This is a genomic window from Paenibacillus glycanilyticus, assembly GCF_051200795.1.
GTDB classification, from domain to species: Bacteria; Bacillota; Bacilli; order Paenibacillales; family Paenibacillaceae; genus Pristimantibacillus; species Pristimantibacillus glycanilyticus.
The window spans coordinates 6097501-6152482 of sequence record NZ_CP195155.1; the positions used below are offsets into that span (position 1 = coordinate 6097501).

Consider the following 54982-nt stretch of genomic DNA (forward strand, 5'->3'; position numbering starts at 1 on the left):
AATCATAAAGACGATAGCCGAAATGTTGGTCTCCCCTTGCAGAGCCGGCCAAGCTTCCACGAAGGTAACGAAAAACATCAAAAACGCGGTTGGCACAAATGCGCTTGGTTTGGTTTGCTTGGCTTTGACATAGGCCACGGCCAGGGAGGAGATCAAAAGAACAAGCGGCAACACCCAGAAGAACCAGTTGTTGGTCCGCTGCTCATAAAGCATATAACCGAGGCCGAATACGGCAAACACCGTCGTATAGCCCTGGAGAGCGTTCCAGAGATAGCTTTTGCGGAAAATGCTTAATGCAATGTAATTCAAGGTCAGGTACGCAAAGAACCCCATTTGGCTGAATGCCCCTATCAATAAGCCGACCATCGCCATCATGAAGGCGTTGAATCCGGCAGCCTCAAGCCCCATAAATCCGAAGGACGGGTCCGTCCATTGCATGATCAATCCGCTGATGACTGAAACGACAGCCCCGACGGCCATGCAGGTCCAAAAAAGAAAAAACCATCTTTTCAAATTCATAATTCCGTTATCCTCCTTCACGTTCGGCGAGGACGGTGCCATTGTAAGCACTTTCCTGTGCCAACCATTATTTTACCACGTTCGTCATAAAAAGCTAACTACGAAGCCATGATAATCCCGTGAACTTTAACGCATACTACGTTTAAATACAGCAATGGTAATCATAGAAGGGAGATCGTGGGAGCATGCGCATGCGATTGGCTTTATTAACGGCGCTTTCCGCCCTAACATTTGTCTTAACAAGCTGCGGTGCGGAATCTTCAGGAGGCAACAACCAACAGATCAGCTACAAGGATATGAAGTCGATGGTTATCGACATACTGAAAACCGAAGATGCTCAAAAAGCTTTACAGGAGTCCGCCCAGCAAATGTCCGGCTATAACGGCAGCGGAACCAAGCTGTTGTCCGTTCAGGATCAGGAGCAGGTGCGCCTTGCCGTCAAAGACGTAATGGTATCTCCGGAATACGACAAGGTCATCCGGACTCTAATGACGGATACCCGTTTTGCCGGTGAATTCGCCAAGGCCGTAAACAAGCAGAACAAGGACATTCACAAAGAATTGATGAAGGACCCGACGTACCAGGAACAAATGATCAAAGCGTTCAAAACGCCCGAAATGGACAAAATGATTCTCGAAGTGCTGCAAAGCACGCAATATAAAAAGCAGGTTATGTCTCTGATGCAGGAATCGATGCAAAACCCTCTCTTCCGTCTGGAAGTTCTGGATCTGATGAAAAAAGCAGTACAGGAAGAGCTTAAACCAAAGCCGGATGAAAAGGTTGACAAGAAATCGCAAGATGGCGGAAGCGGTGGCGATGAAGGCTCCTCCGGGGATGAAAAACAAAGCGACGACGGCGGCAGCGGTGAAGGTGACGGCTCTGATTCTTCGACTTAACGATGAATGACAACGATGACATAGATAAAAAGCTATAGATGCGCGAAAAGCCCGTACCGGGTCGAGAGCTTATGCTCTCTTCCCAGTCCGGGCTTTCATTTTTGCCATTAACGGCCGCATTTTTGAATAACTTGTTCGGCAATATCCAGATAAAGCGCACCTGTCTCACTGTCGGCTTTATATACCGAGGGCGAGAAATCCGGCTCGGAAATGTGATTGTCCGGTTGTCCCAGCGGAATTTGGGCGAGCAGCTCCGCATGCAGGGATTCCGCAAGACGGGCGCCGCCGCCGCGTCCGAAAATATACTCCGGTTCGCCGCATTTGCTGCATTTGTAATAGGACATGTTCTCCACCACGCCAATAATCTCATGCTCCGTCTTGATGGCCATAGCGCCCGCCCGGGCTGCTACAAATGCCGCTGTCGCATGAGGCGTCGTTACGATAATCTCTTTGCTCTGCGGGATAATCTGATGGACGTCGAGCGCCACGTCGCCCGTGCCCGGAGGCAGGTCAAGCAGCAGGTAATCCAGCTCGCCCCATTCGATCTCGGCAAAGAAGTTGCGGAGCATCTTGCCCAGCATCGGTCCGCGCCATACGATCGGGCTGTTGTCTTCCACAAAGAAGCCCATCGACATGACTTTGACGCCATAGCGTTCGATCGGGATAACGCGCTCGTTCACGATCTCGGGACGCGTCTCGATGCCCATCATATCGGGCACGCTGAAGCCGTAAATATCCGCGTCGATGATGCCGACGCGCTTGCCTTTGCGGGCTAAGGCGACCGCGAGATTGACGGTCACCGTCGATTTGCCGACGCCGCCTTTGCCGCTGGCGACGGCGATGAATTGAGTGCCGCTGCCAGCGGCGAGCAGCGGGCTGTCGATTCCGGCCCCGTGCCCTTGTACGGGGCCCTTTGCCGCGGCCGGCTGGCCTTTGCCGCCGGCTTGTCCTTGCGGCGCGGCTGCTGCGCCCGTGCCGCTCTCCAGCGCGCGAAACCGGCAATGCACGGTTTCGGCGCCAGCCCGCGCCAGCGCAGCGCGCAGCGCGGTTTCCAGCGAGGGACGAATGTCCTCGCTGGCTGTCAGGACCGTCATCGATACTTGACGGTCCTTCACGACAACATCGCGGACAGAAACGGTGTCCGCGCTATATTGGGCCGTCACTGAACCGACGGCTTCCAGAGCTTGTTCACGTGTCAACATGAATGAGTCCCACCTTTATGTAGAAGAGTAGTTGTAGGTGTAAGCGTAGTAGTAGCTGCTTATTTAAAATGATTATAACATATTAAGCGGGACAAGGTTAATTCGCCGGTTCATCCTCCATGTCCGACGCGGCATCCGTCGCTGTGCCCGCACTCAGCTTTTCCCCCGACGAATATCGAAGAATTCCCTGATAGATCGAGGCGGCCACTTGTCGCTGGTAATTCGAATCGGCAAGACGCGCGGCTTCACCCGGATTGGACAGGAATCCGACTTCGACTAGCGCCGTTGGAATGTCGTCCAGCGCTTTAAGAAGGTATACGTTATTTTTGTCCTTCACCGCTACCCTGCTCGTATTTTCCAGATTACGGCGGATTTCGTTTTGTATAAACGTGGCAAGCACCTGGTTGTCCGGATGATTAGCTGGGTTAAAAAACGTTTGAGCTCCCGACCATTTAGCGGACGGAATGCTGTTCATATGAATGCTGACGACAAGGCTTGGCTTACTCTCCTTGATGTTGGCTACACGCTGCAGCAAATCCTCCGTCTTGCGCTTGGAATACCCCTTCGTATCCTGCCCTGCAAGATCGTAATCCCCTTCCCTGGTGAGCAGTACAATAGCTCCTGCCTGCTGCAGGTAATCCCTCAGGTACAGCGCAATCGCGAGGTTCAAGTCTTTTTCCACAACCCCCTCCTTGCTTACCGCACCGCCGTCAACGCCTCCGTGGCCCGCATCAATCGCAATTGTTTTCCCCGATAAAGGCAGCGTCCAATAACTCCAGGTCCGGGATACCGGCTCGCTCCCTTGGGTAAGCAATATCCAGGTCAATACAAGCGCTGCCATGCCACCCGCGATGCGGAGCGCTCCTTTATAGGTCATCCAGACGACCAAACGTTTTCGGCGCATAAATAAAACCACCTCGTTCCCCTACAAATGATCTCCTTATCATTTATATGGGACGAGGTGGTTGTTTATGATGGCCAAGCAGCAGTTAGACTTTACTTAGCCGCATTCATTTGAATTAGAGCGGGTTCTGTACCAGGGCTTCAATCAGAATCCTTGGCGGAGGGAAGGTGCTTAACGATCTTATTTATGCAGACCGCATTCGGTTTTCTCTTGACCGGACCAACGTCCCGCGCGAGGGTCTTCGCCAGGCATAACTTGGCGCGTGCAATACTCGCAGCCAATGCTTGGGTAGTTGTTGTCATGCAGTGGATTGTAAATTACATCGTTCTCACGGATGTAATTCCATACGTCTTCCGAAGTCCAACCGGCAATCGGATTGAATTTGATCAAACCGAATTTAGTATCATATTCAACCTTCTTCGCATTGGCGCGTGTTGGAGCCTGGTCGCGACGGATCCCTGTAATCCATGCTTCGTATTTAGACAGTACTCTCGTCAGCGGCTCAACCTTGCGGATATTGCAGCAAGCGTTAGCGTCGGATTTCCACAGCTCAGCGCCATGCCGCTCTGCTTGCTCTTCTGGCGTGATTAGCGGTTTAACTTCTACAAATGGAATACCTGGGTAACGCTCTACCATGCGGTCACGCGTCTCATACGTTTCTTTGAAGTGGAAGTCTGTATCCAGGTAGAAAATATCTGTTTTCGGGCTGATTTTTTGCAGCATGTCGACCAGTACAACGTCTTCCGCACCAAAGCTGCATGCAAACGTAATATTAGGGAAAGCTTCAACTGCGTAAGCCAAAATCTCTTGTGGCGTAGCATTTTCAAGCTCTTCGGCTTTTTGTTTAACCAACGCTTCTTTTTCGAACAGGTTCATGGTTATGCCCTCCATTTGTAATTCCAAGTAAATTCATATGCTATTAGTTAAAGTATACGTTCTAATACGCAAATGATCAATAATAGTTTTAACCAAAATGAAATAAAGTTTTGCCTATTGCCTATGGGTCTGGATGAACATGCACTCTTTTGCAAAAACAAAAAAAACACCTTCTCTGCAAGCAGAGAAGGTGTTTGGTTTCGATATTAACGTTTCGAGAACTGTGGCGCGCGACGAGCCGCTTTAAGACCGTATTTTTTACGTTCTTTCATACGTGGGTCACGAGTCAGGAAGCCAGCACGTTTCAGAGCTGGACGGAACTCAGGGTCTGCTTTAAGCAGAGCACGGGAGATACCGTGGCGGATAGCGCCAGCTTGACCAGCCATACCGCCGCCGTTAGCGATAACGATAACGTCGTAGTTATTCAAAGTTTCAGTCAGAACCAATGGCTGCTTAACGATCAGCTTTAATGTTTCCAGACCAAAGTATTCGTTCAGGTCGCGTTTGTTAACAATGATTCGTCCTTCACCCGGCACCAGACGTACACGTGCAACAGAGTGTTTACGACGACCGGTTCCATAGTATTGTACTTGTGCCATGAAACTGTCCTCCCCTTATTAGCCGCGAAGTTCGTAAACTTCTGGATTTTGTGCTTGATGCGGATGCTCCGAACCAGCGTATGCTTTAAGTCTAAGCTTCATTGCGTTACCTTGGCGAGTTTTTGGCAACATGCCGTGAACAGCCAATTCGATAGCGCGGTCAGCTTTTTTAGCGATCATTTCGTGAGCTGGCGTTACTTTCAAACCGCCAGAGTAGCCCGAGTGACGATAGTACATTTTGTTTTGCATTTTCTTGCCAGTCAGAACGATTTTTTCAGCGTTGATTACGATAACGAAGTCACCAGTATCAACGTGAGGAGTAAATTGCGGTTTGTGCTTGCCGCGGATCAGGCTAGCAGCTTCAGTAGCCAGACGGCCAAGCGTTTTGCCAGCAGCATCGATGATGTGCCATTTACGCTCAACTTCATTAGGCTTAGCCATATACGTAGTACGCATGGATGATCCTCCTTATTTCCATTACAGTTAAAGTTTTATTAAACAACGTTTCACGTTTTTACAGTTAGTTGAATCAGGTGTTGCATGCCAAGTTTGTGTCAGTCTTAGTCGGGGCTGTGGGATAGCCACTAAGAAAGCACAAGTTATATTCTACTATAAATAATGGCCTAAATCAAGAAGTTATTAATTGTTAATTCGCTTTTATTCCGGGTATTCAACCTTCATCAGCATCAGACCGTGAGGCATCGCTGTAGGGCCGGCAAGAGACCGCTTGCGGCCTTCCAATATGCGCGCCATATCTTCCGGCTTCAGCTTGCCGTGGCCGACTTGAAGCAGCGTGCCCATCACGATTCTGATCATGTTATAGAGAAATCCGTTACCTGTCATATACATATGGAGCATTTGCCCTTCACGCTCGAGATAAGCCTCGTAGATAGTCCGAACATGATGCGGCTTAGTCGAATGTATGGACGTAAATGAAGTAAAGTCATGTTCCCCCACAAGGAAGCTAAGTCCCTTCTGCATGGCTTCAACATTAAGCGGTGTAGGATGATGAAACGCATAACGGCGATAGAACACATCCGGAAACTTCCCCATGTCAATCGTGTAGCGATACGTCTTCCGCTTCGCAGAACGCCGGGAGTGAAAAGCTTCCGGCACTTCATGCGCTTCGAGAATGACGATATCCTTCGGCAGGCGCGTATTCAGGGCAATAGCCCAACGCTCTGCCGGAATCGTGGATTCCGTCAGAAAGTTGAACACTTGTCCCGTGGCATGCACGCCTGCGTCCGTTCTGCCCGATCCGAGAATAATAATATCCTCGCCGGTCAGCTTCTTGATTGCCAGTTCGATTTCCTGCTGGATGGTCCGACCGTACGGCTGAGACTGAAACCCGTTAAAGTCCGTCCCGTCGTAGCTTACCGTCGCTGCTATGTTCCTCATCCTTCATCACTTCCCCATCTGTTAACAACACACGTAATTAACATTCAATCCCCTTAATTCAAAAGGGTGGACCCTTTTCGGCCTCTCTTTTTTCTTGCTTGTTTGAAAAGGTTTGCTATCGGGGTAGTCGTGTGCGGAATGAAAGGTTTTGTCCGGAGAAGCGTAGCGTTCGCCTTTGTTCACAGATTTCAACCGCTTAAGCGTATTGTAATGAAGAAATCTGTGAACAACAGCGATCGGAGGACAAACCTTTCATGCAGCACACTCGACACCCCCATAGCCCTTTTCACTACAGGCAATAAAAAAAGGTGGCCTCAAGGGTCCACCCTTTCTCACCGCGAAACGTAGCTCAACCGCTTAGAGCGGCGAGCTGATTACGCTTGTGTTACGCACGGTCAACCAGTTCCAGGTACACCATAGGCGCAGCGTCGCCACGGCGAGGTCCCAGTTTCAAAATCCGTGTGTATCCGCCCGCACGTTCCGAGTAACGGGTGGCCAGCTCGGAGAACAGCTTTTGGATTGCATCTTGCTCTCCATCAACAGTTTCACGACGAACGTATGCAGCTACTTGACGACGAGCGTGCAAGTCACCTTTTTTCGCTTTCGTGATCAGCTTTTCAGCGATAGAACGAACCTCTTTCGCTTTAGCTTCTGTTGTTTGAATGCGCTCATACAGGAACAGGTCAGTAACGAGGTCACGGAACAATGCTTTCCGCGCGCTAGCGTCACGGCCCAATTTTTGATATGCCATTTTGTTTTCCCCTCCCTTGCCTATAGTCTGTTCTAGATGTTCAAGCTTCTACTCTTCCATGCGCAGGCCAAGACCCAGCTCTTCCAGCTTCTCTTGAACTTCCTCGAGGGATTTACGGCCCAGGTTACGAACCTTCATCATATCCTCTTCGGATTTCGTGATCAGCTCTTGAACCGTGTTAATGCCTGCACGTTTCAAGCAGTTGTAGGAACGAACAGACAGATCCAGTTCTTCGATTGTCATCTCCAGAACTTTCTCTTTCTTGTCCTCTTCCTTCTCGACCATGATTTCCGCGTCTTTGGCTTCATCGGTCAATCCGACGAACAGGTCCAAATGCTCTGTCAAAATTTTAGCGCCAAGGCTTACAGCCTCTTCCGGTCTAATACTGCCGTCAGTCCATACTTCAAGCGTAAGCTTGTCGTAGTTGGTTACTTGACCAACGCGGGTATTTTCAACGCTGTAATTGACACGGGTAATTGGCGTGTAAATCGAATCAACGGGAATAACCCCAATCGGTTGATCGTCCCGTTTGTTACGGTCCGCTTGGACGTAACCACGTCCGCGATTGGCAAAAATTCGCAAATGGAGCCGCGCGCCGGAGGCCAAGGTTGCGATGTGAAGATCAGGGTTCAAAATCTCGACATCGCTGTCAGCTCGAATGTCCCCTGCCGTAACGATTCCTTCGCCTTCAGCGTCGATTTCCAACACCTTTTCTTCATCGGAGTGGATTTTCAACGAGAGGCCTTTCAAGTTCAGAATGATCTCAGTTACGTCCTCGATCACCCCAGGAACCGTAGAGAACTCGTGAAGCACTCCGTCGATCTGAACAGATGTTACTGCCGCACCTGGCAGCGATGACAACAAAATTCGGCGAAGCGAATTTCCAAGCGTCGTGCCATATCCACGCTCGAGCGGTTCTACTACGAAACGCCCGTATGTTCCATCCTCATTCAAATCTACGGTCTCGATTTTCGGCTTTTCGATCTCAATCACTAATAGTACCCTCCTTCAAACGTCGCTCCGTTACCATTCGTATTGTTTAGTCAAACCTCGTAGTATGCCAAACCTTCACAACCATTATTCACAAGTTGTTGTTATTTGATACCACAGCGGATCCAACTATACGCGACGACGTTTCGGCGGACGGCATCCGTTGTGAGGAACTGGCGTTACGTCTTTAATCAGGTTAACTTCCAGACCAGCTGCTTGAAGCGAACGAATCGCTGCTTCGCGGCCTGCGCCAGGACCTTTAACCATAACCTCAACAGCTTTCATGCCATGCTCCATCGCTGCTTTAGCTGCTGCTTCAGCTGCCATTTGCGCTGCGAAAGGCGTGGATTTACGCGAACCCTTGAAGCCCAGGTTACCGGAGCTTGCCCAAGAGATTGCGTTGCCATGAGGGTCAGTGATCGTTACGATCGTGTTATTGAATGTCGAACGGATGTGTGCTACGCCCGACTCAATATTTTTCCGGTCACGACGTTTTGTACGAACGACTTTTTTAGGTTTAGCCATTGCCCTATTTCACCCCTTTATTATTTCTTCTTGTTAGCTACAGTCCGACGTGGACCTTTACGCGTACGCGCATTTGTTTTCGTACGTTGACCGCGAACAGGCAAGCCACGACGATGACGAACGCCACGGTAGCAGCCGATCTCAATCAGACGTTTAATGTTAAGCGAAATCTCACGACGAAGGTCGCCTTCCACTTTAACGGATTTGTCAATTGCTTCGCGCAATTTAGCAAGTTCGTCTTCTGTCAGATCGCGAACGCGAGTATCAGGGTTCACGCCAGTAGAAGCCAGAATCTTTTGCGAAGTTGTTTTGCCAATACCGAAAATGTACGTCAGGGCGATTTCAACGCGTTTATCACGCGGAATATCTACACCAGCAATACGTGCCATAAGCCATTGTCCCTCCTTTTATCCTTGTTTTTGTTTGTGTTTCGGATTTTCACAAATTACCATAACGTTGCCTTTGCGACGAATGACTTTGCATTTTTCGCAAATCGGCTTTACCGAAGGTCTAACCTTCATTGTGAATTACCTCCCGAATCCTTCGAGAGCAAACCGCGAGGCGGCCTACTTCCGATAGGTGATGCGCCCTCTTGATAAATCATAAGGCGATAACTGTATAACCACTTTGTCCCCAGTCAGAATACGAATGAAGTGCATTCTGAGCTTACCGGAAACATGTGCGAGAATTTGATGACCGTTCTCCAGCTCCACCTTGAACATGGCATTCGGCAGCGGTTCGATTACCGTACCTTCGACCTCAATGACGTCTTCCTTAGCCACCGTCATTCTCCTTTCGCATGTGCGTACTTCTGAATCACATAACGTAACTTGGCATTGGTCACCCTGCCCGTTTCAAGCAAGCTGCTTGTAACTTCGCTGCTTATAGCGGGTTGTAACTCGAGATGCAGAACGTTCTTTTTCTTCGGTTGATCAAACCTGCGCTTATCGCCATCGACGATCAGTACGAAGCGTTCGTCAACAATTTCAATAATAACAGCATAGCTGTTCTCATCTTTGCCCCGAAGCACCTTAACGATTTGACCGATTTGCGGTTGCTTATCCATAACAGATTACACCGACTTCGGTAGTTTCGTCAAAATTTCGAATCCGTCCTCCGTTACGGCAACCGTGTGCTCGAAGTGAGCGCACCAAGAGCCGTCTTCCGTTACGACCGTCCAATTGTCTTCAAGCGTGCGAACGTAACGTTCGCCGATGTTGACCATAGGTTCGATGCAAAGCACCATTCCTGGCTTAAGACGCGGCCCGCGATCCGGAATGCCGTAATTCGGAATTTGCGGTTCCTCATGGAGGTCCTTGCCAATACCGTGTCCGACAAATTCCCGTACAATCGAAAAGCCCGCCGCTTCGGCAACCTGTTGAACCGCATGCGATATTGTAAATAAACGAACATCTGGGCGGACCAGATTAATCCCTGCGTACAGAGACTCTTCCGTCACCTCAAGCAACCGCTTGACTTCATCCGATACGTTGCCGACCGGATAAGTCCAGGCCGAGTCGCCGTGATAGCCTTTGTATTGCGCTCCAATGTCGATGCTTATAATATCGCCTTCGTTCAACTTACGAGGTCCGGGAAAACCGTGTACCAGCTCGTCATTTACAGAAGCGCAAATGCTGGCAGGAAAACCATTGTAACCTTTGAAGGATGGCTCAGCGCCTTGGCTGCGGATGTACGCCTCGGCCAGCTGATCGAGCTCCTGGGTCGTAACCCCGGGCTTTACCGCTTCAGCCATAATCCGATGCGTTTCCGCTACAATGCGGCCGGCTTCCCTCATATATCGCAGCTCCGAATCGGATTTGCAAATGATCATTACAATGAACCTCGCAAGCAGGAAACAATCTCGGCCGTAACCGTATCGATTTCCTTCTCGCCGTCGACTTCGCGAAGTAGACCTTTACCGTTGTAGTAGTCAAGAAGCGGCGCGGTTTTCGAGATATACTCGTCAAGACGCGTTCCGACTTTCTCTTCCGTGTCATCCGACCGTTGGTACAATTCGCCGCCGCATTTGTCGCAGACGCCTTCTTGTTTCGGTGGGTTGAACATTACATGGTATGTCGAGCCGCAGGCTTTACAAATGCGTCTGCCAGTCAGACGGGCAAGCAGCAAGCCGCGGTCAACTTTCAAATTAACAACATGGTCAATGCTGAGGTTCAATTCGGCAAGCATAACATCAAGCGCTTCGGCTTGCTGCAGCGTACGCGGAAAACCGTCAAGCAAGAAACCTTTATTGCAATCGTCTTGAGCAAGACGTTCTTTGACAATACCGTTCGTGATCTCATCGGGAACGAGTTTGCCTTGATCGACATACTCTTTCGCTTTAAGACCGAGCGGAGTCCCCTGTTTCATCGCAAGACGGAATGCATCGCCTGTCGAGATGTGCGGAATACCGAACTCTCCAACGATACGTTCTGCCTGCGTACCTTTACCGGCCCCCGGAGGACCCATGAATAAAATGTTCATTCATTCTTCCTCGCTTTAAGCACAATAGGCTCGTGCGGGTTCCGTCCATCGCGCCTGCGACGTTACGGAATCCCGGTCGGAACCTATTGTTATTTATTGATAAACCCTTTGTAATGGCGTTTTATCAACTGGCTCTCGATTTGCTTCATCGTATCAAGCGCAACACCGATAACGATAAGAAGCGAGGTACCGCCAAGTCTTACCGAAGCAGGCAATCCGGCGATTTCGCCGAATACCACTGGCAACAAGGAGATAACGGCCAGGAAAATCGCACCCGTCAGCGTAATCCGCGACAATACGCGAGTCAAATAAGAGGATGTTGGTTTACCAGGACGAATGCCCGGGATGTAACCGCCATTCTTCTTCATCTGATCCGCCATTTGAACCGGATTGATCTGTACGAATGTATAGAAGAACGTGAACCCGATAATCAGCAGAACATACAGTACCATGCCAAGCGGCTGCGTGTACGTCAGGTTATGCATGATCCAATCTGCCCAAGCGGCACCAGACCAGAACTGAGCGATTGTTGCCGGGAACATCAATAACGAGATTGCGAAAATGACCGGAATAACACCTGCGCCGTTCACTTTCATTGGTATGTGAGTCGATTGACCGCCATACATCTTCCGACCAACTACGCGTTTAGCGTATTGAACCGGAATCTTACGGATACCTTGTTGTACGAAGATTACCCCTACAATAATCAGTACAATCGCCACTGCGATCAGAACAACTTTGCCAATGCTCCAGAACAGATTGCCATCTTGCGACGCAAACTCTGTCGAGTAGATCGTACGAATATGTTGCGGAATGCTTGCTGCGATGGCGGCAAAGATCAGAATCGAGATACCGTTACCGATACCGCGCTCCGTAATTTGTTCGCCAAGCCACATCAGGAATGATACGCCCGCTGTCAGAACGAGAGCGATGAGCAAGTAGTCGACAAATGTCGCATTTGGAACCATCTTATAGCTGTATTGACGATTGAAGCCGATTGCTGTTGCAAAACCTTGCAATAAACCAAGGATTACCGTGCCGTAACGTGTAATCTGCGCGAGCTTTTTCTTCCCGTTCTCGCCTTCCTTTGCCCATTCCGCGAATTTAGGGATAACGTCCATCGATAACAGCTGTACGATGATCGAAGCCGTAATGTATGGAGCGATACCAATCGCGAAAATGGAGAAGTGGTACAACGCACCGCCGGAGAACGTGTTAAGCAAACCGAACAGATTTACACCGGATTGGTCAACCTGTTTGAATACATCTTTGTCAACGCCTGGCGCCGGAATAAAAGCTCCGATGCGATAAACAAGCAGTATGAAAAGGGTGAAAAGGATCCGCTTGCGCAAATCCGCCACTTTCCAAATGTTGGACACGGTGTTAAACAATTAGATCACCTCGGTTTTACCGCCGGCAGCCTGGATTTTCTCTACCGCAGATTGAGAGAACTTGTTTGCCTTTACAGTCAATTGAACCTTAACTTCGCCATTACCCAAGATCTTAATGCCCGCCAAAGGATTTTTGATGATCCCTTGCTCAAGAAGAACTTCTGGAGTAACTTCGGAACCTGCTGCAAATTTGTTCAGCTCTTCAATGTTAACGATAGCGTACTCAGTGCGGAAACGGTTATTGAAACCGCGTTTCGGCAAACGACGGTACAATGGGTTTTGGCCACCCTCGAAACCAGGGCGTACACCGCCGCCGGAACGAGCGTTTTGACCTTTATGACCCTTACCAGAAGTTTTACCGTTACCGGAGCCAATACCGCGACCTTTGCGCTTTGCCACTTGCGTGGAGCCTGGTGCTGGTGCGAGTTCATGCAATTTCATCGTTCTTGCACCTCCTTATTTATTTCTTATAGCAAGCAAGTTGCTTAAACTTCTTCTACTTTGATCAAGTGGCTTACAGCATTAATCATGCCGCGAACAGCCGGGCTGTCGTTCAAAACAACGGATTGGTGAATTTTCTTCAGACCGAAGGATTCAACAGTCGCGCGTTGTTTTTCGTTACGGCCGATCACACTGCGAACGAGGGTGATTTGCAATTTTGCCATCCTATTCCCCTCCTTAACCTAACAGCTCTTCGACAGTTTTTCCACGAAGCTTCGCAACATCTTCCGCGCGCTTCAGGCGGGAAAGACCTTCAAGCGTTGCGTTAACCATGTTCATGGAGTTCGAAGAACCAAGCGATTTCGTCAGGATATCGCCTACACCAGCCAGTTCGAGTACTGCACGAACAGGACCGCCGGCGATAACACCTGTACCTTTGGATGCCGGTTTCAGGAGAACTTCACCTGCACCGAAATGTCCAACTACAAGATGGGGAATTGTTGTTCCTACGAGTGGAACGTGGATCAGGTTTTTCTTAGCGTCTTCGATACCTTTGCGAATCGCATCAGGTACTTCGCCCGCTTTACCGATCCCTGCGCCTACGTAGCCTTTGCCGTCGCCGACAACTACGAGCGCACTAAAGCTGAAACGACGTCCGCCTTTAACAACTTTAGCAACGCGGTTGATGTGGACAACTTTTTCAGTCAGTTCTAACGTATTTGGATCTACACGCAAGTCGATTAACCTCCTTATAAGTAAATTCGACTAGAATTCCAGACCAGCTTCGCGTGCTGCTTCAGCAAGCGCCTGAATTCTGCCATGATACAAGTAACCACCACGGTCAAATACGATTTGGGATACCCCTTTCGCTTGAGCGCGTTTTGCGATCAATTCGCCAACTTTGCGAGCTGCTTCAACGCTGCCGCCGTTGCCGATTGCTTCTGCCAGTTCTTTATCCACTGTGGATGCGGATGCAAGCGTTACGCCTTGTACGTCATCGATCAATTGAGCATAGATATGCTTCGCCGAACGGAATACCGAGAGACGTGGACGAGCTACCGTTCCGTTGATTTTTTTACGAACACGCAAGTGTCTTTTCAGACGAGCCTTGTTTTTATCGCCTTTCGTAATCATTCAAGGTTCACTCCTTTCCTTCTGCCTTATACCGCTATTTTAAGCAGCCCAATCAGACTGCTTATTTCTTCTTACCAGCTTTACCTTCTTTGCGGATGATGCGTTCGCCTTCGTACTTGATACCTTTACCTTTGTAAGGCTCTGGTTCGCGTACGGAACGGATTTGAGCAGCAACAGCGCCTACGCGCTCTTTGTCGATACCGCGAACAGTGATTTTCGTGTTCGCTGGAACTTCGAACTCAATACCGGCTTCAGGTGCAATCTCCACTGGGTGGGAATAACCAACGTTAAGAACGATCTTATCGCCAGTTTTGTTCGCACGGTAACCTACGCCTACCAGCTCCAAGTTTTTCGAGAAGCCTTCAGTAACGCCGCTCACCATGTTAGCGATGACGCTGCGAGTAGTTCCGTGCAAAGAACGATGCAATTTATTATCGGAAGGACGTTCGATTACGATCTCGTTCTCCGCAACGTTCACTTTCATATCCTTGTGAATTTCACGGGAAAGGGATCCTTTCGGTCCTTTTACAGTAATAACCGAGTTGTCCAGGCTGATACTTACGCCAGCTGGTACTGTGATCGGTTTGCGACCAATACGGGACATTGTTACACCTCCAATCTTGTGACTAGTTAATTACCAAACGTAGCAAACGACTTCGCCGCCTGCTTTGCCTTGGCGTGCTTCTTTATCGGTCATAACCCCTTTGGATGTGGAAATGATAGCAATTCCCAGACCACCCAAAACGCGTGGGATTTCAGTCGATTTAGTGTAAACGCGCAGACCTGGTTTCGAAATACGTTTCAGACCAGTGATAACGCGCTCTTGGTTAGGGCCGTATTTCAAGAAAATACGGATAATCCCTTGTTTGTTGTCTTCGATATATTCAGCATCGCGGATGAAGCCCTCGCGTTTCAGAATTTCTGCGATTTGCTTCTTAACTTTCGAAGCGGGCAATTCCACGGTTTCGTGACGAACAACATTCGCATTACGAATGCGTGTCAGCATATCTGCAATCGGATCAGACATAACCATTTGTGTTAACCTCCTTCCCGAACTAGGCTGATTACCAGCTTGCTTTTTTAACGCCAGGAATCTGGCCTTTGTATGCTAATTCGCGGAAACAAATCCGGCAAATTTTAAACTTTTGCAAAACAGAGTGCGGACGGCCGCAACGTTCACAGCGCGTATAGGCACGCACTTGAAATTTCGGTGTACGTTGTTGCTTCACTTTCATCGAAGTTTTTGCCACTTGGTATTACACCTCCTAGAAGTGGATTACTTCGCGAACGGCATGCCCATTTGGGTAAGCAGTTCACGAGATTCTTCGTCCGTTTTAGCCGTCGTGACGATGACGATGTCCATACCACGAACTTTATCAACTTTATCATACTCGATCTCTGGGAAGATGAGTTGCTCTTTCAGGCCAAGCGTATAGTTACCGCGACCGTCGAATGCTTTCGTCGATACACCGCGGAAGTCACGTACGCGTGGAAGCGAGATGTTGAACAGCTTGTCAAGGAAGTAGTACATGCGCTCGCCGCGCAGTGTTACTTTAACCCCGATTGGCATGTTCTCGCGAAGTTTAAAGCCCGCGATGGACTTCTTCGCACGAGTTACAACCGGCTTTTGACCGGAGATTTGACGAAGCTCGTCGACAGCGACATCAAGCACTTTGGAGTTAGCAACCGCTTCGCCAACACCCATGTTGATGACAACCTTCTCGATCTTCGGCACTTGCATTACAGTCGTATAGTTAAACTTCTGCATCAATGCAGGCGTAATTTCGTTAAGAAATTTATCTTTCAATCTTGCTGCCATTATTTATGGACCTCCTTTCCTACAGTAACGATTAGTCGATCACTTCGCCGGAACGTTTTGCGTACCGGACTTTTTTGCCGTTGTCCAGCACTTTGTATCCGATACGAGTAACTTTACCGCTCTTCGGATCAATGTGCATCACGTTGGAAACGTGAACTGGAGCTTCTTGCTCGATAATTCCGCCTTGTGGATTCACTTGGGACGGACGAGTGTGCTTTTTAACAAAGTTCACGCCTTCTACGAGCACGCGGTTTTCACGCGGATACGCAGCGATTACACGGCCTTTTTTGCCTTTGTCCTTACCGGAAATGACGATAACCGTGTCGTCCTTTTTAACGTGAAGCTTGTTGTTGTGCGATTCAAGAATCTTTTTCAGTCTTGGCATTGATTACACCTCCTGCTCACTAAGCTTTCAGGCTATATCGCGATCCCTGTTATGCACAGGGCATTGGTCTTAGATAACCTCTGGTGCAAGCGATACGATTTTCATGAAATCTTTATCGCGAAGCTCACGGGCAACAGGTCCAAAAATACGAGTACCGCGCGGGCTCTTATCTTCTTTAACGATTACAGCTGCGTTCTCATCGAATGCGATGTAAGAACCGTCTTTACGACGTACTGCACGCTTCGTACGAACGATAACAGCTTTAACAACGTCACCTTTTTTGACAACGCCGCCTGGTGTTGCTTGTTTTACAGAGCACACGATCAGGTCACCGATAGCGCCTACGCGACGGCCAGTACCGCCAAGAACACGAATACACATCAGTTCTTTAGCTCCGGAGTTGTCAGCAACACGCAAACGAGTAAATGGTTGAATCATCTCAACGTCCTCCTTCCGGGAAAATGCTCATTCACTGATTATAACATCTTAAAGGACAACTGCCACTTCAACAACTTCTACCAATCTGAAGCGTTTGTCTTTCGAAAGTGGACGAGTCTCCATGATTTTCACGATATCGCCAATTTTCGCTTGATTGTTCTCATCATGCGCTTTGAACTTTTTCGTGTATTTGATGCGTTTATGGTACAAATCGTGTTTTTTGTATGTTTCAACAGCAACAACGATTGTTTTGTCCATTTTATCGCTAACGACTTTACCGATTTGAACTTTGCGGGCATTACGTTCGCTCATGTTCTTCCTCCTTCCTTAAACCGTGGTAACCCTAAGTCAAGGACAGCTATATTAGCTGCTGATACCGAGTTGTCTTTCATGCAAAATGGTTTTAGCGCGAGCGATATTCTTACGCACGTCACGAATACGTGTCGGGCTTTCCAGTTGACCAGTAGCCAGTTGGAAACGAAGGTTGAAAAGCTCTTCTTTAAAACCAGCGATTTTTTGTTCAATCTCAGCAGAGGTTAGGTTGCGAAATTCACTAGCTTTCATTTGCTTCACCACCTACTTCTTCGCGTTTCACGAACTTCGTTTTGATCGGCAGTTTGTGGGACGCGAGGCGCATCGCTTCACGAGCGACTTCTTCGGAAACACCAGCGAGTTCGAACATGATCTTGCCTGGTTTCACGACTGCAACCCATTTTTCAACGTTACCTTTACCGCTACCCATCCGAACTTCGAGAGGCTTTTGAGTGATCGGTTTATGTGGGAAAATTTTAATCCACACTTTACCGCCACGTTTGATATAACGAGTCATTGCGATACGAGCCGCTTCGATTTGACGGTTCGTGATCCAAGTTGGTTCAAGAGCTTGCAAGCCGTATTCGCCGAAAGCTACTTCAGTGCCGCCTTTAGCGCGACCTCTCATATTTCCGCGTTGTTGCTTACGGTGTTTGACACGTTTTGGTACCAACATGATTAGTTGCCTCCTTCCTGGGGAGCTTTCTTCTTAGCTGGAAGGACTTCGCCGCGATAGATCCATACTTTTACGCCGATACGGCCGTAAGTAGTATGTGCTTCAGCTGTGCCGTAGTCGATGTCTGCGCGCAGTGTATGAAGCGGTACTGTACCTTCGCTGTAGCCTTCCGAACGAGCAATTTCAGCACCGCCGAGACGACCGCTAACAGCAGTCTTAATCCCTTTAGCGCCTGCACGCATCGAACGTTGGATCGCTTGTTTCAAAGCACGACGGAAAGAAACACGACGCTCCAGTTGTTGCGCGATGCTTTCAGCTACAAGAATAGCGTCCAGATCTGCTTGTTTAATTTCGGAAATGTTAATGTGAACTTTTTTGCCTTTAGTGATTTTGCCAAGCTCCGTACGAAGGCTTTCTACTTCAGAACCGCCTTTGCCGATAACCATGCCTGGCTTAGCAGTGTTAATCGTTACGTTAACGCGGTTAGCCGCGCGCTCGATCTCGATGTGGGATACTGCTGCATCCTTCAGTTTGTTCTTCAGGTATTCACGAATTTTCACGTCTTCCAACAGAAGATCGCCGAAGTCTTTGCCAGCGTACCATTTGGATTCCCAATCACGGATAATCCCGATACGAAGACCGACCGGATTTACCTTTTGACCCACACGTTATCCCTCCTTATTTTTCAGATACAACCAATGTGATGTGGCTGGTTCTTTTGTTGATCCGGCTTGCGCGTCCCATTGCACGAGGGCGGAAACGTTTCATTGTCGGACCTTGGTTCACGAATGCTTGCGTGATAACCAGTTTGTTCACGTCCAATTGGTAGTTATGCTCAGCGTTAGCAATAGCAGAGTTCAGCAACTTCTCCAGGATTGGGGAAGCAGATTTCGGTGTATGACGCAAAATTGCGATCGCTTCACCTACTTGCTTGCCACGGATCAAGTCCGCAACCAGCTGTGCTTTACGAGGAGCAATGCGTACGAAATTAGCGTGCGCTTTAGCTTCTGGCATGGATGAACCTCCTCTCATACATTAAAAAATAATTCAGGCAGATTATCTCTTACCTGTTTTCTTGTCATCGTCATGGCCTTTGTAGGTACGAGTCGGTGCAAACTCACCGAACTTGTGTCCAACCATATCTTCCGTTACATAAACCGGTACATGCTTGCGGCCATCATAGACTGCAATGGTGTGACCGATGAATTGTGGGAAAATTGTCGAGCGACGGGACCAAGTCTTGATAACGACTTTCTTGTTCGTTTCGTTCAATTCCTCGACCTTTTTGAGCAGGTGGCCGTCAATAAACGGACCTTTTTTCAAACTGCGACCCATTTGGAGTCCTCCCTTCGCGGAAACGTAGCGCAACCATCAGTCACGCTGCTTGCAAACAAGCGATTATTACTTCGTACGACGACGAATAATATATTGGCTCGATGCTTTTTTCTTCTTGCGTGTTTTGTAACCAAGAGTCGGTTTGCCCCAAGGAGACATAGGGGATTTACGACCGATTGGAGCACGGCCTTCACCACCACCGTGTGGGTGATCGTTCGGGTTCATTACTACGCCGCGAACTTCAGGACGTTTGCCCATCCAACGGGAACGGCCGGCTTTACCGATTTTCACGAGTTCGTGATCTTCGTTGCCAACGGAACCGATTGTTGCACGGCAAGTGCTCAGGATACGACGAACTTCGCCGGAGGACAGACGGATCGATACATAGTCGCCTTCTTTACCAAGAAGTTGAGCTTCTGTACCAGCCGCGCGAACCAATTGTCCGCCTTTGCCTGGTTTCAGTTCGATGTTGTGGATAACTGTACCCACTGGAATGTTGATAAGTGGCAAAGCGTTACCGATTTTGATGTCAGCATCAGGACCGGAAACAACTTGATCGCCGACTTTCAGACCTTTAGGTGCGATGATGTAAGCTTTCTCACCATCAACGTAGTTGATCAGAGCAATGTTGGAAGTACGGTTCGGATCGTATTCGATCGAAGCAACTTTACCTACAACACCATCTTTTGTACGTTTGAAGTCGATGATACGGTATTTACGTTTATGTCCGCCGCCATGGTGACGAACTGTAATTTTACCTTGGTTATTACGACCAGCTTTTTTGAAAAGCGGAGCAAGCAAGGATTTCTCCGGTGTGCTTGTTGTGATCTCTTCAAAAGTCGAAACGGACATGTTACGACGAGCCGGGGACGTCGGTTTATACTTTTTGATTGGCACTGTGTTTCCCTCCTTTTCTATACAGACGTTTCAAAGAATTCAAGCTCTTTGCTGTCAGCGCTCAGCTGAACGATTGCTTTTTTCCAATCAGGACGGTAGCCGTTGTACTTGCCGTAACGCTTCGGCTTACCTGCAACACGCATTGTATTAACGCTCGTTACTTTTACTTTAAAGATTTGCTCGATAGCATCTTTAATTTCGGTTTTGTTCGCACGAAGGTCAACTTCGAATACGTAGCGTTTAACCGCCATGAAGTCGCTAGTGCGCTCCGTAATAACAGGGCGTTTGATAATATCGCGAGGATTTTTCATTATGCAAACACCTCCTGTACTTTCTCTACCGCTTCTTTCGTGATGATGAGCTTGTCATGCACCAATACGTCCAGAACATTAATGCCGTCAGCAGCGACGAATTTCACGCCTGGGATATTGCGAGCGGACAATGCTACATTGTCATCATAAGCTGGCAAAACAACAAGTGCTTTGCGATCAGCTTTCAGGTTGTTCAAGATTGCTGCGAATTCCTTCGTTTTAGGAGCCGCGAATGTCAATTGATCAAGAACGACGATCTCGTTAGCGATCACTTTCGAAGACAATGCGGATTTAATCGCCAGACGGCGAACCTTCTTAGGAAGTTTAAAGCCATAAGAGCGCGGAGTCGGTCCAAATACGGTACCGCCGCCAACCCATTGTGGCGAACGAATGCTACCTTGACGAGCACGGCCAGTACCTTTTTGTTTCCAAGGCTTACGACCGCCGCCGCGTACTTCGGAGCGTCCTTTTGTTTTGTGCGTACCTGCACGCTCAGCAGCTTGCTGAAGCAATACAGCGCTATGCAGTACATGAGAGTTAGGCTCGATACCGAATACGCTGTCCGCCAATTCGATTTCACCAACTTCGGAGCCACTCACGTTAAATACTGTAACTTTAGGCATTTCTTGTTCCTCCTTTCTTGTAAGCAATTAGTTCTTAACTGTTTGTTTTACTTTAACGAAACCGTTTTTAGGACCTGGAATGGAGCCTTTAACAAGGATCACATTACGCTCAGCGTCTACACGGATAATTTCGAGTTTTTGGATCGTAACTGTCTCATGACCCATGTGACCAGGAAGGTGTTTGCCTTTTGGTACGCGGTTCGCTTGAATCGAACCCATGGAACCAGGACCACGATGGTAACGGGAACCGTGAGCCATTGGGCCCGTGCTTTGTCCCCAACGTTTGATAACGCCGGCAAAGCCTTTACCTTTCGAAATACCTGTTACGTCAACAAACTCGCCCTCTGCGAACAAATCAGCCTTAACTTCTTGGCCAACTTCATATTCGCCCAGGTTGATACCGCGAATTTCACGAACGTAGCGCTTAGGAGCTGTATTAGCTTTCTTTGCGTGGCCGATTTCCGGCTTGATCGCTCTAGCTTCTTTCTTATCGGAGAAACCGAATTGTACGGCTTCATAACCATCGTTCTCTTGATCTTTCTTCTGGAGAACTACACAAGGACCAGCCTCGATAACCGTTACTGGAACGACGTTACCTTCAGCGGTAAACACTTGCGTCATACCAAGTTTTTTCCCTAAGATACCTTTCATGTTGACACCTCTTTTCCTTTCAATGATCAGCTATGCTTATTACAGTTTGATTTCGATATCTACACCGGATGGTAAATCCAGGCGCATCAACGCATCAACCGTTTGCGGCGTTGGGTTAACAATATCGATCAAGCGTTTATGTGTACGCATTTCGAATTGCTCCCGGGAATCCTTGTACTTGTGCACCGCACGGAGAATAGTGATGATTTGCTTTTCCGTAGGAAGCGGAATCGGCCCGGATACGCCTGCACCGGAACGTTTTGCTGTTTCCACGATTTTCTCAGCGGATTGATCAAGAATTCTGTGATCGTATGCTTTCAAGCGAATACGAATCTTTTGCTTTGCCATATAAGTCCCTCCTTCTATCGCCCAATTTCTTATCGGACATACTCCGTGAGAAAACCCGGCACATGCCCCATGGCAAAGGGGCCGGGTGTGTCGGCAACCTCTCACATCATCGCAACGTCACAGACCAACAGTCAATATTATACCGAAACAGCTGGGCAAATGCAAGGGAAAAGTTATGTCTTTTCCTATCTTTACTCAGCTTGGCGCAACAACGATTTATGTTCGACTTTCCCGCGTCCGCCGCCTGGACGAACCGTGTTTTCCACTTCGCCTATATTACACGATTATGATGAAACTCTCAAATCCATTTTTGACCTGAAAGTAGCTTCTATATAATAGAAGAAACGCAACAGCGAAATTCGCCATTGCGTTTCCTATAAGAGGGATTAACCAAGAACGACACGGTCGTCGGCCATCTTTTTCCCGCTGATCTGCTCGAATTCGCCTAACAGGCGTTCTACAGTCAGATCTTTCTTCCGGTCCTCATTGACCTCAAGAATGATTCTGCCTTTATCCATCATGATGAGCCGGTTGCCAAGACGAATTGCCTGTTCCATGTTGTGAGTAACCATCAAGGTTGTCAGGTTCATTTCGCGCACAAGCGTCTCGGTAAGCGTTGTGATAAGCTCCGCGCGAGCCGGGTCAAGAGCTGCCGTATGCTCATCGAGCAGAAGAATCTGCGGTTTCGTAAAAGTAGCCATCAGAAGGCTCAGCGCCTGGCGTTCGCCGCCGGACAGAAGGCCCACCTTGGCACTTAAGCGATTCTCGAGTCCAATACCCAGACGGGAAAGCTGTTCCCGGAAAATAGCGCGGCGACCACGGTTGATACTAAGTGAGAAACCACGCTGCTTTCCGCGCGTATAGGCCATCGCCAGATTCTCTTCAATAGACATCCGTGGTGCAGTACCGGCCATCGGATCCTGGAATACGCGGCCAATCCATTTGCTTCTTCGGAACTCCGGCAGATTGCTAATATTTTTGCCCTCGATCCGGACCTCGCCGGTATCCGGCTTCATGACGCCGGAGATGATGTTCATCAGCGTCGACTTGCCGGCGCCGTTACTACCGATAACCGTAATAAAGTCTCCGGGCTTCATCGCCAGGTTTGTATTCACAAGGGCTGTCTTTTCATCTAATGTCCCCGGGTTAAAAAGCTTTGATACTTTGGATATTTCCAGCATCAGCGTCCGCCCCCTTTTTGTTCAACGCTATTCAAAAGAGCCGCTGTGCGTTTTTGGGCCATTCTCTTCTGTTTCCACGATTTCTGCAAAGACGGGAAGACAAGCGCGATAATAACGATAACGGCCGTAATCAATTTAAGATCGGACGCCTCGAAGAAATCGCTTTGATAAGCAAGACCGATAATAATGCGGTAAACGATCGAGCCCAGCACAACAGCCAGTGTCGCACGGAATACGGTTTTCGCGCCAAACAGCGCTTCGCCGATAATAACCGATGCGAGGCCGATAACGATCATACCGACACCCATCGTAATATCTGCAAATCCGCTTTGTTGAGCGACAAAAGAACCCGACAAAGCAACAAGACCGTTCGATAATGCAATGCCCATAATCTTAGTTGTATCCGTATTAGTGCCAAAGCTGCGGATCATACGCTCGTTATCACCCGTTGCGCGAAGACTCAAACCAAGATCCGTCTTGAAGAACAAATCGAGCAGAAGCTTAATAATAACGACGACAATCGGCATAAGCACAAGAACCTTAACTCCCGAGAACACAGTCGAGATGTCCGACCCCATAAGTCCGATGTTCGGCTTGCCCATAATCCGCATATTAACGGAATAGAGAGCGATCATCATCAAAATACCTGATAACAATCCGTTGATTTTGCCTTTCGTGTGCAGCAAGCCCGTAATTGCACCTGCGGCAGCTCCGGCGCCAAATGCCGCAAGGCATGCTAGCCATGGCGAAGTGCCGTTCGTAATCAGAACTGCTGCTACCCCTGCTCCGGTTGTGAAGCTTGCGTCAACCGTGAGATCGGGAAAATCAAGGATGCGAAATGTAATATAGACGCCTAGAGCCATTAAGGAATAAAGCAAACCTAGCTCAAAAGCACCATTTAACCATACTGGCACCGGGGCACCTCCTCCACATAATAAGAGAACGGGATGAACGCGAAGGAGCGTTTACCCCGTTCTCAACTTGTTATTGAATGATGTTGTTATCCGGATCTTTAACTCCGGCTTTCATTGCATCAGTAACGGTAATGCCTTCATCAGCGGCTGCCTTCAGGTTAAGAATCAGGTCGAGTTTGTCCGGTTTCGTTACTTTCATCTCGCCCGGATTTTTACCCTTCAGAATCTCAGCGGCCATTTGGCCTACTTGGTAGCCATGGTCATAGTATTTGAAGCCTACAGTAGCAAAAGCGCCTTTCTCAACCGTATCGCGGTCACTGGAGAAGAACGGAATATGGTTTTGTTTTGCCAATTGCAGAAGTGCGTCTACGCCGGATACAACAACATTATCAAGCGTGATGTACATGGCGTCTACTTTACCGATAAGCGACTCACCGGCTTGTTTTACTTCGGAAGTGTTTGTAACCGGTGCTTCAATCAGTTCGATGTTGTGCTTAGCAAGTGCTTCTTTAGCAGTAGCGGCCATAACAACCGCATTGCTCTCGCCTTTGTTAATAACCAAGCCAACCTTCTTCACGTTAGGGAAGTTAGCCGCGATGAAATCCATCAGTTGTACGGCTGCATCCGGATTCGTATCGGAAGCGCCTGTTACGTTGCCTCCCGGAGCATCGAGGTCCGAAACCAGATCAGCGGACAGCGGATCCGTTACGGCCGCGAACAATACCGGGCCTTTGTTGCCAGCATTCGTGTAGGCTTGCACAAGCGCCTGCGCGGATGGAGTTGCGATACCAAGAGCAAGATCGGCCTTAGCGCCTGCGATCTTTTGCGCAATCGACAAGTTATTCGTTTGATCGCCTTGTGCTGTATTAAAATCTACCGTTAAGTTTTCCCCTTCGACAAAACCTGCATCCTTCAAAGCTGCAAGAAAACCTTCTTTTGTTGCGTCAAGCGATGGATGCTCAACGATCTGAGAGATTGAGATCTTGTACGATTTCTTTGCGTCCGAGTTACCTGCGTCTGCAGCGTTGCCGGAGCTGCTGTTCTCGTTGTTTTTACCACTGTTCCCACATGCTGCTGTAACGAGCAAAAGTACTAAAGCAAGCGGTACCAACCATTTCTTTTTCATTTCTAGTTTGCCCCTCCCAGTTGGATATTTGTCTGAATACTTCGAATAACGTCGATAGACGCTTATCCATTAATTCTAATGGCATGTAAAGTTATACGTCAATGGTGGGTTTTATCTGGAAATTAAAAAACCCTCTGCCGGAGGCAGAGGGTTTCATAAGAGCGGCTAATGCCGCACCTTATTATTTTTGGATAGTTGCAACAGCGCCAGCGCCTACAGTACGGCCGCCTTCACGGATGGAGAAACGAGTGCCCTCTTCAACCGCGATTGGAGCGATCAGTTCTACAGTAACTGTGATGTTGTCGCCAGGCATAACCATTTCAGTACCTTCTGGCAGGTTGATGATACCTGTTACGTCAGTTGTACGGAAATAGAATTGTGGACGGTAACCAGTGAAGAAAGGCTTATGACGGCCACCCTCTTCTTTAGTCAGAACGTAGATTTGAGCTGTGAAGTTAGTGTGTGGTTTAACCGAAGCCGGTTTAGCCAGTACTTGACCACGCTCGATGTCTTTACGGTCTACACCACGAAGCAGTGCGCCGATGTTGTCGCCCGCTTGAGCGGAATCCATCAGTTTACGGAACATTTCTACGCCCGTAACAACGGATTTGCGAGTTTCTTCAGCCAGACCAACGATTTCAACCTCGTCGCCGACTTTAACCACACCACGGTCGATACGGCCAGTAGCAACTGTACCGCGGCCAGTGATTGTGAATACGTCCTCGACAGGCATCAGGAAAGGCTTAGCTGTGTCGCGCTCAGGAGTTGGGATGTAAGTGTCAACTTGTTCGAACAGTTCAACGATTTTGTCAGCCCAAGGACCATCTGGGTTTTGCAGAGCTTCACGAGCTGCACCACGGATGATTGGAGTGTCGTCGCCTGGGAACTCATACTCGTTAAGAAGGTCGCGAACTTCCATCTCAACCAGTTCAAGAAGCTCTTCGTCTTCAACCATGTCGCATTTGTTCAGGAATACAACGATGTAAGGTACGCCTACTTGGCGGGACAGAAGGATGTGCTCGCGAGTTTGCGGCATAGGGCCGTCAGCTGCGGATACAACCAGGATAGCGCCGTCCATTTGAGCAGCACCAGTGATCATGTTTTTAACGTAGTCGGCGTGACCTGGGCAGTCAACGTGAGCATAGTGACGGTTAGGAGTCTCATACTCAACGTGAGCTGTCGAGATCGTGATACCGCGCTCGCGCTCTTCTGGAGCTTTGTCGATTTGGTCGAAAGCGATTGCCGCGCCACCGTATTTTTTGGAAAGTACAGTAGTGATAGCAGCTGTCAAAGTAGTTTTACCATGGTCGACGTGACCGATAGTACCGATATTTACGTGCGGTTTATTACGTTCAAATTTAGCCTTTGCCATTGAACTTAATCCTCCTTAATATAACTGAAGTTTTATGTGTGGGCCAAACACAAACGCCCTAAGGTATTTGTGCCCGACCTTGCATACCAATGGTATGAATTTAAGGGCTTAATAATTAAGCGCCTTTGTTTTTAGCGATGATCTCTTCGGAGATCGAACGTGGTACTTCTTCATAGTGCGAGAGCTCCATGGAGAATACGCCACGGCCTTGCGTACCGGAACGAAGAGTTGTGGAGTAACCGAACATCTCTGCAAGAGGTACCTTAGCACGGATGATTTGTGCGCCTGCACGAGTATCCATACCTTCGATACGACCGCGACGGGAGTTCAGCATACCCATAACGTCGCCCATGTACTCTTCTGGTACTGTAACTTCAACCTTCATGATTGGCTCAAGAAGAACTGGGTTACATTTTTCCTTAGCAGCTTTAAGCGCCATGGAACCAGCGATTTTGAACGCCATCTCCGAGGAGTCAACGTCATGGTACGAACCGTCGAATACAGTTGCTTTGACATCAACGAGCGGGAAGCCAGCGAGTACGCCGTTCTTCATCGACTCTTCGATACCTGCTTGGATAGGAGCGATAAATTCACGAGGAATCGATCCACCAACAACTTTATTCTCGAATACGAAGCCTTGACCTGGCTCTTGCGGAGTGAATTCAACCCAACAATGGCCATATTGACCTTTACCGCCGGACTGACGAACGAATTTACCTTCAACCTTAGCCGCGGTACGGAATGTTTCGCGGTAAGCTACTTGAGGTTTACCAACGTTAGTCTCAACTTTGAATTCGCGAAGCATACGGTCAACCAGGATTTCAAGGTGAAGCTCACCCATACCCGAGATGATCGTTTGGTTCGTTTCTTCGTCTGTATGAGCACGGAACGTTGGATCTTCTTCAGCCAGTTTGGAGATTGCGATACCAAGCTTGTCTTGGTCAGCTTTCGTTTTTGGTTCGATAGCTACCGAGATAACCGGCTCAGGGAAGTTCATCGATTCAAGGATGATCGGGTTCTTCTCGTCGCACAGCGTGTCGCCTGTGATGGTATCTTTCAGACCTACTGCGGCAGCGATATCGCCGGAGTAAACTTCCGAAATCTCTTGACGGCTGTTCGCATGCATCTGCAGGATACGACCGATCCGCTCACGTTTGTTCTTAGTTGCGTTAAGAACGTACGAACCGGATTTCAGGATACCCGAGTATACACGGAAGAACGTCAATTTACCAACGTAAGGGTCAGTCATGATTTTGAACGCGAGTGCCGCGAACGGCTCTTCGTCAGAAGAATGACGTACCGACTCTTCGCCGTCTTCGAGTGTACCTTTGATAGCCGGTACGTCGAGCGGGGATGGCAGGTAGTCAACTACTGCGTCCAACATCATTTGAACACCTTTGTTACGGTACGAGGAACCTGCGATAACCGGGAAGATCTTAACTTCACAAACGCCCTTGCGGAGCGCTGCTTTAATTTCTGGAATCGTAATTTCTTCGCCTTCCAGATATTTCATAGTCAACTCTTCATCCAGCTCAGCTACCTTTTCGATCAGCTCCGTGCGAAGCTCTTCTACTTGGTCAGCCAACTCAGCAGGAATCTCAACTTGCTCAGGATCTCTACCGAGATCGTCTTTATACTTGTAAGCTACGCGCTCGATGATGTCGACAACGCCGAGGAAATCGCTCTCAGCGCCAATCGGCAATTGGATCGCAACAGCATTCGCTTGCAGACGCTCGCGCATGTCTTTAACAACATTCAGGAAGTCTGCACCGATGATGTCCATCTTGTTGATGTAGGCGATCCGTGGAACGCCATAACGGTCAGCTTGACGCCATACCGTTTCAGACTGTGGCTCAACGCCTTCTTTGGCACTGAATACGCCAACGGCCCCATCCAATACGCGCAGGGAACGTTCAACTTCTACTGTGAAGTCAACGTGCCCCGGGGTGTCGATAATATTGATGCGGTTGCCTTTCCATTGAGCAGTAGTCGCGGCAGACGTAATTGTAATACCGCGCTCTTGCTCTTGCTCCATCCAGTCCATCGTTGCAGCGCCTTCATGCACTTCACCGATTTTATGAGTACGGCCTGTATAGAACAAGATACGCTCAGTGGTAGTTGTTTTACCAGCATCGATATGCGCCATGATCCCGATGTTACGCGTATTATTCAAGGAGAACTCTCTAGACATGAATTTGTCTCCTCTCGTGTTTTGAGTTAAACTCAAACATTTTGGTTAGAATCCTACCAACGGTAGTGAGCAAACGCTTTGTTCGCTTCTGCCATTTTGTGTGTATCTTCGCGCTTCTTCACGGATGCACCAGTGTTGTTCGATGCGTCCATGATTTCAGCTGCCAGACGTTCTTCCATCGTTTTTTCACCGCGGTTACGCGAATAGTTCACGAGCCAACGGAGACCAAGCGATGTACGACGCTCTGGTTTAACTTCAATCGGTACTTGGTAGTTAGAACCGCCGACACGGCGAGCTTTAACCTCGAGTACAGGCATGATGTTTTTCAACGCTTCTTCGAACACTTCCATTGGATCTTTACCCGTGCGTTCTTGGATCAGCGTGAAAGCATCATACAACAGCGTTTGAGCAACGCCGCGTTTACCGTCGATCATGATGCGGTTGATAAGGCGGGTTACCAGTTTGCTATTGTAAACCGGATCCGGCAATACGTCGCGTTTTGTAACAGGACCTTTGCGTGGCATGAGAAAGTCCCCCTTTCTTAGTTAGTCGCAATATCCGAATATTTATCCGAACAAATTGCTAATATTATTTTTTAACTTTAGGACGTTTTGTACCGTATTTCGAACGGGATTGGTTACGGTTGTTTACACCCGCAGTATCCAATGCGCCGCGAACGATATGGTAACGTACACCTGGAAGGTCTTTTACCCGTCCACCACGGATCAATACAACGCTGTGCTCTTGCAGGTTATGACCGATACCAGGGATGTACGCTGTTACTTCTACGCGGTTAGTCAAACGTACACGCGCGTATTTACGAAGTGCGGAGTTTGGTTTTTTCGGAGTCATAGTACCTACACGAGTGCACACACCGCGTTTTTGCGGAGCGCTGATGTTCGTTGCTTCACGTTTCAAGGCGTTGAAACCTCTTTGCAAAGCAGGCGATTTCGATTTTACGACTTTAGCTTGGCGGCCTTTGCGGACCAGCTGGTTAATTGTTGGCATGTTGCCACCCCCTTCCCATGATTATGTCTTATTAATGGCAAGACATTTTACCCAATTAATTAAGCCCACAGATCCAGGCGGTTCATAAAAGAACAAATAAAAATTTCTGTCAGTCCATCATCTTTCAATTCTGCACTAACAAAAATGGAGTCTACTTTATTCTTCATCAAGTATGAGCGCTGCCATAGCGGCTCCGACATCAATCCCGCAGGTTTCCCCGAGTTCTTGCATCGTATCTATCCACTTGACCGGAACACTCAACCGCTCGCACAGATGAACAACCTTCTCTCTCATCCGCGGATCTGCATCACGAGCCACATAGACTTCGATAGCTTTACTCTGTTCGAGCATCTTAGTCGTCTGTTTCGCGCCAACCTTAAACTGCATGATATCACCTTTCCTTTTGCGGTAGAGCGATCACACAATTAGGCACACTTCGATATATTAACACCTACATCTAGAAGTGTCAAGCTGTATTACACCCTGTCCAATTGCAAAGTTTTGGTTATCTCATTTACACGGTTAAAGGTAAGGCCCCTCAACTATTATACATGTAAAAGAGCGGGCATCAACAGGGAAGACCAACCATCCCTGCCGAATGCCGCGCTCTCCTCATCTATTACAACAATATGCGAGTCCTATTCGATCGTTACAGCTTCGGATTCCAATTCGCCTTCTGCAGTTGCTTCCGGCTCATCTTCTAGGCCTACCAGCTTGATGCTGCGGTAACGGTTCATACCTGTACCAGCCGGGATCAGCTTGCCGATAATAACGTTCTCTTTCAGACCAAGCAATTGGTCGACTTTACCTTTGATAGCAGCGTCGGTCAGGACGCGGGTCGTTTCTTGGAACGATGCCGCGGACAAGAACGAATCTGTCTCAAGGGACGCCTTTGTAATACCAAGCAATACCGGCTTCGCAACGGCAGGCTCAAGACCTGCAAAGATTGCTTCGCGGTTAGCTGCTTCGTATTCGTGGATGTCAACAAATGCGCCTGGAAGAAGCGTAGTGTCGCCTGCGTCAACGATACGGATTTTGCGAAGCATTTGCTTAACCATAACCTCAACGTGCTTGTCGTTGATTTCTACGCCTTGGTTACGGTATACGCGCTGTACTTCTTGCAAAATGTAGTTTTGAACGCCACGGATACCTTTAATACGCAGCATATCTTTAGGGTCGATCGAACCGTCTGTAAGCTCGTCGCCTGCTTCGATTTGCTGGCCTTCGGTTACGCGGATACGCGAGCCATACGTAATTGCATAGACTTTCGTTTCTGCTTCGCCTTGGACTTCGATTTCGCGGCGGTCTTTCGCCTCGCGAATTTCTTTCACGACACCGTCGAGCTCCGTAATGATCGCTTGACCTTTCGGATTACGCGCCTCGAAAAGCTCTTGGATACGCGGCAAACCTTGCGTAATATCGTCGCCGGCAACGCCGCCGGTATGGAATGTACGCATCGTCAGCTGAGTTCCCGGTTCACCGATGGATTGCGCCGCGATAATGCCTACCGCTTCGCCAATCTCAACGTGCTTGCCAGTCGCCAAGTTACGGCCATAGCATACTTTACATACGCCATGACGTGCACGACAGCTAAGAACGGAACGGATTTGAAGTTTCTCGATACCTGCGTCGATAATCGCATCGGCTTTGCCGGAGTCGATCAGCTCGCTCTTCTTAACAATAACCTCACCCGTTTTTGGATGACGGATTGTTTCGAACGAGTAACGGCCTTCGATACGGTCGTACAGATCCTCGATAACCTCTTTGCCGTCTTGAATCTTGCTAACGGTAAAGCCTTTATCCGTACCGCAATCGTCTTCGCGGACGATAACGTCCTGCGCAACGTCTACGAGACGACGGGTCAAGTAACCCGAGTCCGCTGTACGAAGCGCCGTATCGGCCAGACCTTTACGGGCACCGTGCGTCGAGATGAAGTACTCGAGGACGGTAAGGCCTTCACGGAAGTTCGATTTGATTGGCAACTCGATGATCCGGCCGGATGGGTTGGCCATCAGACCACGCATACCGCCGAGCTGTGCGATCTGCGATTTGTTACCCCGTGCTTTGGAGTCCACCATGAGCATGATGGAATTGTAACGGTCCATCGATTTCATGAGGATATCGGTAATTTGGTCTTTCGATTTACTCCAAATTTCGATAACACGGTCATAACGTTCTTCGTTCGTAATCAGACCGCGACGGTACTGATTCATAACGACTGCTACTTTAGCATCCGATTCTTTCAGAATCTCGACTTTCTCCTCCGGAACGACAACGTCCGCTACCGCAACAGTAATACCTGCGCGCGTGGAGTACGTAAAGCCAAGTTGCTTGATCCGGTCAAGAATAATCGATGTCAAAGTTGTATGGTAGATACGGAAGCATTCGCCGATGATGTTGCCGAGATACTCTTTGCCGACGCCGCCGGCAATTGGCAACTCATTCATGATTTTGTTCAAGTCGCTGCCCTTTTCATAGACAAAATACTTATCCGGCGTACCTTGCAGCAAGTTCACTTTGGAAGCTTCGTTGATGTAAGGGAAATCTTCCGGGAAGATTTCGTTGAAAATGACTTTACCGACAGTCGTACAAATCAGGGAGTTCTGCTGCTGCTCCGTAAAGATGGTTTTCTTCAGTACTTTAGCAGGCACGAATACGCGCGCATGAAGCGATACAATACCGCGTTGGTACGCGGAGATTGCTTCGTTCACGGTAGCGAACACCGAACCGGAGCCTTTTGCTTCTTTGTTATCCATCGTCAAGTAGTACGATCCGAGAACCATATCCTGCGATGGCGTAACAACAGGCTTGCCGTCTTTCGGGTTCAAAATGTTACCCGATGCGAGCATCAGAAGACGTGCTTCAGCTTGCGCTTCTGCCGACAGCGGTACGTGAACGGCCATTTGGTCACCGTCGAAGTCCGCGTTATAAGCGGTACATACGAGCGGATGAAGCTTGATGGCGCGGCCTTCAACCAGAATCGGTTCGAACGCCTGGATACCGAGACGGTGAAGCGTAGGGGCACGGTTAAGAAGAACCGGATGCTCCTTGATAACTTCTTCAAGAACGTCCCAAACTTCCGGGCTTACGCGTTCAACTTTGCGTTTTGCGCTCTTGATATTGTGTGCCAGACCTTTGTTCACAAGTTCTTTCATTACGAAAGGCTTGAACAGCTCCAGCGCCATCTCTTTTGGAAGACCGCATTGGAACATTTTCAGGTTTGGACCTACGACGATAACGGAACGACCAGAGTAGTCAACCCGTTTACCGAGCAAGTTCTGACGGAAACGGCCTTGTTTACCTTTCAGCATGTGGCTGAGGGATTTCAAAGGACGGTTGCCCGGGCCTGTAACCGGACGGCCACGGCGGCCGTTATCGATCAGAGCGTCAACGGCTTCTTGCAGCATGCGCTTCTCGTTCTGAACGATAATATCCGGAGCGCCCAGGTCAAGCAGGCGTTTCAGACGGTTGTTACGGTTAATAACGCGGCGGTACAGGTCGTTCAGGTCAGACGTTGCAAAACGTCCGCCGTCCAGCTGTACCATCGGACGAAGCTCTGGCGGAATAACCGGAAGCACATCGAGAATCATCCATTCCGGCTCATTGCCGGAGTTGCGGAAGGCTTCGATGACTTCAAGACGCTTAATCGCACGGTTGCGGCGTTGGCCTTGAGCCGTACGCAATTCTTCTTTAAGGGTCTCCAGTTCTTTCTCAACATCGATGTCTTGCAGTAATTTCTTAACTGCTTCGGCACCCATGCTCGCTTGGAAGCCATAACCGTATTTTTCACGGTAGCTGCGGTATTCTTTCTCCGACAGCAGTTGTTTTTTCTCAAGCGGCGTATCACCTGGATCGGTTACTACATAGGATGCAAAATAAATGATCTCCTCGAGGGAACGAGGCGACATGTCAAGCGCAAGGCCCATACGGCTTGGAATGCCCTTAAAGTACCAGATATGCGATACTGGAGCAGCAAGCTCGATATGGCCCATACGCTCGCGGCGTACTTTCGCGCGTGTAACTTCAACGCCACAGCGGTCGCAGACAACGCCTTTATAACGAACGCGTTTGTATTTACCGCAATGACATTCCCAGTCTTTTGTAGGCCCGAAGATCTTTTCGCAGAAAAGACCCTCTTTCTCCGGTTTTAACGTCCTATAGTTGATCGTCTCCGGTTTTTTGACTTCTCCGCGGGACCAAGAGCGAATTTTATCAGGCGATGCAAGCCCGATTTTCATATACTCGAAGTTGTTCACGTCCAACAAGGAGCAACCCTCCTTCGTCATGTATGGCTATGTCGTACAAATTGGCGGCTGCACGCCCTTCGGTTAAGAAGGACGAGCAGCCTTTTATTCAAAGCTTATTCAGCGCCGGCTTCGGCGCCTTCTAAGTTGAGGTTAAGCTTATCGCTTGTTCCGTCATCTTCGTCATCGATTTCTTTCATTTCGATCTCTTCTTCATTCTCGGTGAGGATCTTAACGTCCATACCAAGGGACTGAAGCTCTTTGATCAATACCTTGAACGATTCTGGAACGCCTGGCTCCGGAACGTTCTCGCCTTTCACGATCGATTCGTAAGTCTTCACGCGGCCGACCACGTCGTCGGATTTGACCGTAAGAATCTCTTGAAGCGTGTAGGCTGCGCCGTAGGCCTCGAGTGCCCAAACCTCCATCTCACCGAAGCGCTGGCCGCCGAATTGAGCTTTACCGCCCAGTGGCTGCTGCGTAACGAGAGAGTAAGGACCCGTCGAGCGGGCATGGATTTTATCGTCGACCATGTGCGCCAGTTTGATCATGTACATGACGCCAACCGTAACTTCGCGTTCAAACGACTCGCCTGTACGTCCATCGTACAGAATCGTTTTACCGTTACGCTGCATGCCGGCTTCTTCCATCGTATCGAATACGTCATACTCGCGCGCGCCGTCGAATACCGGCGTTGCGGCATGAAGACCAAGACGCTTACAAGCCATGCCCAAATGGACTTCGAGTACCTGACCGATGTTCATCCGCGACGGTACGCCCAGTGGGTTCAACACGACTTCAACTGGTGTGCCGTCTGGCAAGAACGGCATATCTTCCTCCGGCATAATGCGGGCGATAACCCCTTTATTACCGTGGCGTCCTGCCATTTTGTCGCCTTCGGAGATCTTACGTTTTTGAGCAATATATACACGAACCAGCTGATTCACGCCTGGTGGCAGCTCATCGCCGTTCTCGCGGGTAAATACTTTAACGTCTACGACGATACCGTCGGTACCATGCGGTACGCGAAGCGACGTATCGCGCACTTCACGAGCTTTCTCGCCAAAGATCGCATGAAGAAGGCGTTCTTCCGCCGTCAGCTCCGTAACGCCTTTAGGAGTTACTTTACCAACGAGGATATCGCCGGCGCCGATCTCGGCACCAACGCGGATAATGCCGCGTTCGTCGAGATTTTTCAGCGCTTCTTCGCCGACATTCGGAATGTCGCGCGTAATTTCTTCCGGCCCAAGCTTCGTATCGCGTGCCTCGGATTCGTATTCTTCAATGTGAATGGACGTGTAAACATCCTCTTTCACAAGCTTCTCGCTAAGAAGAATCGCATCCTCGTAGTTGTAACCTTCCCAAGTCATGAACGCAACGACAACGTTGCGGCCCAGCGCCAATTCGCCTTGCTCCGTGGAAGGACCGTCGGCGAGAATATCGCCTTTCTTGATCACTTCGCCTTTGCGCACAAGCGGACGTTGGTTGATACATGTTCCTTGGTTGGAACGCATAAACTTATGCAGTTTATGTTTCACGAGATCGCCAACCACTTGCTTGCCGTCCAGCATCTCTGTGCGGCGCAGCCAAATTTCGTTTGCCGAAACTCGTTCAATAACACCGTCATACTTGGATACAATACATACACCGGAGTCTTTAGCCGATTTGTGCTCCATACCCGTACCAACAAGTGGTGCTTTAGGAATAAGGAGTGGCACGGCCTGCCGCTGCATGTTGGATCCCATGAGCGCACGGTTGGAGTCGTCATTTTCCAAGAACGGAATGAGCGCTGTCGCAACCGACACAACCTGCTTAGGCGATACGTCCATGTAGTCAACGCGTTCGCTTGGCATGGTCAAGATGTTATCTGCTTGCTTATTGTAACGTACGATGACACTGTCATCGACAAATTTACCTTCTTCGGTCAACTTCGCGTTCGCTTGCGCGACAACGTAGTTATCTTCTTCGTCAGCCGTCAAATACGAGATTTGCTCGGTAACGATGCCTGTCTTCGGATCTACCCAACGGTAAGGGGCTTCGATGAAGCCATACTCGTTAATGCGGGCAAACGTCGACAAGGAGTTGATCAGACCGATGTTCGGACCCTCCGGCGTTTCGATTGGACACATACGCCCGTAGTGGGAGTGATGGACGTCCCGTACTTCGAAGCCTGCGCGCTCACGCGTCAAACCGCCCGGACCGAGAGCAGACAAACGACGTTTGTGCGTCAATTCTGCCAGCGGGTTCGTTTGGTCCATGAACTGCGACAGCTGCGAGGAACCGAAGAACTCTTTAATCGATGCGATTACAGGGCGAATGTTAATCAAGGCTTGCGGCGTAATGGCGTTAGCATCTTGAATCGACATTCTTTCGCGGACAACGCGTTCCATACGGGATAGACCGATACGGAATTGGTTCTGAAGCAATTCGCCTACGGAACGCAAACGACGGTTACCGAGATGGTCGATATCGTCCGTATTGCCTACTCCGTGAAGGAGGTTGATGAAATAGTTGATGGACGAAATGATGTCCGCCGGCGTAATATGCTTAACGGATTTATCAATGACGCCATTAGAGATGACTTTGATAACCTTCGCGTCATCAAGCGGCGAATACACGCTGATCGCTTGAAGCGGAATGCTATCCGCATCCAGCACACCATTAGCAACATGGTATGTTTTGAAGCCGACGTTTTTCTCCAGCTTGTCGAGGATCTCATCCAGCAGACGGCGGTCAATCATTTGACCTGCTTCCGCAATGATCTCGCCCGTACCCGGATCAACCAGCGTCTCAGCAAGACGTTGATTAAACAGACGGTTCTTAATGTGAAGCTTTTTGTTTATTTTGTAACGGCCGACGTTAGCCAGGTCGTAACGTTTTGGATCAAAGAAACGAGCAACCAGCAAGCTCTTCGCATTGTCCAAAGTAGGCGGTTCGCCTGGACGAAGGCGTTCATAGATTTCAATCAGCGCTTTCTCCGTCGAATCTGTGTTGTCTTTATCCAGCGTGTTGCGAATATACTCGTCATGGCCGAGCAATTCTAAGATCTCAGCGTCGGTTCCGAAGCCAAGAGCGCGCAAAAGCACCGTCACCGGTATTTTCCGGGTCCGGTCAATACGAACGTAAATGATGTCCTTAGCATCCGTCTCAAGCTCGAGCCAAGCTCCGCGATTCGGAATTACCGTTGCCGTGTATGTTTTCTTCCCGTTCTTATCAACCTTCGTGCTGAAGTACACACTTGGGGATCGAACCAACTGGCTGACAATTACACGTTCCGCCCCGTTAATAATGAACGTACCGGTCTCTGTCATCAGCGGGAAGTCGCCCATGAACACTTCTTGTTCCTTCACTTCGCCGGTTTCTTTGTTGAAGAGCCGTACCTTAACGCGCAGTGGAGCAGCGTACGTCACATCGCGTTCCTTTGATTCATCGACCGAATATTTCGGTTCGCCCAAGCTATAGTCGATAAACTCAAGCGATAGATTGCCCGTAAAGTCCTGAATCGGCGAAATATCCTGGAACAACTCAAGCAAGTCGTTATCCAAGAATTTTTCGTACGATTTTTGTTGGATTTCAATCAGGTTCGGGACTTCCAGCACCTCGTTGATCCGGGCGTAACTTCTCCGCGTGCGCCGACCATACTGAACAAGTTGTCCTGCCAACTTAACCTCACCCCTCATGTCTGTCTCACAGCATCGATATCTACTGCGTCACTACTTTAAATAAAGAAAAGCCCTTATCGAATAGTTCGAAAAAAGAGCGTGTTCCGGCAGCCAACCAAACGCAGCGCGGCGCGATGGTTCCATATCAAGTAATTTTGCCCAAAATGTAAACATTATACGTCAAATGTGCAATAAATATGCATTCCGCGCCAAAATTCGCACTTGACATTTTAGTTAGCTAAAGAGATTGAGCCCAATTTAATGCTGACATTTTATAATACTACCATATCTGAAAAGTCAAGTCAAGAAAATCAAGTCATAGATTTTGTTGCTAAAAATATCCGGTAGCCTTTGTCCTTCGTGACCTCTTCCACATCGCCAAACAACGCTTCCAGCTTGGCCTCCGCAGATGGCGCGCCTTGCTTCTTCTGAATGACCACCCACATCTTGCCGCCGGGATTTAATAGATTGTACCCTTCTTCAAAAATACGATGGACAACCTGTTTCCCCGCCCTGATCGGAGGGTTGGTCAAAATCACGTCATAACGATTATCCTTCACCGATTCATAGATATCGCTTTGGATAACCGTAACATTTGAAATGCCATTTAGCTTTGCGTTCTCTTTAGACAGCTCAACCGCGCGTTCATTAATGTCGATCATGGTTACATGCCCCTCCGGCGCCAGCTTCGCCGCTGTTAATCCGATGGGCCCGTAACCGCACCCGACATCAAGCACTCTAGCAGTTGGCGAAAGAACGAGCGCATCCAGCAGCACGCGGCTGCCATAATCGACTCCCGATTTCGAGAATACGCCAGCATCCGTCACAAACCGCAGAGCGAATCCCCGAAGCTTTGTTTCATGTACTTGTCTATCATGCTTCACTCCCGGCGTTTGGGAGTAATAGTGGTCCGACATTCTTTTTGGCCTCCTGCCACTTGAGCTGCAAGTCTTGAACATGCAACGAACCCCTTGAAACGTGACGTTTCAAGGGGCCCGTTATTATAGCTTGAAGTGAAATTACTTCACTTCTACAGCAGCGCCAGCTTCTTCAAGCTTAGCTTTAACCGCTTCTGCTTCTTCTTTGCCAACTTTTTCTTTGATTGGTTTAGGAGCGCCGTCAACCAGGTCTTTAGCTTCTTTCAGGCCCAGACCAGTGATTTCGCGAACCACTTTGATTACGTTGATTTTGGAAGCGCCAGCGTTGTTAAGGATAACGTCGAATTCAGTTTGCTCAGCAACTTCTGCTGCGCCGCCTGCTACTACTGCTACTGGTGCAGCAGCTGTAACGCCGAATTCTTCTTCGATTGCTTTAACAAGATCGTTCAGTTCAAGAACAGTCATAACTTTGATTGCTTCCAAGATTTGCTCTTTAGACATGGTTATACCTCCGAAAGTGGTTGATTTTTTTTGGTTTTATGCCGCCTTCCGGGGAAGGTCGGCGTTTCGTTCGTACAAACGACGGTTTAACTTAAGCTTGTGCTTCTTTTTGCTCGCCGACTGCTTTAACCGCAAGCGCGAAGTTGCGCATTGGAGCTTGCAGGACGCTGAGGAGCATGGAGAGCAAGCCTTCGCGGGACGGAAGTTCCGCCAGTGCTTTAATCTCTTGTGCACCTACTACTTTACCTTCAACAACGCCGCCTTTAAGTTTCAGAGCGTCGTTCTTTTTAGCGAAATCGTTCAAGATTTTCGCTGGTGCCACAGCATCGTTCACGCTGAAAGCAATGGCTGTAGGACCAACCAGAATGCTGTTCAGATCGGACAATTCCGCAGCTTCAGTCGCACGGCGAACGAGCGAGTTTTTCAGAACTTGGAATTCAACACCTGCTTCGCGCAGTTGTTTACGAAGTTCAGTTACTTGCGCAACGTTCAATCCGCGGTAGTCAGCAACAACAGTGCTGGAGCTCTCACGAAGCTTCGCTGTGATTTCTTCAACCGCTTGTTGTTTCTCTTGGATGATTTTAACGTTAGCCAAACTGTACACCTCCTGTAATAGTTGTACATCCCGTTTATAAGACAAGCTTCCTCTGCCTAGGGTGCATGAGAAAGGCCTCCACAGCGACTGCGAAGGCCATGATATATCGCTGCCGTGAAGTTAATCACGCGCAAGCTGTATTTATCATAACACCTCGGTAGGAAATTAAGCCTTGCGGCACCTACTGTCTACGGTATGCGTATTCGAATTTAATTCCGTTCTCGTTGAACTTAGCGGTAAGCCGCTACGTTGACGCGAGCGCCAGGGCCCATTGTCGAAGAAACGGAGATGTTTTTCAGGTAAACCCCTTTAGCTGCTGCCGGTTTAGCACGGTTCAGAGCATCGATCAGAGACTTAAGGTTTTCGTTAAGTTTCTCTGCGTCGAAGGAAACCTTGCCGATTGGAGCATGGATTTGACCTGCTTTATCAAGACGGTATTCGATTTTACCAGCTTTGATTTCTTGAACAGCTTTAGTAACGTCGAATGTTACCGTACCCGCTTTAGGGTTAGGCATAAGGCCTTTACCGCCGAGGATACGACCCAGTTTACCAACTTCAGCCATCATGTCCGGCGTTGCTACGCAGACGTCGAATTCGAACCAGCCTTGTTGGATTTTGTTGATCATGTCGGAATCGCCAACGAAATCAGCGCCAGCAGCTTCTGCTTCTTTTGCTTTATCGCCTTTCGCGAATACCAGAACACGTTTTGTTTTACCAGTACCATGCGGAAGTACAACAACGCCACGAACCGCTTGGTCTTGTTTACGAGGGTCAACGCCCAGACGCACAGCTACTTCAACGGACTCGTCGAATTTTGCTGTAGCGGCTTTCTTCACAAGCTCGATTGCTTCCAAAGACTCGTAAGTAGCTTCGCTGTCAATCAGCTTAGCAGCTTCTACATACTTTTTGCCGTGTTTAGCCATTTGAGTTTTCCTCCTTTGTGGTTGTAGCGGAAAATTCCCCTTATGGGACTCCTCCCACTTAAACGAAGCAGTACACTTCGCCGGGCAACGCCTATTCGGCCGCCCATGTGTTAACCGACCGCAAGCGGCCAGTCACACAATTAGTCAACGATAGTAACACCCATGCTGCGTGCAGTACCTTCAATCATAAGCATCGCTGCCTCAACGGAAGCTGCATTCAGGTCAGGCATTTTTTGCTCAGCAATTTCACGAACTTTCGCACGTTTCACTGTAGCAACTTTCTTTTTGTTTGGTTCACCGGAACCTTTTTCGATACCTGCTGCAACGCGGAGCAATACTGCTGCCGGTGGAGTTTTAGTTTCGAAAGTGAAGGAACGGTCTTCAAACACTGTGATAACAACCGGGATAATCAATCCCGCTTGATCTGCAGTACGAGCATTGAATTCTTTACAGAACGCCATAATGTTAACGCCTGCTTGACCAAGTGCCGGACCAATCGGCGGAGCCGGATTAGCTTTACCTGCAGGAACTTGCAGTTTGACCATTTTGATAACCTTTTTTGCCATGACTTACACCTCCTTACACAAGTAATCCCAAACTACGGAAACCAGATCGTATTATATCTTCTCCACTTGAGTATAGTCCAGTTCAAGCGGGGTCTCCCTGCCAAACATGTTGACATGTACCTTAAGCTTGGATTTGTCGAGCAGAATTTCTTCCACTGTACCAACGAAATCCGCAAAAGGACCTACCTTTACGCGCACGGTTTCCTTCAGGTCGAATTCAATCTTCGGCTTAGGCTCTTCCATGCCCATGTGCTTCAGAATTTGTTCTACTTCGTCCGGCATAAGCGCGATTGGCTTGGAACCGGAGCCCGTTGACCCTACAAATCCTGTGACGCCCGGCGTATTGCGAACAACATACCATGAATCGTCAGTTTGTACCATCTCCACGAGGACGTAGCCGGGGTAGACTTTGCGTTGAACGGTCTTTTTCTTACCGTCCTTTTCTACCACTTCTTCTTCCATCGGAACCAGAACGCGAAAGATTTTATCTTCCATGCCCATCGATTCGAGGCGACGCTCCAAATTGGCTTTCACTTTGTTCTCATAACCGGCGTAAGTGTGTACGACATACCATCTTTTTTCCATTCCAATCCACCTTTGGACCCTTCTTAAACAATCAGATTAACTAGAGACGAGATCCCGATGTCAAGAAGCCAAAAGTAAATCGTCACAAACGCGATCGTTAGAAGTACGACGATCGAATAGCTTGTCAACTCTTTACGGTTTGGCCAGCGAACCTTTTTAAGTTCTGCCCAGCTGTCGGCAAAGAAACTAAACGTTGTTCCGAAGCTTTGCTTCAGTTTAGCCAAAAATGCCACGTCAACACCTCCAATGACTATCTCGTCTCGCGATGAGGAGTCTGCTCGTTACAAAACTTGCAAAACTTCTTCAACTCGATGCGGTCGGGGTGATTGCGTTTGTTCTTGCTGCTCGCATAGTTTCTCTGTTTGCAGTTTGTGCATGCCAACGTGATTATTACCCGCATTGAATTACACCTCCCGAACTGCTAAATAACGGTTCACAACGCCATATGTATATGACATTGCAACTTCGGCCCCAATACAAAACAAAGCCTCACATCAAGGCCTACCTAAAACAATTTATCACACGGCCTATTCCAATGTCAATGGAAACATAGCCTGGGCCATAGCGAATATTATGGAAATATGGCGGCATCAGGAATCTCGTCTCTACCATTATCGTCACAAATCCTGCTTTTAAAACTTAAAACGAGCCGCCCTCCGCCTCCGGCCTGATAACCGGACGAGAGAACAGCTCGCATCAAATTCAGCACGTATAAAGATTAATAAGATTAATAGCTTATCCGCTAAGATCCCGAACTTCCAAGTAACGCTCAAGTTTGCGCTTTACGCGCTGCAGGGCATTGTCAATCGATTTGACATGTCTGTCGAGGTCAACGGCAATTTCCTGATACGATCGGCCGTCCAGATAGAGCATAAGCACCTTACGCTCCAGATCGCTCAGAATCTCCGACATCTTGTCCTCAAGACCAACAAATTCTTCCTGATTAATGATAAGCTCCTCCGGATCGGATACCCGGGTGCCGCAAATCACGTCGAGAAGAGTACGGTCAGAATCTTCGTCGTAAATAGGCTTGTCCAAGGAAACATAAGAGTTAAGCGGTATATGCTTCTGCCTGGTAGCCGTCTTTATCGCCGTAATAATCTGCCGTGTAATACATAATTCCGCAAAAGCTTTAAAGCTAGCAAGCTTGTCCCCTTTAAAGTCGCGGATAGATTTATAGAGTCCGATCATGCCTTCCTGCACGATATCTTCCCGGTCGGCTCCGATCAGGAAGTAAGAACGCGCCTTGGCACGGACAAAGTTCTTATATTTGTTGATCAAATATTCAAGAGCCAGACTGTCGCCGTTACGAACCGCTTCCACGATATCCTCGTCAGAACTGCAGTCATACTCAAGCGTACTCCATTTTTTGAGGTCGATGCTCACGAACTATCCCTCCGGCCTGCAAGGCGTACGCCGCTAGATTCATATGCAACCTATCTCCATGGCTTCCTGCCACAACGAGTTAAACAAGACAAAATAGCGATAAAACCGCCGTTCTCATCACTAAATATAGAGCCAGTATACATTATGTAATCTTACACCGTCAACCGATTTGCCGCTAGGGTAGAGTCGTTTTAATAGAAATTCTGTAATTTTATGGATAAAAAAGAGGACTATTTGCCGCCGCGCCGAAGACGCTCCAGCTTTGTGCGCACCTCGAGACTGAGATTGCCGTCGAGCGTGTTGCGCTTGACCGGTATGTCCTCGCGCAAAGTGAGCTCGATTTGCTTGCGATTCTGCTGAATGTTGATAAGCAGCTCGCGAGCCGACAGCCGGAGAGCTCCTTTGCCGAAAGCGACATGCTGTTCGACAAGATCGGAGGTGGCGACAAATACGTTTCGTCGTCTGGCCGTGAGTTCCGTAACCAACCGCTCAATGCATTCGTCCGCCGTTTCTTTTTCCTTCGTATAGACAATCGTAAGCTTATGATGCCGGTAAGTCGCGCCAAGTCCGGGCACTTGATGGGCATCGAAAATAACATACACCGTCATGCCCGAGAAGCCTTGGTAATCGGCCAGCATATCGAGCAGCTTGTCCCGCGCTTCCTCCAGATCGATCTCCTTCAGCTTCTCAAGCATGGGCCAGGCGCCGATCATATTATAGCCGTCCACCAGCAAAATATCATTGCGCCGGTTCATCGGCTATACACTCCGGCGCTGCCTGACCACTTCGTACATCAAAACGCCCGCTGCCACGGATGCGTTCAAAGAGTTAAGACGGCCGTGCATCGGCAGCTTGACCAGGAAATCGCATTTCTCCTTAATCAAACGGCCCATCCCTTTGCCTTCGTTTCCGATAACAATCGCAAGCGGCAGATCAAATTTCGTCTTATATACATCCTGCGGAGCGCTTACGTCCGTACCAGCTACCCACACGCCTTCTTCCTTCAGACGGTCGATCGTCTGGGCGAGGTTCGTCACACGCGCCACAGGCACATGCTCGGCCGCGCCAGCGGATGTCTTCAGCACCGTTGCCGTCAGGCCAACCGAACGGCGTTTCGGAATAATAACGCCATGGACGCCGGTACATTCCGCCGTCCGCAAAATGGAACCCAGATTATGAGGGTCCTCAATCTCGTCGAGAATAAGCAGGAACGGCGTTTCGTTCAGCTCGCGGGCTCTTGCCAGCAAATCCTCAATCTCCGCGTAGGCAAAGGCCGCCGCCTGCGCAACAACGCCTTGATGCTGTACGCCCTCCACCATGGTATCCAGCTTGCGCTTGTCCACAAACTGCACGATGACCCCATGCTGCTTGGCCTCCGCCACGATCGGCTGGGTCAGGCTCTTCTGAGCGCCCTCTGCGATCCAAATCTTATTGATATCGCGCCCGGAACGAAGCGCCTCCATAACGGGATGCTTGCCGGCAATCATTTCTTCTTGGTTGTATCGTTCGCTCACGCTTGTCCCTCCTTCTCTTCCTGATGGTCTTCCGGCTGCGGCGCGACTGCTGCCCCAAACAATTCATGCAGACGTTCGATTCGTCCTTCATAGTACAAATAGCCGACCAGGCATTCCAGCGCGGTAGCCTGCCTGTAATCGGCCGGGTCCGCATTCTTGGGCGGTGCCCCCGATTTCGTATTGCGGCCGCGCCTTACGATATCCGCTTCTTCTTCCGTCAGCATCGGCTGCCATTTCTCCAGCAGCTTGCGCTGCGCCTTCGCCGATACAATCTTCGTCGCTTCCTTGTGAAGATGATGCGATTTATGATTAGGCAGCGACACCAGGTACTGCCGGACCAACAGCTCGAATACGCTGTCTCCTACGTAAGCGAGCACAACCGGATTAATGAGCTGCGTCTTCTTGGCCGGACGGTGGAACAGAAGCCCCGCTCCCGCTCCATTCCCTTGTCCCGCTTCCTCTAAGCTTGCATGTTCCCGTTCATTGCTATTCAATATGACACGTCCTCCAATCGATTTGCGGCAGAGTTCTACAGGCGCCGCCAACGAATCCCTTGCGGAGTGTCCTCTAACGCAATGCCTTTTTCCGTAAGCAGGTTACGGATCTCATCCGCTCTTGCCCAATTCTTCGCCGCGCGCGCTTCCGTCCGCTCAACGATAAGCGCATCGATCTCGTCATCCAGAAGCTCGGCGTCAGCACCCGCTTCAGGCAGCAGACCCAGCACCGTGTTCATTCCTTCAAGAGCTGCCAGCAGTGCGGCAATCCCCTCCGGCGAAGCGTCCGCGCGGTTCATGTACTGGTTCGCTTCCGTTACCAGCTCGAATACGGCGGTAATCGCATCCGGCGTATTGAAGTCGTCTCCCATTTTCGCTTCGAATTGCGCCTTAAGCTGAGCGATTCTGTCTTCAAGCTCCGTTGGAGCCGCACCCTCTGCCTGGCCGCCAAAAGCGGAAAGCCGATGCTTCAGATTAGACGCGCAATTCGCGATCCGCTCCACGCTGTTCTCGGCTTGGGCGATGGTCTCGTCCGTGAAGTTAAGCGGGCTGCGGTAATGCGTCGACAAAATAAAGTAACGGATAGCGGCCGGCTTCACGCGCTTCACCAGCTCGTTAACCGTAATCCCGTTGCCAAGCGACTTGGACATCTTTTCGTTGTTGATATGAATGTAGCCGTTATGCATCCAGTAGTTCGCAAGCTGCTTGCCGGTCAATGCCTCGGACTGGGCAACCTCGCACTCGTGATGCGGGAACTGCAGGTCATGGCCGCCGCCGTGAATATCAAGCGTATCGCCCAAATATTCGCGCGCCATCGCCGAGCACTCGATATGCCAGCCCGGACGTCCCGGTCCCCATGGACTTTCCCAGTTGATTTCGCCAGGCTTTGCGCCTTTCCAGAGCACGAAGTCCTGAGGATTCTCCTTGCGCTCGCGAACCTCAATCCGGATACCGAACTGCAGCTCCTCCAGATTCTGATGCGACAGCTTGCCGTATTCCTCGAATTTTGAGGTACGGTAATACACGTCTCCTTCGCTTGCATAAGCATAGCCTGTGTCGACAAGGCCTTGAATAAACGCAACGATCGCCGGAATATGCTCGGTAACGCGCGGGTTCAACGTTGCCTTGTGCACGCCCAGCGAAGCGATATCCTCGTTAAACGCGTTAATGAATTTATCGGCAACCTCCGGAACCGTCAGTCCCGATTGCTCCGCTTTTTTGATAAGCTTGTCGTCTACGTCCGTGAAATTCACGATGTAGTTCACGTCATAACCGACGTACTCCAGGTAACGGCGCACCACATCGAAGAAAATAACCGGACGGGCGTTGCCGATATGAATATAGTCATAAACCGTTGGTCCGCAGACGTACATTTTTACTTTTCCCGGTTCCTGCGGGACGAATGCTTCCTTTGCTCGGGTCAGCGTATTATAAATTTGAACGTTCATGATCTCGTTTCTCCTCCAGCTACTGGCTCGCGAAGCCTCTCGACCTCGGCCTTTAAACTTTCGATTTCCTTTTGCATTTCGCGGAACATCTCAATGACGGGGTCCGGCAGCTGCTTATGATCAAGCCGGTCTCCGACCCGTTCGCCATTGCGTCTGACGACACGCCCCGGATTGCCTACGACGGTACAGTTGTCGGGCACCTCGCGCAGGACAACGGCATTCGATCCGATATTCGAATTATCGCCAACACGGAACGAGCCTAATACTTTCGCGCCGGATCCGATAACGACATTGTTGCCGATGGTAGGATGGCGTTTGCCTTTTTCCTTGCCGGTTCCTCCAAGCGTTACGCCTTGATAAATAACGACATCATCGCCGATCTCGCATGTTTCTCCAATCACTATACCCATTCCGTGGTCGATGAACAACCGCTCGCCGATCGTTGCTCCCGGGTGAATCTCGATGCCCGTCATAAAACGGCTGAACTGCGAGATGATCCGCGCAATCGTAAACCATCCTCCGCGGAAAAATTTATTCGCAATCCGGTGAGCCCATATCGCATGCAGACCCGAATACGTAAAGACAACTTCAAACCGGCTTCGAGCTGCCGGGTCGTTCTCAAATACTGCCTTAATGTCTGATCTAATATGGCGAAACATGCGTATCTCCTCTCCCCTGCGCTGCGGCCCCCCGCAACAAAAACAAAGCTAAACAAGGCCAAGCTAATCAATGCCTGAAAATAAAAAAGCCTCCGCAGCATTTGAAATGCTGCAGAGGCGGGCGTGTAACGTCGCGGTTCCACTCTGCTTGAACGACCCGATTAAAGGACTGCGGCTCAATAACGAGCTTAATCCCAGCCTAATCCGGCTGTCCGTCTTAAAGCCTGTAACGTTGGCTGATACGTTGCTGCCTACCCCGCGCCGCCGGCTCCGGTATACGAAGCGGTAGGATTACGGATCGGAACAAAGCTCCCAGGTGCAATTTTCCGCCCCCCGAACTAGACAACTCGCAGCCCGCATTCCTACATGCCAATTAGCTTGGCTATAGGCAAATGCTGATTGTCCTCTCTGCAAATCCGGCAAAACGTACTTTTCCTGTTCATGGCTTTTTAAGTCATCGAATTGTAATTAGTAACAGTATAGCGAATCCCCGTAAGGGTGACAAGGAATTTATGACACCGCTTGTCAACCTTGTCCGCCCCGGCAATGCTTAGCCCAGACGGTTCTTAAGGCGGTTAATCACTTTATCGCGGCCAAGCAAGGCGATCGATTGGTTCAGGTCAGAGCCATGCGTCTGGCCCGTAAGCGCAGCGCGAATAGGCATAAACAGCTGCTTGCCTTTGAAGCCCGTCTCCTTCTGAACCGCTTTGATCCAGTCTTTAATGCCGTCAACGGTAAAGGCCGAAGCTTCGCTAGCTTCGATCTTGGCAAGGAACGCCGTCAAGACAGCCGGCACCTGTTCCTCGGCAAGCACAGCCTTGGCTTCCTCTTCATCCTCAACCGTATCGCGGAAGAACAGCTCCGTAAGCTCAACGATGTCCGATGCTGCGCGGAGCTTCTCTTGATAGAGGGCGGCAAGCGCGGTCACCCATTCACGGTCAGCGGCATCCAGCTGTTCGCCTACGCGGCCAGCCTTTTGCAGATGCGGCAAGCAAAGGTCGACAAGACGCTCGATGTCGATCTTTTTCATGTATTCACCATTCATCCAGCTCAGCTTCTGCGTATCGAATACGGCAGGGCTCTTGCTCAGACGTTCGGCCGTAAATACGTTAACCAGTTCGTCATGCGTGAAAATCTCCTGCTCGCCTTCCGGTGACCAGCCAAGCAAAGCAATAAAGTTGAACAACGCTTCCGGCAGATAGCCGAGATCGTCGTATTGCTCGATGAACTGGATAATCGACTCGTCGCGTTTGCTGAGCTTCTTGCGGCTCTCGTTGACGATCAGCGTCATATGAGCGAACTTAGGAGCTTCCCAGCCCAGCGCTTCGTAAATCATCAGCTGGCGCGGAGTGTTCGAGATATGATCCTCGCCGCGCAGCACGTGGCTGATTTTCATCAGATAGTCGTCGATGACAACGGCGAAGTTGTAAGTCGGAATGCCGTCCTTTTTCACGATTACGAAGTCGCCCATCTCCGCCGTGTCGAAGCTGATCGAGCCTTTGACCATATCGTCCCAAGCGAAGGTTTTGCCCTCCGGCACGCGGAAACGAACGCTGGCTACGCGGCCTTCCGCCTCAAACGCCTGGCGCTGCTCCTCCGTCAGATTGCGGTGGCGTCCGGAGTAACGGGGCGTCTCGCCGCGGCTCATCTGCTCTTCCCGCTCCTGCTCCAGCTCTTCTTCCGTGCAATAGCAGCGGTAAGCAAGGCCGCGGTCAATCAGGTCCTGCCAATATTCCTTATAAATATCAAGGCGCTCGGTTTGACGGTATGGGCCGTAGCCTCCACCGATGTCAATGCTCTCATCCCAGTCGATGCCAAGCCATTTCAAATACTTCAGCTGGCTTTCTTCCCCGCCCGCCACGTTCCGTTTCACGTCGGTATCTTCAATGCGGATAATAAATTTGCCGCCTTGGCTGCGCGCATACAAATAATTAAATAAGGCCGTTCTGGCATTACCGATATGTAAATGACCCGTCGGGGACGGTGCATAACGGACTCTCACTTCTTGTGTCATCGCTAATAACCCCTCTCTCGTATAACTAAACCATTACTTGATTATAACATCCTGGATCAAGCAGACAACCGATTGGGAGGCAATTCCTTCGCCTCTGCCGGTGAAACCAAGCTGCTCGGTCGTCGTCGCCTTCACGTTCACCTGCTCGATGTCCGCTTCCAGCGCGCGGGCGATAATCTCCGCCATCTGCGGGATGTAGGGCGCCATCTTCGGACGTTGAGCAATAATCGTCGAATCGCAGTTGCCAAGCTTGTAGCCCCGCTCCTTCGCCAGCGCCCACACCTGCTCAAGCAGCTTCAGGCTGTCGGCATCCTTGAATTCCTCGGAAGTGTCCGGGAAGTGCTTGCCGATATCGCCAAGTCCTAGCGCCCCGAGAATGGCATCGGAGATCGCATGAAGCAGCACATCCGCGTCGGAATGGCCCAGCAGCCCCTTCTCGTAAGGAATCGTTACGCCCCCGATAATGCAGGGACGGCCCTCCACCAGCTGATGTACGTCAAAGCCTTGTCCTACTCGAATCATTGTTTGTTCTCCTCTCTCCTCTGTTTCTCTAACAAAAATTCTGCCCAGGGCAGATCATCAGGCGTTGTAATCTTAATATTTGTGTAATCGCCTTCCGCAATAACGACGGGCGCGCCTGTCCGCTCCACCACCATGGCATCGTCCGTACCGAGAAAATGCTCCTCCGCGGCGCGCTCATGCGCTGCGGTCAGCAAATCACGACGAAAAGCTTGCGGCGTTTGTATCGCCCACAAGCTTCGGCGGTCCGGCGTTGAAACGATCAGACCCGTGTCGTCTACCTGTTTGATTGTGTCCTTGACCGGTAGGGCCAAGACGGCTGCGCCGCTCTGCTCGGCTTTCTCGCAGCAGGCGCGTATCGCCTTCTGCGTAACAAGCGGCCGCACGCCGTCATGCACCATCACCCATTCGGCGGCCGGTGACAACGCCTTGATCCCCGCGAAGACCGAATGCTGGCGCTCGCTTCCCCCGGCTACCACGGCCGTCACCTTGCCAAGCTTGTACTCTTCTACAAGCCCGGTGCAGCGTTCCACGTCATCCGCGCCAACCACAAGCGCTATATCTGCAATCTCGTCCATCGCTTGGAACAATTCCAGCGTATGCACGAGAATCGGCTTTCCGTGCAGCGGCAAATACTGCTTGCTTTCTTTGGTTCCCATCCGCGAGCCGCGTCCGGCCGCAACGACAACCGCTCCCCAATGTGCATTCATAGCCTAATCTCCCTCGTACGTATAAACAACTACTCCCTACTATACAAGGTTACAGCGCTTTTTCCAACAGCTTCGGCTTCGCAAATATCATTCGGCCTGCCGATGTTTGCAGAACGCTCGTTACGAGAACTTCCATCGTGGTGCCGATATAATCGCGTCCGCCCTCCACAACGATCATCGTGCCGTCGTCCAGATAGGCGACGCCTTGTCCATGCTCTTTGCCGTCCTTGATAACTTGTACGATAATTTCTTCACCGGGCAGGACGACGGGCTTCACTGCATTTGCCAAGTCATTGATGTTCAGTACCGATACGCCTTGAAGCTCGCATACCTTATTCAGGTTGAAGTCATTGGTAACGACCTTGCCTTTAAGGGCTTTCGCCAGCTTGACCAATTTACTGTCTACCTCGCTAATTTCTTCAAAGTCTCCTTCGTAGATAAGCACCCGAACATCTAATTCCTTTTGGATTTTGTTCAAAATATCAAGTCCGCGGCGTCCCCGGTTACGCTTTAGCAGATCCGAAGAATCCGCGATATGCTGCAGCTCCTCCAGCACAAATTCCGGAATCACGAGAGTGCCTTCGATAAATCCGGTCTTGCAGATATCCGCAATCCGTCCGTCGATAATGACGCTGGTGTCCAAAATTTTATGCTCTTCAAAGCCGCCCACTTCGTCTGCCACCGGAACTGCCTTGCGCTGCTCCAGCATCGCCGATGCCGCTGCGGCAAGCTCGTCCTTCTTCCCAAGTCCGATTCGAAGCCCCAAGTACCCGAAGAAAAGAGACATCACTGCCGGAATCAACAGCCCCGGCCCGCCAAGCTTAGCTACCGCCGGGTACAAAAGCGCGGACAAGAACAATCCCGCGATAAGCCCGCCGCCGCCGGCCAGCAGATCCTTCATCGGCATCTCGGCCGTTTGATCAATACCGCGCTGCATAAACTTAATGATTCGCCCCGCAGCCATGCTCGCAACAAGAAGTCCAAAAAGTGCCCCAATCGCGAAATAATACATGCTAGTTCCTTGCCAAATACCAAGCGACGATTGCGTCCAGCCTTCTATGCTATTCGTTCTGCCTTCTACTTCGAGCCCAGCCAATCCTCCAAATAATAGACCGGCCATTTGAATAATTCGTTTCATCATAAATACCACCTCCATTACAATTATGTTCCAATAATGGACGGGCTAAACGGCGGTTCGTGAATGATTTTTCATTTTGAAATGATGGCAAGGTATGCTTATAATGGAATTAGCAGTTATAGCAGATGAAGCTGATGAAAGAGGTGGAATCGATGAGTGCTCCTACACTGGAACAATTCCAGCAGCAAGTATCCGAACTATTGCTTAGACATCGAAGCCTGCTGGACGTCATGTCCAAGTTTGGTCAGTCCGGCGCATCCGTTAACCGCGCGGTAACGAAAGCCGTAACGGACTGTGGTTGTATTGAACTCAATGCGCGCAAGCAAGAGTATGCAGACGAACCGAATCTCGAGAGTGCCAAATCTACGCTTCAGAGCCATATCTCAGGCCATGTATGCGAATCCTGCCGCGACGTGCTCAAATCCGAGCTCGGACGGAATCTGTTCTACATGACCGCCATGTGCAATCTGCTTGATATTCAATTAGACGAAGTTGTCGCCAAAGAATACGATAAATGTTCTACTCTCGGATTGTTTAATTTAACGTAAGAAGCGAAAAAAAGGAGCTGCTCCTTGCCTCGTTCATGACGAGTGCAGGGAACAGCTCCTTTTTTTTTATGGCTTTTAGCTTTTTAGCCTTTTGGTTTTCATACCGGGGCCCCCGCAAAGTACTCGGAGTACGCTCCAGAGCATTTGCTTCACTTTGTGGGGCATTTTTATGCTGTCGTCTCGGACTGCACGTTCTCATCCTGCGCATCTTTGCCGCGGCGTTTGCGGACGCGTTTCTTCATGCGGCCGTCAACGTTTTTTTTTAGACCGTAAAGCGCATATAACAGCATAGGTACAAAGATAATTTTAGATAGCTGGTCAGGGAATTGGATTCCAAGAAAAACAGCCAACGCCACAACAAAAGGAATGGCCCAAATGGCTTTCTTTGAGATGCCTATTTTCTTGAAATTCGGATATTTAATCGTACTAACCATAAGCAAGGACAGTACCAAGGTGCTCGCTAACAAGACCGAAACTGCAATATCATCCTGGAACAGCGCAAGCGTGCACAACACGCCTCCGGCAGCAGGAATAGGAAGGCCGATAAAGTAACCCGGTTTCCCGGCTACCACGTTAAATCGCGCCAGTCTCAAAGCTCCGCAAATCGGGAACAGCGCGGTAATAATCCAGGCAATGGTCGGGTTAAGCTCTTGAAAGGCAACGACATACATAATAAAAGCCGGCGCCACGCCGAACGAGATCACATCGGATAACGAATCGAGCTCTTTGCCGAACTCGCTTTGCGCGTTCAGCGCACGTGCTACACGGCCGTCCACGCCATCAAGCAGCATTGCGATAATAACCATCATCGCGGCTGTTTCCGGCTTTTCATTAAACACGAGAATAATGGCGGCTATTCCTAAGAATAAGTTTCCGACCGTGAGAAGGCTCGGTATCGACTTAGTGATCATCTATTCCACCTCTTCTCTACTATGCCCTAAAACCGTTTACTAATGTATGTTTGGAATACGGTACACATTCCATCCATTGTATGAGATTTAAATTTGTCTGTCAATGAACATCTGCTCCTGGATCCGCTTCAAACCATCCTTGATGGCACGCGCGCGAACCTCTCCAATACCGTCCACTTCGTCAAGCTCATCAATGGTTGCCATCAAAATATGAGGCAGTCTACCGAAGCGCTCAATTAAATTATTCATAATAATTAATGGAAGACGAGGAATTTTATTAAGCAGCCTGAAGCCTCGCGGCGACACCGCTTCCTCCACCATAGCGGCGGTATGCGTGTAGCCGAGAAGACGTATGATCGGAGGTGCGTCCAGCAGGTCTTCCGCGCTTAGCTTTTTGAGCGCCGCACGAATTTCGCGGATTTTGTCGTCATTATTATCCTTGGCATAATCCTTGAGCAGATACCAGGCGTCTTCGTCAACGCCGTTAACAAGCTCCTCCATCTGCATGGCGATAAGACGGCCTTCCGTACCCAGCTCGGTGACATAACGTTTGATTTCCATTTTGACGCGCAGCACCATTTCCACGCGCTGCACGACATGCGCCACTTCCTGCAGCGTCACCAGCTCCTCGAATTCAAGCGCGGACAGGTTGGTGAGCGACTGGCTAAGTACGACCTTATATTTCTCAAGCGTTTGAATCGCCTGATTGGCCTTCGTTAATATAACGCCCATCTCTTTGAGCGAATAACGCAAATTGCCTTGGTACAGCGTAATGATATTCCGGCGCTGCGAGATCGATACGACAAGCTTGCCGGTCTGCTTCGCTACCCGCTCCGCCGTACGATGCCGGATACCGGTCTCGATCGAAGAAATCGAGTTGTTCGGGATAAGCTGCGTATTCGCATACAAGATCCTTTTCATATCCTCGCTCAGGATAATGGCTCCATCCATCTTGGCGAGCTCATACAAGTAGTTAGGCGAGAAATCGCAATTGATGGAAAAGCCGCCATCCACGACCTCCATTACTTCGGGACTGTACCCGACAACAAGCAGAGCACCCGTTTTGGCCCGAAGCACATTATCAAGCCCGTCACGGAACGGGGTACCTGGTGCAACTAATTGCAAAAGCTGGTTCATAATTTCTAGCTGACTTTGTTCCTTCATCATTTGCCCCCTATCCAAGTGCCGCGGACAGCGCTTCTGCTACCGTACTCACGCCGATAATCTCGATGCCTTCCGGCGGCTTCCAGCCCTTTAAGCTTTTCTCCGGCATAATAACCCGCTTGAAGCCAAGCTTCTCCGCTTCCTTCACCCGCTGCTCGGCACGGGATACGGCGCGAACCTCGCCCGTCAGGCCTACTTCGCCGAAGATAACATCATAGGGGCGCGTAGGCGCATCGCGAAAGCTTGATGCGAGCGAGACGGCAGCGGCAAGGTCAACTGCCGGCTCATCCAGCTTCACGCCGCCCGCTACATTTAAATAGGCATCCTGCGTCTGCAAAAACATGCCGATCCGCTTCTCTAATACCGCAATAATTAATGCCATCCGGTGATGGTCGATCCCTGTGGACATCCGCCGCGGCGAAGGGAAATTCGTTGCTGCGACAAGCGCCTGAAGCTCAACCAGCACGGGGCGGGTTCCTTCCATGCTGGCTACAACCGTAGAGCCGGATACGCCAAGCGGGCGCTCCGACAGGAACAGCTCTGACGGATTGGCCACTTCGCGGAGACCCTCTTCTCCCATTTCGAATATGCCGATTTCATTGGTGGAACCAAACCGGTTCTTGACGGCCCGGAGCAGCCGGTAAGTATGATGCCGTTCTCCTTCGAAATAAAGTACGCAGTCGACCATATGCTCCAGCAGACGAGGACCGGCGATTGCGCCTTCTTTCGTGACATGCCCGACAAGCACGGTAGCGATACCTTTAATCTTCGCTACCCGCATGAAGTGAGCGGTACATTCCCTTACCTGGGCTACGCTGCCCGGAGCTGA

The 54982-nt window shown here is 49.7% G+C and carries 71 protein-coding genes and 1 other annotated feature (2 of these 72 running past the window's edge); of the genes, 2 read left to right on the forward strand and 69 right to left on the reverse strand.

Features of this window, described 5'->3' with window-relative positions:
- On the reverse strand, positions 1-519 hold the 5' portion of the coding sequence (locus ACR9FF_RS27480) for a KinB-signaling pathway activation protein (RefSeq protein WP_435166965.1). Its footprint begins 105 nt before the window's first position; only the first 519 of its 624 coding nucleotides appear in the window; the start codon lies at positions 517-519; the stop codon falls past the left edge of the window.
- A gap of 185 nt (positions 520-704) precedes the next feature.
- On the opposite strand from ACR9FF_RS27480, the gene gerD reads away from it, so the two are divergent.
- Positions 705-1415 carry a spore germination lipoprotein GerD gene (gerD, locus tag ACR9FF_RS27485; protein ID WP_435166967.1) on the forward strand — a complete coding sequence of 237 codons (711 nt, stop codon included), beginning with the start codon at positions 705-707 and terminating at the stop codon, positions 1413-1415.
- Positions 1416-1522: 107 nt separating this feature from the next.
- On the opposite strand, the gene ACR9FF_RS27490 is transcribed toward gerD, so the two are convergent.
- The 65 genes from ACR9FF_RS27490 to ACR9FF_RS27810 all read right to left on the reverse strand — a co-directional run bounded on the left by ACR9FF_RS27490 (position 1523) and on the right by ACR9FF_RS27810 (position 51533).
- Positions 1523-2617 carry an Mrp/NBP35 family ATP-binding protein gene (locus ACR9FF_RS27490; protein ID WP_201008881.1) on the reverse strand — a complete coding sequence of 365 codons (1095 nt, stop codon included), beginning with the start codon at positions 2615-2617 and terminating at the stop codon, positions 1523-1525.
- A 97-nt stretch (positions 2618-2714) separates the two neighbouring features.
- Positions 2715-3494, reverse strand: a complete 780-nt coding sequence (cwlD, locus tag ACR9FF_RS27495) for an N-acetylmuramoyl-L-alanine amidase CwlD (protein ID WP_435172228.1) — start codon at positions 3492-3494, stop codon at positions 2715-2717.
- A 207-nt stretch (positions 3495-3701) separates the two neighbouring features.
- Positions 3702-4397, reverse strand: coding sequence for a phosphoadenylyl-sulfate reductase (locus tag ACR9FF_RS27500; protein WP_127497523.1), 696 nt, complete (start codon positions 4395-4397; stop codon positions 3702-3704).
- A gap of 206 nt (positions 4398-4603) precedes the next feature.
- Positions 4604-4996 carry a 30S ribosomal protein S9 gene (rpsI, locus tag ACR9FF_RS27505; protein WP_127497520.1) on the reverse strand — a complete coding sequence of 131 codons (393 nt, stop codon included), beginning with the start codon at positions 4994-4996 and terminating at the stop codon, positions 4604-4606.
- A gap of 18 nt (positions 4997-5014) precedes the next feature.
- Positions 5015-5452, reverse strand: coding sequence for a 50S ribosomal protein L13 (gene rplM / locus ACR9FF_RS27510; RefSeq protein ID WP_127497518.1), 438 nt, complete (start codon positions 5450-5452; stop codon positions 5015-5017).
- A gap of 201 nt (positions 5453-5653) precedes the next feature.
- Positions 5654-6394 (reverse strand): tRNA pseudouridine(38-40) synthase TruA, encoded by a 741-nt coding sequence (truA, locus tag ACR9FF_RS27515; protein WP_127497516.1) that lies wholly within the window; start codon positions 6392-6394, stop codon positions 5654-5656.
- Positions 6395-6779: 385 nt separating this feature from the next.
- Entirely contained in the window at positions 6780-7145 is a 366-nt protein-coding gene (rplQ, locus tag ACR9FF_RS27520) for a 50S ribosomal protein L17 (RefSeq protein WP_091190749.1), read from the reverse strand.
- 48 nt (positions 7146-7193) lie between these two features.
- Positions 7194-8138, reverse strand: a complete 945-nt coding sequence (locus tag ACR9FF_RS27525; protein WP_015847197.1) for a DNA-directed RNA polymerase subunit alpha — start codon at positions 8136-8138, stop codon at positions 7194-7196.
- A gap of 126 nt (positions 8139-8264) precedes the next feature.
- Complete coding sequence (gene rpsK, locus ACR9FF_RS27530; protein WP_015847198.1) at positions 8265-8660, reverse strand: 30S ribosomal protein S11; 396 nt, start codon at positions 8658-8660, stop codon at positions 8265-8267.
- Positions 8661-8680: 20 nt separating this feature from the next.
- Positions 8681-9049, reverse strand: coding sequence for a 30S ribosomal protein S13 (gene rpsM / locus ACR9FF_RS27535; RefSeq protein ID WP_015847199.1), 369 nt, complete (start codon positions 9047-9049; stop codon positions 8681-8683).
- 18 nt (positions 9050-9067) lie between these two features.
- Positions 9068-9181 (reverse strand): 50S ribosomal protein L36, encoded by a 114-nt coding sequence (gene rpmJ / locus ACR9FF_RS27540; protein WP_003333770.1) that lies wholly within the window; start codon positions 9179-9181, stop codon positions 9068-9070.
- Positions 9182-9226: 45 nt separating this feature from the next.
- A complete protein-coding gene (gene infA / locus ACR9FF_RS27545) occupies positions 9227-9442 on the reverse strand; it encodes a translation initiation factor IF-1 (protein ID WP_015847200.1) in 216 nt (71 codons plus the stop codon).
- A gap of 2 nt (positions 9443-9444) precedes the next feature.
- Positions 9445-9726 (reverse strand): KOW domain-containing RNA-binding protein, encoded by a 282-nt coding sequence (locus ACR9FF_RS27550; protein ID WP_015847201.1) that lies wholly within the window; start codon positions 9724-9726, stop codon positions 9445-9447.
- 6 nt (positions 9727-9732) lie between these two features.
- Positions 9733-10491: a type I methionyl aminopeptidase gene (gene map / locus ACR9FF_RS27555; protein ID WP_127497512.1), complete on the reverse strand. Its 759-nt coding sequence runs from the start codon at positions 10489-10491 to the stop codon at positions 9733-9735.
- Complete coding sequence (locus tag ACR9FF_RS27560) at positions 10491-11141, reverse strand: adenylate kinase (protein ID WP_127497509.1); 651 nt, start codon at positions 11139-11141, stop codon at positions 10491-10493. Before ACR9FF_RS27560 ends, map begins: the two co-directional genes overlap by 1 nt.
- Positions 11142-11230: 89 nt before the next feature.
- The gene (gene secY / locus ACR9FF_RS27565; protein WP_127497507.1) at positions 11231-12532 is read right to left on the reverse strand and encodes a preprotein translocase subunit SecY; all 1302 of its coding nucleotides are present in this window, start codon (positions 12530-12532) and stop codon (positions 11231-11233) included.
- Complete coding sequence (gene rplO, locus ACR9FF_RS27570; protein ID WP_015847205.1) at positions 12533-12973, reverse strand: 50S ribosomal protein L15; 441 nt, start codon at positions 12971-12973, stop codon at positions 12533-12535.
- Positions 12974-13017: 44 nt separating this feature from the next.
- A complete protein-coding gene (gene rpmD / locus ACR9FF_RS27575; protein ID WP_015847206.1) occupies positions 13018-13197 on the reverse strand; it encodes a 50S ribosomal protein L30 in 180 nt (59 codons plus the stop codon).
- 13 nt (positions 13198-13210) lie between these two features.
- Positions 13211-13708 carry a 30S ribosomal protein S5 gene (gene rpsE, locus ACR9FF_RS27580; RefSeq protein WP_015847207.1) on the reverse strand — a complete coding sequence of 166 codons (498 nt, stop codon included), beginning with the start codon at positions 13706-13708 and terminating at the stop codon, positions 13211-13213.
- A gap of 30 nt (positions 13709-13738) precedes the next feature.
- Positions 13739-14107, reverse strand: coding sequence for a 50S ribosomal protein L18 (gene rplR / locus ACR9FF_RS27585; protein ID WP_127497502.1), 369 nt, complete (start codon positions 14105-14107; stop codon positions 13739-13741).
- Positions 14108-14168: 61 nt separating this feature from the next.
- Positions 14169-14711 (reverse strand): 50S ribosomal protein L6, encoded by a 543-nt coding sequence (gene rplF, locus ACR9FF_RS27590; RefSeq protein ID WP_127497500.1) that lies wholly within the window; start codon positions 14709-14711, stop codon positions 14169-14171.
- 30 nt (positions 14712-14741) lie between these two features.
- On the reverse strand, positions 14742-15140 hold the full coding sequence (gene rpsH / locus ACR9FF_RS27595; RefSeq protein WP_015847210.1) for a 30S ribosomal protein S8: 399 nt from the start codon (positions 15138-15140) through the stop codon (positions 14742-14744).
- 31 nt (positions 15141-15171) lie between these two features.
- Positions 15172-15357, reverse strand: coding sequence for a type Z 30S ribosomal protein S14 (locus ACR9FF_RS27600; RefSeq protein ID WP_015847211.1), 186 nt, complete (start codon positions 15355-15357; stop codon positions 15172-15174).
- Positions 15358-15383: 26 nt separating this feature from the next.
- Positions 15384-15926 carry a 50S ribosomal protein L5 gene (gene rplE / locus ACR9FF_RS27605; protein ID WP_091190722.1) on the reverse strand — a complete coding sequence of 181 codons (543 nt, stop codon included), beginning with the start codon at positions 15924-15926 and terminating at the stop codon, positions 15384-15386.
- Between the two features lie 31 nt (positions 15927-15957).
- Positions 15958-16311, reverse strand: a complete 354-nt coding sequence (gene rplX, locus ACR9FF_RS27610; protein ID WP_015847213.1) for a 50S ribosomal protein L24 — start codon at positions 16309-16311, stop codon at positions 15958-15960.
- 69 nt (positions 16312-16380) lie between these two features.
- A complete protein-coding gene (gene rplN, locus ACR9FF_RS27615) occupies positions 16381-16749 on the reverse strand; it encodes a 50S ribosomal protein L14 (RefSeq protein WP_015847214.1) in 369 nt (122 codons plus the stop codon).
- Positions 16750-16797: 48 nt separating this feature from the next.
- On the reverse strand, positions 16798-17061 hold the full coding sequence (gene rpsQ / locus ACR9FF_RS27620) for a 30S ribosomal protein S17 (protein ID WP_015847215.1): 264 nt from the start codon (positions 17059-17061) through the stop codon (positions 16798-16800).
- A gap of 51 nt (positions 17062-17112) precedes the next feature.
- Entirely contained in the window at positions 17113-17313 is a 201-nt protein-coding gene (gene rpmC, locus ACR9FF_RS27625; RefSeq protein WP_091190718.1) for a 50S ribosomal protein L29, read from the reverse strand.
- Positions 17303-17737, reverse strand: a complete 435-nt coding sequence (gene rplP / locus ACR9FF_RS27630; RefSeq protein ID WP_015847217.1) for a 50S ribosomal protein L16 — start codon at positions 17735-17737, stop codon at positions 17303-17305. Before rplP ends, rpmC begins: the two co-directional genes overlap by 11 nt.
- 2 nt (positions 17738-17739) lie before the next feature.
- On the reverse strand, positions 17740-18402 hold the full coding sequence (gene rpsC / locus ACR9FF_RS27635; protein ID WP_015847218.1) for a 30S ribosomal protein S3: 663 nt from the start codon (positions 18400-18402) through the stop codon (positions 17740-17742).
- 13 nt (positions 18403-18415) lie between these two features.
- Positions 18416-18751 (reverse strand): 50S ribosomal protein L22, encoded by a 336-nt coding sequence (rplV, locus tag ACR9FF_RS27640; RefSeq protein WP_015847219.1) that lies wholly within the window; start codon positions 18749-18751, stop codon positions 18416-18418.
- A gap of 42 nt (positions 18752-18793) precedes the next feature.
- Positions 18794-19072: a 30S ribosomal protein S19 gene (gene rpsS / locus ACR9FF_RS27645; RefSeq protein WP_127497498.1), complete on the reverse strand. Its 279-nt coding sequence runs from the start codon at positions 19070-19072 to the stop codon at positions 18794-18796.
- A gap of 66 nt (positions 19073-19138) precedes the next feature.
- The gene (rplB, locus tag ACR9FF_RS27650; RefSeq protein ID WP_127497496.1) at positions 19139-19969 is read right to left on the reverse strand and encodes a 50S ribosomal protein L2; all 831 of its coding nucleotides are present in this window, start codon (positions 19967-19969) and stop codon (positions 19139-19141) included.
- 17 nt (positions 19970-19986) lie between these two features.
- Positions 19987-20280, reverse strand: a complete 294-nt coding sequence (gene rplW, locus ACR9FF_RS27655; RefSeq protein WP_127497493.1) for a 50S ribosomal protein L23 — start codon at positions 20278-20280, stop codon at positions 19987-19989.
- Entirely contained in the window at positions 20280-20903 is a 624-nt protein-coding gene (gene rplD, locus ACR9FF_RS27660; protein ID WP_015847223.1) for a 50S ribosomal protein L4, read from the reverse strand. Before rplD ends, rplW begins: the two co-directional genes overlap by 1 nt.
- A 27-nt stretch (positions 20904-20930) precedes the next feature.
- The gene (rplC, locus tag ACR9FF_RS27665; RefSeq protein WP_015847224.1) at positions 20931-21554 is read right to left on the reverse strand and encodes a 50S ribosomal protein L3; all 624 of its coding nucleotides are present in this window, start codon (positions 21552-21554) and stop codon (positions 20931-20933) included.
- Between the two features lie 39 nt (positions 21555-21593).
- Positions 21594-21902: a 30S ribosomal protein S10 gene (rpsJ, locus tag ACR9FF_RS27670; protein ID WP_005544556.1), complete on the reverse strand. Its 309-nt coding sequence runs from the start codon at positions 21900-21902 to the stop codon at positions 21594-21596.
- Between the two features lie 386 nt (positions 21903-22288).
- The gene (locus tag ACR9FF_RS27675) at positions 22289-23083 is read right to left on the reverse strand and encodes an ABC transporter ATP-binding protein (RefSeq protein ID WP_015847225.1); all 795 of its coding nucleotides are present in this window, start codon (positions 23081-23083) and stop codon (positions 22289-22291) included.
- A complete protein-coding gene (locus ACR9FF_RS27680; RefSeq protein ID WP_127497490.1) occupies positions 23083-23997 on the reverse strand; it encodes an ABC transporter permease in 915 nt (304 codons plus the stop codon). The genes ACR9FF_RS27675 and ACR9FF_RS27680 overlap by 1 nt, the downstream gene beginning before the upstream one ends.
- A 70-nt stretch (positions 23998-24067) precedes the next feature.
- Entirely contained in the window at positions 24068-25123 is a 1056-nt protein-coding gene (locus ACR9FF_RS27685) for an ABC transporter substrate-binding protein (protein WP_317982119.1), read from the reverse strand.
- A 181-nt stretch (positions 25124-25304) separates the two neighbouring features.
- Complete coding sequence (gene tuf, locus ACR9FF_RS27690) at positions 25305-26495, reverse strand: elongation factor Tu (RefSeq protein ID WP_127497486.1); 1191 nt, start codon at positions 26493-26495, stop codon at positions 25305-25307.
- A 115-nt stretch (positions 26496-26610) separates the two neighbouring features.
- Positions 26611-28686, reverse strand: a complete 2076-nt coding sequence (gene fusA, locus ACR9FF_RS27695; protein WP_127497483.1) for an elongation factor G — start codon at positions 28684-28686, stop codon at positions 26611-26613.
- Positions 28687-28739: 53 nt separating this feature from the next.
- Positions 28740-29210 (reverse strand): 30S ribosomal protein S7, encoded by a 471-nt coding sequence (gene rpsG, locus ACR9FF_RS27700; protein ID WP_015847230.1) that lies wholly within the window; start codon positions 29208-29210, stop codon positions 28740-28742.
- A gap of 64 nt (positions 29211-29274) precedes the next feature.
- A complete protein-coding gene (gene rpsL / locus ACR9FF_RS27705; RefSeq protein WP_015847231.1) occupies positions 29275-29694 on the reverse strand; it encodes a 30S ribosomal protein S12 in 420 nt (139 codons plus the stop codon).
- A 156-nt stretch (positions 29695-29850) separates the two neighbouring features.
- The gene (locus ACR9FF_RS27710; RefSeq protein WP_127497481.1) at positions 29851-30081 is read right to left on the reverse strand and encodes a ribosomal L7Ae/L30e/S12e/Gadd45 family protein; all 231 of its coding nucleotides are present in this window, start codon (positions 30079-30081) and stop codon (positions 29851-29853) included.
- Positions 30082-30332: 251 nt separating this feature from the next.
- Positions 30333-33980, reverse strand: coding sequence for a DNA-directed RNA polymerase subunit beta' (gene rpoC, locus ACR9FF_RS27715; RefSeq protein ID WP_435167009.1), 3648 nt, complete (start codon positions 33978-33980; stop codon positions 30333-30335).
- 74 nt (positions 33981-34054) lie between these two features.
- Positions 34055-37618 (reverse strand): DNA-directed RNA polymerase subunit beta, encoded by a 3564-nt coding sequence (rpoB, locus tag ACR9FF_RS27720; protein WP_127497477.1) that lies wholly within the window; start codon positions 37616-37618, stop codon positions 34055-34057.
- Positions 37619-37911: 293 nt separating this feature from the next.
- On the reverse strand, positions 37912-38517 hold the full coding sequence (locus tag ACR9FF_RS27725) for a class I SAM-dependent methyltransferase (RefSeq protein WP_127497475.1): 606 nt from the start codon (positions 38515-38517) through the stop codon (positions 37912-37914).
- Between the two features lie 102 nt (positions 38518-38619).
- Complete coding sequence (gene rplL, locus ACR9FF_RS27730; protein ID WP_127497473.1) at positions 38620-38979, reverse strand: 50S ribosomal protein L7/L12; 360 nt, start codon at positions 38977-38979, stop codon at positions 38620-38622.
- 91 nt (positions 38980-39070) lie between these two features.
- Positions 39071-39574: a 50S ribosomal protein L10 gene (gene rplJ / locus ACR9FF_RS27735; protein ID WP_015847237.1), complete on the reverse strand. Its 504-nt coding sequence runs from the start codon at positions 39572-39574 to the stop codon at positions 39071-39073.
- A 59-nt stretch (positions 39575-39633) separates the two neighbouring features.
- Positions 39634-39786, reverse strand: a sequence feature (ribosomal protein L10 leader region).
- An 18-nt stretch (positions 39787-39804) separates the two neighbouring features.
- Positions 39805-40497 (reverse strand): 50S ribosomal protein L1, encoded by a 693-nt coding sequence (gene rplA, locus ACR9FF_RS27740; protein WP_127497471.1) that lies wholly within the window; start codon positions 40495-40497, stop codon positions 39805-39807.
- A gap of 140 nt (positions 40498-40637) precedes the next feature.
- The gene (gene rplK, locus ACR9FF_RS27745) at positions 40638-41063 is read right to left on the reverse strand and encodes a 50S ribosomal protein L11 (RefSeq protein ID WP_127497469.1); all 426 of its coding nucleotides are present in this window, start codon (positions 41061-41063) and stop codon (positions 40638-40640) included.
- A gap of 51 nt (positions 41064-41114) precedes the next feature.
- Positions 41115-41648: a transcription termination/antitermination protein NusG gene (nusG, locus tag ACR9FF_RS27750; RefSeq protein ID WP_015847240.1), complete on the reverse strand. Its 534-nt coding sequence runs from the start codon at positions 41646-41648 to the stop codon at positions 41115-41117.
- A 23-nt stretch (positions 41649-41671) separates the two neighbouring features.
- Entirely contained in the window at positions 41672-41881 is a 210-nt protein-coding gene (gene secE, locus ACR9FF_RS27755; protein ID WP_015847241.1) for a preprotein translocase subunit SecE, read from the reverse strand.
- 17 nt (positions 41882-41898) lie between these two features.
- The gene (gene rpmG, locus ACR9FF_RS27760) at positions 41899-42048 is read right to left on the reverse strand and encodes a 50S ribosomal protein L33 (RefSeq protein ID WP_015847242.1); all 150 of its coding nucleotides are present in this window, start codon (positions 42046-42048) and stop codon (positions 41899-41901) included.
- Positions 42049-42383: 335 nt separating this feature from the next.
- Positions 42384-43034: an RNA polymerase sporulation sigma factor SigH gene (sigH, locus tag ACR9FF_RS27765; RefSeq protein ID WP_015847243.1), complete on the reverse strand. Its 651-nt coding sequence runs from the start codon at positions 43032-43034 to the stop codon at positions 42384-42386.
- Between the two features lie 230 nt (positions 43035-43264).
- Positions 43265-43789 (reverse strand): NYN domain-containing protein, encoded by a 525-nt coding sequence (locus ACR9FF_RS27770; protein ID WP_127497466.1) that lies wholly within the window; start codon positions 43787-43789, stop codon positions 43265-43267.
- Between the two features lie 3 nt (positions 43790-43792).
- A complete protein-coding gene (gene rlmB / locus ACR9FF_RS27775) occupies positions 43793-44521 on the reverse strand; it encodes a 23S rRNA (guanosine(2251)-2'-O)-methyltransferase RlmB (protein WP_041614742.1) in 729 nt (242 codons plus the stop codon).
- Positions 44522-44544: 23 nt separating this feature from the next.
- Positions 44545-45042 (reverse strand): Mini-ribonuclease 3, encoded by a 498-nt coding sequence (locus tag ACR9FF_RS27780; protein WP_435167019.1) that lies wholly within the window; start codon positions 45040-45042, stop codon positions 44545-44547.
- 35 nt (positions 45043-45077) lie between these two features.
- Positions 45078-46490, reverse strand: a complete 1413-nt coding sequence (cysS, locus tag ACR9FF_RS27785; RefSeq protein WP_435167022.1) for a cysteine--tRNA ligase — start codon at positions 46488-46490, stop codon at positions 45078-45080.
- Entirely contained in the window at positions 46487-47149 is a 663-nt protein-coding gene (gene cysE / locus ACR9FF_RS27790; protein WP_435167025.1) for a serine O-acetyltransferase, read from the reverse strand. The genes cysS and cysE overlap by 4 nt, the downstream gene beginning before the upstream one ends.
- Before the next feature lie 550 nt (positions 47150-47699).
- Positions 47700-49163 (reverse strand): glutamate--tRNA ligase, encoded by a 1464-nt coding sequence (gene gltX, locus ACR9FF_RS27795; RefSeq protein WP_435167028.1) that lies wholly within the window; start codon positions 49161-49163, stop codon positions 47700-47702.
- A gap of 33 nt (positions 49164-49196) precedes the next feature.
- Positions 49197-49685 carry a 2-C-methyl-D-erythritol 2,4-cyclodiphosphate synthase gene (gene ispF, locus ACR9FF_RS27800; protein ID WP_127497456.1) on the reverse strand — a complete coding sequence of 163 codons (489 nt, stop codon included), beginning with the start codon at positions 49683-49685 and terminating at the stop codon, positions 49197-49199.
- On the reverse strand, positions 49682-50392 hold the full coding sequence (gene ispD / locus ACR9FF_RS27805) for a 2-C-methyl-D-erythritol 4-phosphate cytidylyltransferase (protein ID WP_435167031.1): 711 nt from the start codon (positions 50390-50392) through the stop codon (positions 49682-49684). The genes ispF and ispD overlap by 4 nt, the downstream gene beginning before the upstream one ends.
- A 49-nt stretch (positions 50393-50441) precedes the next feature.
- Positions 50442-51533 (reverse strand): PIN/TRAM domain-containing protein, encoded by a 1092-nt coding sequence (locus tag ACR9FF_RS27810; protein ID WP_127497452.1) that lies wholly within the window; start codon positions 51531-51533, stop codon positions 50442-50444.
- Between the two features lie 149 nt (positions 51534-51682).
- Between ACR9FF_RS27810 and ACR9FF_RS27815 the strand changes: the two genes are divergently transcribed.
- Positions 51683-52078 (forward strand): DUF1573 domain-containing protein, encoded by a 396-nt coding sequence (locus tag ACR9FF_RS27815; protein WP_127497450.1) that lies wholly within the window; start codon positions 51683-51685, stop codon positions 52076-52078.
- Positions 52079-52245: 167 nt separating this feature from the next.
- Here the strand turns inward: ACR9FF_RS27815 and pssA are convergent, their stop codons facing one another.
- From pssA to radA, 3 genes are all read right to left on the reverse strand, one after another.
- Positions 52246-52989, reverse strand: coding sequence for a CDP-diacylglycerol--serine O-phosphatidyltransferase (gene pssA / locus ACR9FF_RS27820; protein ID WP_127497448.1), 744 nt, complete (start codon positions 52987-52989; stop codon positions 52246-52248).
- Positions 52990-53076: 87 nt separating this feature from the next.
- The gene (disA, locus tag ACR9FF_RS27825) at positions 53077-54153 is read right to left on the reverse strand and encodes a DNA integrity scanning diadenylate cyclase DisA (RefSeq protein ID WP_435167036.1); all 1077 of its coding nucleotides are present in this window, start codon (positions 54151-54153) and stop codon (positions 53077-53079) included.
- Positions 54154-54163: 10 nt separating this feature from the next.
- Positions 54164-54982, reverse strand: partial view of a DNA repair protein RadA gene (radA, locus tag ACR9FF_RS27830; protein ID WP_435167038.1) — the 3' portion only. 549 nt of this gene lie beyond the right edge of the window; only the last 819 of its 1368 coding nucleotides appear in the window; its start codon lies beyond the right edge, outside the window; the stop codon is at positions 54164-54166.

What these genes read in the sequence shown, in the direction of transcription:
- tuf (WP_127497486.1), bottom strand. Translation starts at nt 26,495, where the DNA reads ATGGCAAAGGCTAAATTTGAACGTAATAAACCGCACGTAAATATCGGT.
- rplM (WP_127497518.1), bottom strand. Translation starts at nt 5,452, where the DNA reads ATGCGTACTACGTATATGGCTAAGCCTAATGAAGTTGAGCGTAAATGG.
- rpsL (WP_015847231.1), bottom strand. Translation starts at nt 29,694, where the DNA reads ATGCCAACAATTAACCAGCTGGTCCGCAAAGGCCGCCAAGCTAAAGTC.
- map (WP_127497512.1), bottom strand. Translation starts at nt 10,491, where the DNA reads ATGATCATTTGCAAATCCGATTCGGAGCTGCGATATATGAGGGAAGCC.
- ACR9FF_RS27685 (WP_317982119.1), bottom strand. Translation starts at nt 25,123, where the DNA reads ATGAAAAAGAAATGGTTGGTACCGCTTGCTTTAGTACTTTTGCTCGTT.
- ACR9FF_RS27675 (WP_015847225.1), bottom strand. Translation starts at nt 23,083, where the DNA reads ATGCTGGAAATATCCAAAGTATCAAAGCTTTTTAACCCGGGGACATTA.
- rpsG (WP_015847230.1), bottom strand. Translation starts at nt 29,210, where the DNA reads ATGCCACGCAAAGGTCCTGTTACAAAACGCGACGTATTGCCGGATCCG.
- rpoC (WP_435167009.1), bottom strand. Translation starts at nt 33,980, where the DNA reads ATGACGAAGGAGGGTTGCTCCTTGTTGGACGTGAACAACTTCGAGTAT.
- rpmC (WP_091190718.1), bottom strand. Translation starts at nt 17,313, where the DNA reads ATGAAAGCTAGTGAATTTCGCAACCTAACCTCTGCTGAGATTGAACAA.
- ACR9FF_RS27815 (WP_127497450.1), top strand. Translation starts at nt 51,683, where the DNA reads ATGAGTGCTCCTACACTGGAACAATTCCAGCAGCAAGTATCCGAACTA.
- ACR9FF_RS27560 (WP_127497509.1), bottom strand. Translation starts at nt 11,141, where the DNA reads ATGAACATTTTATTCATGGGTCCTCCGGGGGCCGGTAAAGGTACGCAG.
- rplL (WP_127497473.1), bottom strand. Translation starts at nt 38,979, where the DNA reads ATGTCTAAAGAGCAAATCTTGGAAGCAATCAAAGTTATGACTGTTCTT.
- rplK (WP_127497469.1), bottom strand. Translation starts at nt 41,063, where the DNA reads ATGGCAAAAAAGGTTATCAAAATGGTCAAACTGCAAGTTCCTGCAGGT.
- cysS (WP_435167022.1), bottom strand. Translation starts at nt 46,490, where the DNA reads ATGAACGTTCAAATTTATAATACGCTGACCCGAGCAAAGGAAGCATTC.
- rpmD (WP_015847206.1), bottom strand. Translation starts at nt 13,197, where the DNA reads ATGGCAAAATTGCAAATCACCCTCGTTCGCAGTGTGATCGGCCGTAAC.
- cwlD (WP_435172228.1), bottom strand. Translation starts at nt 3,494, where the DNA reads ATGACCTATAAAGGAGCGCTCCGCATCGCGGGTGGCATGGCAGCGCTT.
- rplR (WP_127497502.1), bottom strand. Translation starts at nt 14,107, where the DNA reads ATGATTACGAAAGGCGATAAAAACAAGGCTCGTCTGAAAAGACACTTG.
- rplV (WP_015847219.1), bottom strand. Translation starts at nt 18,751, where the DNA reads ATGCCAGAAGCTAAAGCGCACGCTAATTTCGTACGCATTGCTCCTCGT.
- pssA (WP_127497448.1), bottom strand. Translation starts at nt 52,989, where the DNA reads ATGATCACTAAGTCGATACCGAGCCTTCTCACGGTCGGAAACTTATTC.
- rplA (WP_127497471.1), bottom strand. Translation starts at nt 40,497, where the DNA reads ATGGCTAAACACGGCAAAAAGTATGTAGAAGCTGCTAAGCTGATTGAC.
- ACR9FF_RS27770 (WP_127497466.1), bottom strand. Translation starts at nt 43,789, where the DNA reads ATGAACCGGCGCAATGATATTTTGCTGGTGGACGGCTATAATATGATC.
- ACR9FF_RS27550 (WP_015847201.1), bottom strand. Translation starts at nt 9,726, where the DNA reads ATGGATAAGCAACCGCAAATCGGTCAAATCGTTAAGGTGCTTCGGGGC.
- cysE (WP_435167025.1), bottom strand. Translation starts at nt 47,149, where the DNA reads ATGTTTCGCCATATTAGATCAGACATTAAGGCAGTATTTGAGAACGAC.
- rplX (WP_015847213.1), bottom strand. Translation starts at nt 16,311, where the DNA reads ATGCCAAGACTGAAAAAGATTCTTGAATCGCACAACAACAAGCTTCAC.
- ispF (WP_127497456.1), bottom strand. Translation starts at nt 49,685, where the DNA reads ATGATTCGAGTAGGACAAGGCTTTGACGTACATCAGCTGGTGGAGGGC.
- rplD (WP_015847223.1), bottom strand. Translation starts at nt 20,903, where the DNA reads ATGCCTAAAGTTACAGTATTTAACGTGAGTGGCTCCGAAGTTGGTGAA.
- rpsQ (WP_015847215.1), bottom strand. Translation starts at nt 17,061, where the DNA reads ATGAGCGAACGTAATGCCCGCAAAGTTCAAATCGGTAAAGTCGTTAGC.
- disA (WP_435167036.1), bottom strand. Translation starts at nt 54,153, where the DNA reads ATGAAGGAACAAAGTCAGCTAGAAATTATGAACCAGCTTTTGCAATTA.
- rplE (WP_091190722.1), bottom strand. Translation starts at nt 15,926, where the DNA reads ATGGCAGCAAGATTGAAAGATAAATTTCTTAACGAAATTACGCCTGCA.
- rplF (WP_127497500.1), bottom strand. Translation starts at nt 14,711, where the DNA reads ATGTCCCGTATTGGTCGCAAACCGATCACAGTACCAGCTGGCGTAAGT.
- ACR9FF_RS27810 (WP_127497452.1), bottom strand. Translation starts at nt 51,533, where the DNA reads ATGATGAAACGAATTATTCAAATGGCCGGTCTATTATTTGGAGGATTG.
- rpsS (WP_127497498.1), bottom strand. Translation starts at nt 19,072, where the DNA reads ATGGGTCGCAGTTTGAAAAAAGGTCCGTTTATTGACGGCCACCTGCTC.
- rpmG (WP_015847242.1), bottom strand. Translation starts at nt 42,048, where the DNA reads ATGCGGGTAATAATCACGTTGGCATGCACAAACTGCAAACAGAGAAAC.
- ACR9FF_RS27490 (WP_201008881.1), bottom strand. Translation starts at nt 2,617, where the DNA reads ATGTTGACACGTGAACAAGCTCTGGAAGCCGTCGGTTCAGTGACGGCC.
- rpsI (WP_127497520.1), bottom strand. Translation starts at nt 4,996, where the DNA reads ATGGCACAAGTACAATACTATGGAACCGGTCGTCGTAAACACTCTGTT.
- rpmJ (WP_003333770.1), bottom strand. Translation starts at nt 9,181, where the DNA reads ATGAAGGTTAGACCTTCGGTAAAGCCGATTTGCGAAAAATGCAAAGTC.
- rpsM (WP_015847199.1), bottom strand. Translation starts at nt 9,049, where the DNA reads ATGGCACGTATTGCTGGTGTAGATATTCCGCGTGATAAACGCGTTGAA.
- ACR9FF_RS27500 (WP_127497523.1), bottom strand. Translation starts at nt 4,397, where the DNA reads ATGAACCTGTTCGAAAAAGAAGCGTTGGTTAAACAAAAAGCCGAAGAG.
- gltX (WP_435167028.1), bottom strand. Translation starts at nt 49,163, where the DNA reads ATGACACAAGAAGTGAGAGTCCGTTATGCACCGTCCCCGACGGGTCAT.
- ACR9FF_RS27710 (WP_127497481.1), bottom strand. Translation starts at nt 30,081, where the DNA reads ATGCAGTTTAAGGTTGGCGCGAAACAGACGACTAAGATGCTCGAACAG.
- rlmB (WP_041614742.1), bottom strand. Translation starts at nt 44,521, where the DNA reads ATGATTGCCGGCAAGCATCCCGTTATGGAGGCGCTTCGTTCCGGGCGC.
- ACR9FF_RS27725 (WP_127497475.1), bottom strand. Translation starts at nt 38,517, where the DNA reads ATGTCGGACCACTATTACTCCCAAACGCCGGGAGTGAAGCATGATAGA.
- rpsH (WP_015847210.1), bottom strand. Translation starts at nt 15,140, where the DNA reads ATGGTTATGTCTGATCCGATTGCAGATATGCTGACACGCATTCGTAAT.
- fusA (WP_127497483.1), bottom strand. Translation starts at nt 28,686, where the DNA reads ATGTCTAGAGAGTTCTCCTTGAATAATACGCGTAACATCGGGATCATG.
- rpsK (WP_015847198.1), bottom strand. Translation starts at nt 8,660, where the DNA reads ATGGCTAAACCTAAAAAAGTCGTTCGTACAAAACGTCGTGACCGGAAA.
- nusG (WP_015847240.1), bottom strand. Translation starts at nt 41,648, where the DNA reads ATGGAAAAAAGATGGTATGTCGTACACACTTACGCCGGTTATGAGAAC.
- rpoB (WP_127497477.1), bottom strand. Translation starts at nt 37,618, where the DNA reads ATGAGGGGTGAGGTTAAGTTGGCAGGACAACTTGTTCAGTATGGTCGG.
- gerD (WP_435166967.1), top strand. Translation starts at nt 705, where the DNA reads ATGCGCATGCGATTGGCTTTATTAACGGCGCTTTCCGCCCTAACATTT.
- rpsJ (WP_005544556.1), bottom strand. Translation starts at nt 21,902, where the DNA reads ATGGCAAAGCAAAAGATTCGTATTCGCTTGAAAGCATACGATCACAGA.
- rplP (WP_015847217.1), bottom strand. Translation starts at nt 17,737, where the DNA reads ATGTTGGTACCAAAACGTGTCAAACACCGTAAGCAACAACGCGGAAAT.
- ispD (WP_435167031.1), bottom strand. Translation starts at nt 50,392, where the DNA reads ATGAATGCACATTGGGGAGCGGTTGTCGTTGCGGCCGGACGCGGCTCG.
- rplQ (WP_091190749.1), bottom strand. Translation starts at nt 7,145, where the DNA reads ATGGCATATCAAAAATTGGGCCGTGACGCTAGCGCGCGGAAAGCATTG.
- rplO (WP_015847205.1), bottom strand. Translation starts at nt 12,973, where the DNA reads ATGAAATTGCATGAACTCGCACCAGCACCAGGCTCCACGCAAGTGGCA.
- rplC (WP_015847224.1), bottom strand. Translation starts at nt 21,554, where the DNA reads ATGAAAGGTATCTTAGGGAAAAAACTTGGTATGACGCAAGTGTTTACC.
- rplN (WP_015847214.1), bottom strand. Translation starts at nt 16,749, where the DNA reads ATGATTCAACCATTTACTCGTTTGCGTGTTGCTGACAACTCCGGAGCT.
- rplW (WP_127497493.1), bottom strand. Translation starts at nt 20,280, where the DNA reads ATGAAAAATCCTCGCGATATTATCAAACGCCCTGTTATTACGGAGCGC.
- truA (WP_127497516.1), bottom strand. Translation starts at nt 6,394, where the DNA reads ATGAGGAACATAGCAGCGACGGTAAGCTACGACGGGACGGACTTTAAC.